Origin of the sequence: Psychromonas sp. KJ10-2 (assembly GCF_047323255.1) — a bacterium.
Classification (GTDB): Bacteria; Pseudomonadota; Gammaproteobacteria; order Enterobacterales; family Psychromonadaceae; genus Psychromonas.
Genome location: NZ_CP178827.1, coordinates 3,402,614 through 3,460,284, shown reverse-complemented (window position 1 = coordinate 3,460,284; position 57,671 = coordinate 3,402,614). Strand labels below are relative to the sequence as shown.

The 57,671-nt window shown below is 39.0% G+C and carries 53 protein-coding genes, 3 tRNA genes and 8 pseudogenes (1 of these 64 cut by a window edge); 10 read left to right on the top strand and 54 right to left on the bottom strand.

Annotation, left to right across the window (positions count from 1 at the left end):
* Nucleotides 1-1,500 carry the 5' portion of a translation elongation factor 4 gene (gene lepA, locus ACLKL2_RS16970; protein WP_113818263.1) on the bottom strand. The gene continues 297 nt to the left of window position 1, outside the view, so 1,500 of the gene's 1,797 nt are visible here — the first part of the coding sequence; it begins with the start codon at nucleotides 1,498-1,500; the stop codon falls past the left edge of the window.
* Between the two features lie 575 nt (nucleotides 1,501-2,075).
* Between lepA and ACLKL2_RS16965 the strand changes: the two genes are divergently transcribed.
* Nucleotides 2,076-2,537 carry an RNA recognition motif domain-containing protein gene (locus tag ACLKL2_RS16965; RefSeq protein WP_113818262.1) on the top strand — a complete coding sequence of 154 codons (462 nt, stop codon included), beginning with the start codon at nucleotides 2,076-2,078 and terminating at the stop codon, nucleotides 2,535-2,537.
* 82 nt (nucleotides 2,538-2,619) lie between these two features.
* Here the strand turns inward: ACLKL2_RS16965 and ACLKL2_RS16960 are convergent, their stop codons facing one another.
* Nucleotides 2,620-3,480 carry a LysR substrate-binding domain-containing protein gene (locus ACLKL2_RS16960; RefSeq protein ID WP_413692558.1) on the bottom strand — a complete coding sequence of 287 codons (861 nt, stop codon included), beginning with the start codon at nucleotides 3,478-3,480 and terminating at the stop codon, nucleotides 2,620-2,622.
* 192 nt (nucleotides 3,481-3,672) lie between these two features.
* Here ACLKL2_RS16960 and hisC point away from each other — a divergent pair, with 192 nt between their 5' ends.
* Nucleotides 3,673-4,761 carry a histidinol-phosphate transaminase gene (hisC, locus tag ACLKL2_RS16955; protein ID WP_413692557.1) on the top strand — a complete coding sequence of 363 codons (1,089 nt, stop codon included), beginning with the start codon at nucleotides 3,673-3,675 and terminating at the stop codon, nucleotides 4,759-4,761.
* 15 nt (nucleotides 4,762-4,776) lie between these two features.
* On the top strand, nucleotides 4,777-5,553 hold the full coding sequence (locus ACLKL2_RS16950; RefSeq protein WP_413692556.1) for an ABC transporter substrate-binding protein: 777 nt from the start codon (nucleotides 4,777-4,779) through the stop codon (nucleotides 5,551-5,553).
* Between the two features lie 65 nt (nucleotides 5,554-5,618).
* Here ACLKL2_RS16950 and ACLKL2_RS16945 read toward each other — a convergent pair.
* From ACLKL2_RS16945 to ACLKL2_RS16920, 6 genes and pseudogenes are all read right to left on the bottom strand, one after another.
* Nucleotides 5,619-7,696, bottom strand: a pseudogene (locus ACLKL2_RS16945) (S9 family peptidase).
* Between the two features lie 179 nt (nucleotides 7,697-7,875).
* Entirely contained in the window at nucleotides 7,876-8,463 is a 588-nt protein-coding gene (locus ACLKL2_RS16940; RefSeq protein ID WP_113818257.1) for an HD domain-containing protein, read from the bottom strand.
* Nucleotides 8,464-8,509: 46 nt separating this feature from the next.
* A complete protein-coding gene (locus ACLKL2_RS16935) occupies nucleotides 8,510-10,039 on the bottom strand; it encodes a DHA2 family efflux MFS transporter permease subunit (protein WP_413692555.1) in 1,530 nt (509 codons plus the stop codon).
* Between the two features lie 8 nt (nucleotides 10,040-10,047).
* A complete protein-coding gene (locus ACLKL2_RS16930) occupies nucleotides 10,048-11,247 on the bottom strand; it encodes an efflux RND transporter periplasmic adaptor subunit (RefSeq protein ID WP_413692554.1) in 1,200 nt (399 codons plus the stop codon).
* A 75-nt stretch (nucleotides 11,248-11,322) separates the two neighbouring features.
* Nucleotides 11,323-11,718: a MarR family transcriptional regulator gene (locus ACLKL2_RS16925; protein WP_413694350.1), complete on the bottom strand. Its 396-nt coding sequence runs from the start codon at nucleotides 11,716-11,718 to the stop codon at nucleotides 11,323-11,325.
* Nucleotides 11,719-11,987: 269 nt separating this feature from the next.
* On the bottom strand, nucleotides 11,988-12,614 hold the full coding sequence (locus ACLKL2_RS16920; protein WP_413692553.1) for an HD domain-containing protein: 627 nt from the start codon (nucleotides 12,612-12,614) through the stop codon (nucleotides 11,988-11,990).
* 221 nt (nucleotides 12,615-12,835) lie between these two features.
* Between ACLKL2_RS16920 and ACLKL2_RS16915 the strand changes: the two genes are divergently transcribed.
* On the top strand, nucleotides 12,836-14,035 hold the full coding sequence (locus ACLKL2_RS16915; protein ID WP_413692552.1) for a diguanylate cyclase: 1,200 nt from the start codon (nucleotides 12,836-12,838) through the stop codon (nucleotides 14,033-14,035).
* A gap of 141 nt (nucleotides 14,036-14,176) precedes the next feature.
* Here the strand turns inward: ACLKL2_RS16915 and ACLKL2_RS16910 are convergent, their stop codons facing one another.
* Nucleotides 14,177-15,199, bottom strand: a complete 1,023-nt coding sequence (locus tag ACLKL2_RS16910) for a sugar kinase (RefSeq protein ID WP_113818251.1) — start codon at nucleotides 15,197-15,199, stop codon at nucleotides 14,177-14,179.
* Between the two features lie 505 nt (nucleotides 15,200-15,704).
* Here ACLKL2_RS16910 and ACLKL2_RS16905 point away from each other — a divergent pair.
* Nucleotides 15,705-16,630 (top strand): annotated as a pseudogene (locus tag ACLKL2_RS16905) (phytanoyl-CoA dioxygenase family protein).
* Between the two features lie 167 nt (nucleotides 16,631-16,797).
* Here the strand turns inward: ACLKL2_RS16905 and ACLKL2_RS16900 are convergent.
* From ACLKL2_RS16900 to rlmE, 26 genes and pseudogenes are all read right to left on the bottom strand, one after another.
* Complete coding sequence (locus ACLKL2_RS16900) at nucleotides 16,798-16,995, bottom strand: hypothetical protein (protein ID WP_113818247.1); 198 nt, start codon at nucleotides 16,993-16,995, stop codon at nucleotides 16,798-16,800.
* 101 nt (nucleotides 16,996-17,096) lie between these two features.
* A complete protein-coding gene (locus tag ACLKL2_RS16895) occupies nucleotides 17,097-17,675 on the bottom strand; it encodes a hypothetical protein (protein WP_413692551.1) in 579 nt (192 codons plus the stop codon).
* Nucleotides 17,675-18,100 (bottom strand): DUF3500 domain-containing protein, encoded by a 426-nt coding sequence (locus tag ACLKL2_RS16890; protein ID WP_413692550.1) that lies wholly within the window; start codon nucleotides 18,098-18,100, stop codon nucleotides 17,675-17,677. The genes ACLKL2_RS16895 and ACLKL2_RS16890 overlap by 1 nt, the downstream gene beginning before the upstream one ends.
* Nucleotides 18,093-18,866, bottom strand: coding sequence for a DUF3500 domain-containing protein (locus tag ACLKL2_RS16885; protein ID WP_413692549.1), 774 nt, complete (start codon nucleotides 18,864-18,866; stop codon nucleotides 18,093-18,095). Before ACLKL2_RS16885 ends, ACLKL2_RS16890 begins: the two co-directional genes overlap by 8 nt.
* Before the next feature lie 46 nt (nucleotides 18,867-18,912).
* A complete protein-coding gene (locus ACLKL2_RS16880) occupies nucleotides 18,913-19,224 on the bottom strand; it encodes a hypothetical protein (RefSeq protein ID WP_413692548.1) in 312 nt (103 codons plus the stop codon).
* Nucleotides 19,225-19,241: 17 nt separating this feature from the next.
* Nucleotides 19,242-19,388: a DUF1499 domain-containing protein gene (locus tag ACLKL2_RS16875; protein WP_413692547.1), complete on the bottom strand. Its 147-nt coding sequence runs from the start codon at nucleotides 19,386-19,388 to the stop codon at nucleotides 19,242-19,244.
* 34 nt (nucleotides 19,389-19,422) lie between these two features.
* Nucleotides 19,423-19,698, bottom strand: coding sequence for a hypothetical protein (locus ACLKL2_RS16870; RefSeq protein WP_413692546.1), 276 nt, complete (start codon nucleotides 19,696-19,698; stop codon nucleotides 19,423-19,425).
* An 89-nt stretch (nucleotides 19,699-19,787) separates the two neighbouring features.
* Nucleotides 19,788-21,578 (bottom strand): DEAD/DEAH box helicase family protein, encoded by a 1,791-nt coding sequence (locus tag ACLKL2_RS16865; protein ID WP_413692545.1) that lies wholly within the window; start codon nucleotides 21,576-21,578, stop codon nucleotides 19,788-19,790.
* A gap of 113 nt (nucleotides 21,579-21,691) precedes the next feature.
* Nucleotides 21,692-21,979, bottom strand: coding sequence for a hypothetical protein (locus ACLKL2_RS16860; protein ID WP_413692544.1), 288 nt, complete (start codon nucleotides 21,977-21,979; stop codon nucleotides 21,692-21,694).
* Nucleotides 21,979-23,550, bottom strand: a complete 1,572-nt coding sequence (locus ACLKL2_RS16855) for a TIGR00341 family protein (protein WP_413692543.1) — start codon at nucleotides 23,548-23,550, stop codon at nucleotides 21,979-21,981. The genes ACLKL2_RS16860 and ACLKL2_RS16855 overlap by 1 nt, the downstream gene beginning before the upstream one ends.
* 133 nt (nucleotides 23,551-23,683) lie before the next feature.
* The gene (locus ACLKL2_RS16850; protein WP_413692542.1) at nucleotides 23,684-23,995 is read right to left on the bottom strand and encodes a hypothetical protein; all 312 of its coding nucleotides are present in this window, start codon (nucleotides 23,993-23,995) and stop codon (nucleotides 23,684-23,686) included.
* A gap of 71 nt (nucleotides 23,996-24,066) precedes the next feature.
* Nucleotides 24,067-24,285: a hypothetical protein gene (locus ACLKL2_RS16845; protein WP_413692541.1), complete on the bottom strand. Its 219-nt coding sequence runs from the start codon at nucleotides 24,283-24,285 to the stop codon at nucleotides 24,067-24,069.
* Nucleotides 24,286-24,309: 24 nt separating this feature from the next.
* On the bottom strand, nucleotides 24,310-24,519 hold the full coding sequence (locus tag ACLKL2_RS16840; RefSeq protein ID WP_113818240.1) for a hypothetical protein: 210 nt from the start codon (nucleotides 24,517-24,519) through the stop codon (nucleotides 24,310-24,312).
* A 27-nt stretch (nucleotides 24,520-24,546) separates the two neighbouring features.
* The gene (gene truB, locus ACLKL2_RS16835) at nucleotides 24,547-25,488 is read right to left on the bottom strand and encodes a tRNA pseudouridine(55) synthase TruB (protein ID WP_413692540.1); all 942 of its coding nucleotides are present in this window, start codon (nucleotides 25,486-25,488) and stop codon (nucleotides 24,547-24,549) included.
* Complete coding sequence (gene rbfA, locus ACLKL2_RS16830) at nucleotides 25,488-25,898, bottom strand: 30S ribosome-binding factor RbfA (protein ID WP_333383613.1); 411 nt, start codon at nucleotides 25,896-25,898, stop codon at nucleotides 25,488-25,490. The genes truB and rbfA overlap by 1 nt, the downstream gene beginning before the upstream one ends.
* 91 nt (nucleotides 25,899-25,989) lie before the next feature.
* Complete coding sequence (infB, locus tag ACLKL2_RS16825) at nucleotides 25,990-28,641, bottom strand: translation initiation factor IF-2 (RefSeq protein ID WP_113818237.1); 2,652 nt, start codon at nucleotides 28,639-28,641, stop codon at nucleotides 25,990-25,992.
* 25 nt (nucleotides 28,642-28,666) lie between these two features.
* Nucleotides 28,667-30,169, bottom strand: coding sequence for a transcription termination factor NusA (gene nusA, locus ACLKL2_RS16820; RefSeq protein ID WP_113818236.1), 1,503 nt, complete (start codon nucleotides 30,167-30,169; stop codon nucleotides 28,667-28,669).
* A 14-nt stretch (nucleotides 30,170-30,183) separates the two neighbouring features.
* Complete coding sequence (rimP, locus tag ACLKL2_RS16815) at nucleotides 30,184-30,642, bottom strand: ribosome maturation factor RimP (protein WP_113818235.1); 459 nt, start codon at nucleotides 30,640-30,642, stop codon at nucleotides 30,184-30,186.
* A 286-nt stretch (nucleotides 30,643-30,928) separates the two neighbouring features.
* A tRNA-Met gene (locus tag ACLKL2_RS16810) sits at nucleotides 30,929-31,005 on the bottom strand.
* Nucleotides 31,006-31,074: 69 nt separating this feature from the next.
* Nucleotides 31,075-31,163, bottom strand: a tRNA-OTHER gene (locus tag ACLKL2_RS16805).
* A gap of 156 nt (nucleotides 31,164-31,319) precedes the next feature.
* A tRNA-Leu gene (locus ACLKL2_RS16800) sits at nucleotides 31,320-31,404 on the bottom strand.
* 11 nt (nucleotides 31,405-31,415) lie between these two features.
* Nucleotides 31,416-31,739, bottom strand: coding sequence for a preprotein translocase subunit SecG (gene secG / locus ACLKL2_RS16795; RefSeq protein ID WP_413692539.1), 324 nt, complete (start codon nucleotides 31,737-31,739; stop codon nucleotides 31,416-31,418).
* 219 nt (nucleotides 31,740-31,958) lie between these two features.
* Nucleotides 31,959-33,290, bottom strand: coding sequence for a phosphoglucosamine mutase (glmM, locus tag ACLKL2_RS16790; protein ID WP_113818233.1), 1,332 nt, complete (start codon nucleotides 33,288-33,290; stop codon nucleotides 31,959-31,961).
* A 34-nt stretch (nucleotides 33,291-33,324) separates the two neighbouring features.
* The gene (folP, locus tag ACLKL2_RS16785; RefSeq protein ID WP_413692538.1) at nucleotides 33,325-34,155 is read right to left on the bottom strand and encodes a dihydropteroate synthase; all 831 of its coding nucleotides are present in this window, start codon (nucleotides 34,153-34,155) and stop codon (nucleotides 33,325-33,327) included.
* Nucleotides 34,156-34,233: 78 nt separating this feature from the next.
* Nucleotides 34,234-36,171 (bottom strand): ATP-dependent zinc metalloprotease FtsH, encoded by a 1,938-nt coding sequence (gene ftsH / locus ACLKL2_RS16780; protein WP_309472379.1) that lies wholly within the window; start codon nucleotides 36,169-36,171, stop codon nucleotides 34,234-34,236.
* A 51-nt stretch (nucleotides 36,172-36,222) separates the two neighbouring features.
* Nucleotides 36,223-36,812 (bottom strand): annotated as a pseudogene (gene rlmE / locus ACLKL2_RS16775) (23S rRNA (uridine(2552)-2'-O)-methyltransferase RlmE).
* Between the two features lie 172 nt (nucleotides 36,813-36,984).
* Here rlmE and yhbY point away from each other — a divergent pair.
* Nucleotides 36,985-37,281 (top strand): ribosome assembly RNA-binding protein YhbY, encoded by a 297-nt coding sequence (gene yhbY / locus ACLKL2_RS16770; RefSeq protein ID WP_113818288.1) that lies wholly within the window; start codon nucleotides 36,985-36,987, stop codon nucleotides 37,279-37,281.
* A gap of 80 nt (nucleotides 37,282-37,361) precedes the next feature.
* Here yhbY and greA read toward each other — a convergent pair whose 3' ends face one another.
* From greA to ACLKL2_RS16735, 7 genes and pseudogenes are all read right to left on the bottom strand, one after another.
* A complete protein-coding gene (gene greA / locus ACLKL2_RS16765; RefSeq protein WP_113820142.1) occupies nucleotides 37,362-37,841 on the bottom strand; it encodes a transcription elongation factor GreA in 480 nt (159 codons plus the stop codon).
* 78 nt (nucleotides 37,842-37,919) lie between these two features.
* A pseudogene (locus ACLKL2_RS16760) lies at nucleotides 37,920-38,704 on the bottom strand (TatD family hydrolase).
* Nucleotides 38,705-38,777: 73 nt separating this feature from the next.
* Nucleotides 38,778-40,364: a peptide chain release factor 3 gene (gene prfC, locus ACLKL2_RS16755; protein WP_413692537.1), complete on the bottom strand. Its 1,587-nt coding sequence runs from the start codon at nucleotides 40,362-40,364 to the stop codon at nucleotides 38,778-38,780.
* A gap of 209 nt (nucleotides 40,365-40,573) precedes the next feature.
* A complete protein-coding gene (leuE, locus tag ACLKL2_RS16750; protein ID WP_113820145.1) occupies nucleotides 40,574-41,236 on the bottom strand; it encodes a leucine efflux protein LeuE in 663 nt (220 codons plus the stop codon).
* A 182-nt stretch (nucleotides 41,237-41,418) separates the two neighbouring features.
* A complete protein-coding gene (locus ACLKL2_RS16745; RefSeq protein WP_413692536.1) occupies nucleotides 41,419-41,856 on the bottom strand; it encodes a GNAT family N-acetyltransferase in 438 nt (145 codons plus the stop codon).
* 71 nt (nucleotides 41,857-41,927) lie between these two features.
* The gene (gene rhtB / locus ACLKL2_RS16740) at nucleotides 41,928-42,545 is read right to left on the bottom strand and encodes a homoserine/homoserine lactone efflux protein (protein ID WP_413692535.1); all 618 of its coding nucleotides are present in this window, start codon (nucleotides 42,543-42,545) and stop codon (nucleotides 41,928-41,930) included.
* Nucleotides 42,546-42,611: 66 nt separating this feature from the next.
* Nucleotides 42,612-43,025: a GNAT family N-acetyltransferase gene (locus ACLKL2_RS16735; protein ID WP_413692534.1), complete on the bottom strand. Its 414-nt coding sequence runs from the start codon at nucleotides 43,023-43,025 to the stop codon at nucleotides 42,612-42,614.
* A gap of 211 nt (nucleotides 43,026-43,236) precedes the next feature.
* Here ACLKL2_RS16735 and ACLKL2_RS16730 point away from each other — a divergent pair, with 211 nt between their 5' ends.
* Nucleotides 43,237-44,127: a LysR family transcriptional regulator gene (locus ACLKL2_RS16730; protein WP_413692533.1), complete on the top strand. Its 891-nt coding sequence runs from the start codon at nucleotides 43,237-43,239 to the stop codon at nucleotides 44,125-44,127.
* Here ACLKL2_RS16730 and ACLKL2_RS16725 read toward each other — a convergent pair.
* On the bottom strand, nucleotides 44,078-44,860 hold the full coding sequence (locus ACLKL2_RS16725; RefSeq protein WP_413692532.1) for a TSUP family transporter: 783 nt from the start codon (nucleotides 44,858-44,860) through the stop codon (nucleotides 44,078-44,080). The genes ACLKL2_RS16730 and ACLKL2_RS16725 overlap by 50 nt on opposite strands.
* A gap of 210 nt (nucleotides 44,861-45,070) precedes the next feature.
* Between ACLKL2_RS16725 and ACLKL2_RS16720 the strand changes: the two genes are divergently transcribed.
* The gene (locus tag ACLKL2_RS16720) at nucleotides 45,071-45,448 is read left to right on the top strand and encodes an RNA recognition motif domain-containing protein (protein WP_413692531.1); all 378 of its coding nucleotides are present in this window, start codon (nucleotides 45,071-45,073) and stop codon (nucleotides 45,446-45,448) included.
* Nucleotides 45,449-45,484: 36 nt separating this feature from the next.
* Here the strand turns inward: ACLKL2_RS16720 and ACLKL2_RS16715 are convergent, their stop codons facing one another.
* Both ACLKL2_RS16715 and ACLKL2_RS16710 read right to left on the bottom strand, forming a co-directional pair.
* Nucleotides 45,485-45,862, bottom strand: a complete 378-nt coding sequence (locus ACLKL2_RS16715) for a hypothetical protein (RefSeq protein WP_113820151.1) — start codon at nucleotides 45,860-45,862, stop codon at nucleotides 45,485-45,487.
* Between the two features lie 46 nt (nucleotides 45,863-45,908).
* A pseudogene (locus ACLKL2_RS16710) lies at nucleotides 45,909-47,136 on the bottom strand (cystathionine gamma-synthase family protein).
* Between the two features lie 404 nt (nucleotides 47,137-47,540).
* Between ACLKL2_RS16710 and ACLKL2_RS16705 the strand changes: the two are divergent.
* A pseudogene (locus tag ACLKL2_RS16705) lies at nucleotides 47,541-48,841 on the top strand (sensor histidine kinase).
* A 552-nt stretch (nucleotides 48,842-49,393) separates the two neighbouring features.
* Here the strand turns inward: ACLKL2_RS16705 and cspE are convergent.
* Complete coding sequence (cspE, locus tag ACLKL2_RS16700) at nucleotides 49,394-49,600, bottom strand: transcription antiterminator/RNA stability regulator CspE (protein WP_019613006.1); 207 nt, start codon at nucleotides 49,598-49,600, stop codon at nucleotides 49,394-49,396.
* 330 nt (nucleotides 49,601-49,930) lie between these two features.
* On the opposite strand from cspE, the gene ACLKL2_RS16695 reads away from it, so the two are divergent.
* Nucleotides 49,931-50,428: a YaiI/YqxD family protein gene (locus ACLKL2_RS16695; RefSeq protein WP_413692530.1), complete on the top strand. Its 498-nt coding sequence runs from the start codon at nucleotides 49,931-49,933 to the stop codon at nucleotides 50,426-50,428.
* Here the strand turns inward: ACLKL2_RS16695 and nqrM are convergent.
* The 8 genes and pseudogenes from nqrM to ACLKL2_RS16655 all read right to left on the bottom strand — a co-directional run bounded on the left by nqrM (nucleotide 50,421) and on the right by ACLKL2_RS16655 (nucleotide 57,507).
* Entirely contained in the window at nucleotides 50,421-50,645 is a 225-nt protein-coding gene (nqrM, locus tag ACLKL2_RS16690) for a (Na+)-NQR maturation NqrM (RefSeq protein WP_113820155.1), read from the bottom strand. The genes ACLKL2_RS16695 and nqrM overlap by 8 nt on opposite strands.
* A gap of 70 nt (nucleotides 50,646-50,715) precedes the next feature.
* Entirely contained in the window at nucleotides 50,716-51,675 is a 960-nt protein-coding gene (locus ACLKL2_RS16685; RefSeq protein WP_413692529.1) for an FAD:protein FMN transferase, read from the bottom strand.
* Between the two features lie 5 nt (nucleotides 51,676-51,680).
* Entirely contained in the window at nucleotides 51,681-52,904 is a 1,224-nt protein-coding gene (gene nqrF, locus ACLKL2_RS16680; RefSeq protein WP_413692528.1) for an NADH:ubiquinone reductase (Na(+)-transporting) subunit F, read from the bottom strand.
* Nucleotides 52,905-52,970: 66 nt separating this feature from the next.
* Entirely contained in the window at nucleotides 52,971-53,579 is a 609-nt protein-coding gene (nqrE, locus tag ACLKL2_RS16675; protein ID WP_113820158.1) for an NADH:ubiquinone reductase (Na(+)-transporting) subunit E, read from the bottom strand.
* Nucleotides 53,580-53,584: 5 nt separating this feature from the next.
* A pseudogene (locus tag ACLKL2_RS16670) lies at nucleotides 53,585-54,216 on the bottom strand (NADH:ubiquinone reductase (Na(+)-transporting) subunit D).
* Nucleotides 54,209-54,988 (bottom strand): Na(+)-translocating NADH-quinone reductase subunit C, encoded by a 780-nt coding sequence (locus ACLKL2_RS16665; RefSeq protein WP_113820160.1) that lies wholly within the window; start codon nucleotides 54,986-54,988, stop codon nucleotides 54,209-54,211. The pseudogene ACLKL2_RS16670 and the gene ACLKL2_RS16665 overlap by 8 nt, the downstream one beginning before the upstream one ends.
* Nucleotides 54,981-56,186, bottom strand: a complete 1,206-nt coding sequence (locus ACLKL2_RS16660) for an NADH:ubiquinone reductase (Na(+)-transporting) subunit B (RefSeq protein WP_113820161.1) — start codon at nucleotides 56,184-56,186, stop codon at nucleotides 54,981-54,983. The genes ACLKL2_RS16665 and ACLKL2_RS16660 overlap by 8 nt, the downstream gene beginning before the upstream one ends.
* A 2-nt stretch (nucleotides 56,187-56,188) precedes the next feature.
* Nucleotides 56,189-57,507, bottom strand: a pseudogene (locus ACLKL2_RS16655) (Na(+)-translocating NADH-quinone reductase subunit A).
* Nucleotides 57,508-57,671: the final 164 nt, after the last annotated feature.

The window sequence follows — 57,671 nt, the reverse complement described above, 5'->3', positions numbered from 1 at the left end:
GTGCGTGATTAATGCTAATGCATCAACACGATCGCCATTGATCATAACATCAACACGTACCATGTCAGACGCTTCATAACGTACAAAGTTATATTCCAATGAAGCATAACCACGACTAGTTGATTTCAAACGGTCGAACAGATCCATTACTACTTCACCCATTGGGATCTCGTAAGTTAATGCAACTTGGTTACCGTGGTAAGCCATCTTCGTTTGTACACCACGTTTATTAATACATAAAGTAATCACATTACCTAGGTAGTCTTGTGGTACCAAAATATTACATTCCGCAATTGGCTCACGAATCTCACTAATATCATTAGTTGGTGGTAGTTTAGCTGGGCTATCTACATATTGAACTTCACCATCATTTTTCTCTACTTCGTAGATTACTGTTGGTGCCGTAGTAATAAGGTCAATGTCGTATTCACGCTCTAAACGCTCTTGGATGATCTCCATGTGTAATAAACCAAGGAAACCACAACGGAAACCAAAGCCTAATGCAGATGAGTTCTCTGGCTCATATAAAAGCGACGCATCATTAATACTTAATTTACCTAATGCATCACGGAAGTTTTCGTAATCATCAGAACTTACAGGGAATAAACCTGCGTAAACTTGTGGTTGAACACGCTTAAACCCAGGTAACACTTCAGGAGAAGGATTATCAGCTAAGGTTAAAGTATCACCTACTGGCGCACCTAGAATATCCTTAATACCAGAAATAACATAACCTACTTCACCGGCTTTTAAGATACCTGTTTCTTTTTGCTTAGGCGTAAAGTAACCCACTTTAGTCACTAAATGAACTTGACCTGTGGTCATTACTTTCATTTTATCGCCGACTTTAATCTGACCATGTTTAATACGTACCAATGACACTACGCCTTGGTAGTTATCAAACCATGAATCAATAATCAGCGCCTGCAATGGTGCATCTAGCTCACCTTCTGGCGGCGGGATCATTTTTACGATCTCTTCTAATACTAGGTCAATGCCGATGCCAGTTTTCGCCGAACAACGTACAGCCTCAGTCGCATCGATACCAACAATATCTTCGATCTCTTCAGCAACACGCTCAGGCTCTGCCGCAGGTAAATCAATTTTGTTTAAGATTGGGACAACTTCTAAATCCATCTCTAATGCGGTGTAACAGTTTGCTAATGTCTGTGCTTCAACGCCCTGACCAGCATCAACTACCAATAATGCCCCTTCACAAGCGGCTAAAGAACGTGATACTTCATAGGAGAAATCCACGTGTCCTGGTGTGTCGATAAAGTTTAATTGGTAAGTTTCACCGTCTAGCGCTTTATAGTCTAAGGTAACACTTTGTGCTTTGATGGTAATGCCACGTTCACGCTCAATATCCATAGAGTCAGTTACTTGCGCTGCCATTTCACGTTCCGTTAATCCTCCACAGGTGCTGATTAAACGGTCTGACAATGTCGACTTACCATGGTCAATATGAGCAATGATTGAAAAGTTACGAATGTTTTTCATGAATACGTTAAATACCTTATTAGTGACTACATTTTGCATTGTGATACAGGTTAATCTAATAAAAACCACTTTATCACAGCGAACTTAATGGCTTTTTAGCCGTGTTTTTAGTCGCTTTAATGCTAATTTTTTATGTCTGATGTTAATTTGTCTATTTTGAGCATATTAATTGCCGTGCATTCTAGCGAATTTCTGTTTTAATCTCCATCTTTATAGCGCTATCGCGTTAATGGATCTTCACTGAATTTTTTAACCTTGTTTTTAATTGTAAAAAAATTTAACATTCTCCAAAAAAACCAGTTTAAGTATAAAAAACCACCGCATAGCGTTCACAATTCAACCACAAACAGCGAGGCTTAGTTCACATTTTTAACTTTTCTTAAACAAGATCAAAGCGGATCAAGCAATCTATTAACGCTAACCGTTGTTTTTAACATACAATAGATATCGCTTTTAATGGATTGATAATGGCAAGGATTATGCCACCCATTCTCAAAAGCTTCATGAGCTATTTTCATCGACAATGAAATGACGCTTACGTTTCTATTCTTTTCTTATTTTGAGGTTATTAAATTATGAAATCAAACACTCCAGTGTTGCTTTCTGTTGCAGTTGCTATTATTGGCGCAGCTGCCATTGCTTTACTCCAAATCAGCCTTGACGGCGCCGTTTTATTTGCAGCAGGAGCTGTAATAAGTGGTTTTCTTATTCAATTTGCAAACTCAGCAAAAAGTGCTCCATCAGAAGGCACAGCTGAAGTTGATTTTGCAACAACAACACTTTACGTTGGCAACTTACCTTATCGTGCAAATGAAATGGCTATTCGCACATTGTTTTCTGAGCATGGTAAAGTGATTTCGGTACGTTTAATGAAAGATAAACACACGGGTAAGCGCCGTGGTTTTGGTTTTGTTGAAATGCCAGAAAGTGATGCGGCAAATGCAATTGAAGCATTAAATGAACAAGAGTTCCAAGAACGTTCATTAAAAGTACGAGAAGCTAACGAACGTGCTCCTCGTAAAGAAACTACTGAATAGTTAATTTCAATAGAAATTTAAAAAGCCGAGGCAAGTCGCGTACTTCTCTCGGCTTTTTTGTACCTATTATTTCAAAATACGATCAAGCTAACCAAGTTAATAAAGTATGTAATGGTAAATGATTACTCTTTTCTGGATAAACCAAGTAATAAGCTTTACCAGAATTTAGCTGTAATGGATGAGGCATAATTAACTGCCCTGTTTGCACATCCGCAGAGGCTAACATCACATCACCAATACTAATCCCAAACCCTTGCTTAGCGGCACTTACCGCTAAATCTAAAGTAGCAAACTGCTGATTATGTTTAGCCAGCAAATTATCATCTCCAGCTAGATCCAACCACTGTTTCCAATCATGCTGCTGAGGAGTGGAATGCAACCAAGGAAACTTCCTCATCTCATCAATGTTGAGTTGAGCAGTCCCTTTTGGTAATAACGAAGGAGCGCAAACAGGCGTTAAGACTTCTTCAAATAAGCATTGGCTTATTAAGCTCTGGTCACTTACTTCCTCACAATAACAAACCGCTGCATCAAAGGCTTCTGAAGAGAAATTAATGTCATGCTTAATAGAGGATGTTAATTCAACAGTGATATCTGGAAATGCTTGCTGAAAAGCCATGATTTTTGGTAATAACCAATTACTAATACAGCTTGGCGCTTTTAATCTCACCACAGGATTAACACTAGAAACTTCAGCAACGGCACTTTTCATCTGATTAATCACTTGCTTCACCAATGGTAAAAATTGTGCTCCCTTTTCTGTCAGGCTCAAACCACGTGCATGACGATGAAACAATTGTATATCGAGCTTTTTCTCCAAAGAGATAATTTGTCGACTTACCGCTCCTTGCGTCACATTTAACTGTTGTGCAGCGAGGGTAAATTTAAGGTAATCGGCCGTAACAATAAAAGCCTGCATCTCAGTGGTAGAAGGTAACCGCATATTCAAGAGTATCTCGTGTATAAAGGGAATAGGTTTAACATTATTAGGTATGAATTTTTAGCATAGCTAGTATACCTATTTTTCGTTTCATCTTTCAATGAAGATTTGTTTAAATCGGCTTACAAACTGAATATTTATTCTAACTTTTAGATTAAATATTCACTTAATAATTCATTCAATGGAAGTTGATTAATGCAATCTCTCGCAGCACAGTTAGTCCCTAAAGCAGTTGAAAAGCTAGTTCCTTACCAATCTGCACGCCGCATCGGTGGCCAAGGACACCTTTGGTTAAATGCCAATGAATTAGAACAATCTGCGCATTATGGAGATTTTCAACAAGGCAGTAATGACCATTACAACCGTTACCCTGATTTTCTACCTCACGATACGGCACAAGCTTACCTTGAATATTGCCAACAAAGTGTTGGTAAACTAGATTGTGAGGCAGTAGCGGTACGAGGTGCTGATGAGGCAATAGACCTATTGATCCGCACCTTTTGCCATCCAGGTAAAGACCAAATAATTATCTGCCCACCCACCTATGGCATGTATGAGTTTTGTGCGGATTCATTTTCTGTTAATACCTGTAAAATCCCACTATTGGCAGATTTTCAATTAGATGTAGAACAGATTAAAGAGCAACTTCCTAACAGCCCATTACTGTTTTTATGTTCGCCTAATAACCCAACAGGAAATAGCATCCATGAAGCCGATATCGTTACTTTATTAGAAGCAAGTAAGGATTCAACACTGGTAGTGGTTGATGAAGCCTATATCGAGTTTTCGTCACAACAAAGTGCTTTATGCTTAATGAATAAGTACCCACACCTTGTGGTTATTAGAACACTATCAAAAGCCTTTGGTTTAGCGGCTATTCGTTGTGGATTTTTACTCGCGGATAGCAGTGTAATGACTTACATTAACCGTCTTATTGCACCTTACCCAATTGCCGACCCAACGGCTGAAATAGCATTAAAAGCACTGTCTAATACAGGACTAGAACTTATGCAAAAACAAACAAACCAATTAATTCAAGTGCGAGAATGGTTTAAATCGCAGCTAATGTTATTAGATTCTGTACAACATGTATTTGGTAGCGAAACTAACTTTGTGCTCATTCGTTTCAAAGGTCACCTTGAAACCTACCAGCACCTGATTAAGAAAGGTATTGTGACAAGAGACCAAGCACATGAACCGGCATTACAAGATTGCGTACGTATCAGTATTGGCTCTAAAGAGAGTATGCTTGAAACGTTAAATGCACTTAAAACATTAAATTAACTAAAAGGACTTATCATGAAATCATTAAAAATTGCGGCACTATTATTATCAAGTATGTTGATAGCGCCACTTCACGCGGCAAGCTCAAAAACAGTACGTTTGTCTTCGGACTTTACTTACCCACCTTTTAACTACAAGGATGAAACAGGCAAACCAGTTGGTTTTGATATTGAGATTGCCGATGCCCTATGTGCGCAGGCAGAGTTAAATTGTGAATGGGTAACATTAGCTTGGGATGGTCTTATCCTGGGATTACTATCAAGAAAATCTGATGTGATCATGGCGTCAATGCGTATCACTGAAGAGCGTAAAAAGCGTGTGTTATTCACCGATAAATATTACCAAACACCTGCCAGCTTTGTAGCAGCAAAAGATGCAACCTTTAGTATTGATAAAGCCGGCTTAAAAGACAAGGTAATTGGTGTGCAAGTAGGTACGATCCACGATAATTATGTCACTGATATGTACGGCGATGTTGCTAATATCAAACGTTACACAGGGCAAGACCAAGTATATATCGATCTAAAAAATGGCCGTTTAGATGCCGCCTTTGCTAACTCAGATCAACTAGTATTAGCTTTTCTAGAAAAGCCGGAAGGTAAAGATTTTGCTTTAAAAGGGAAACTAGTTACTGATAAAGCCTACGTGGGTGAAGGCACTGCATTAGCTTTACGTAAAAGAGATACAAAACTAGCAGAGCAGTTTAATAAAGCCATTGCAGAGATCCGTGCTAACGGTACTTACGACAAGATTGCCGCTAAATACTTTAGCTTTGATATTTACGGTCAATAAGTTTTAACTTTATCATAAAAAGCTGATTGTTAATCACTCAACAATCAGCTTTTATAAATGACCGTTTAACTCGCCAAATCAATCAAAAAAGCAAACTCTCTTGCGATATCTTCAAAGTGTTTAAATCGCCCTGATTTACCACCGTGTCCTGCTTCCATATCCGTATACAATAATAGCTGATTATCATCGGTTTTTAACTCACGTAATTTAGCAACCCATTTAGCAGGCTCCCAATACTGTACCTGTGAGTCATGTAAACCAGTGGTGACCAACATATGTGGATAATCTTGCGCAACCACTTGATCATACGGGCTATAACTTAAAATATACTCATAATACTCTGGATCATTAGGGTTCCCCCATTCATCATATTCTCCAGTAGTCAGTGGAATAGTGTCATCCAACATAGTTGATACCACGTCAACAAAAGGCACGGCAGCTACTACGCCTTTGTATAACTCTGGGGCTTGGTTGATAATCGCGCCCATCAACAATCCACCAGCACTTCCCCCATTGCAAACACTTTCTCTTTGGCACCATAGCCTTTTTCTACCAGTGTTTTAGAGACATCTACAAAGTCGTTAAAGGTGTTTTTCTTTTGTAATAATTTCCCTTGTTCATACCAATCACGGCCCAGTTCTTCACCACCACGAATATGTGCAACGGCATAAACAAAACCACGGTCTAGCAAACTCAAATTAGCTGAACTAAAACCAATATCTAAACTGTGTCCGTAGGAGCCATAGGCATAAATTAATAAAGGATTTTGTTGATTAAATAAGTCACGCTTATAAACCAAAGAGACAGGCACTTCGACACCATCACGCGCCGTGACCCAAACTCGCTCACTTTGATAATCGTCACTCGTAAAATCGCCCATCACTTGGCTTTGTTTTAATAACGTCGTTTCACCGGTTTCTAAATCTAATTCATACACAGTTGATGGCGTAGTAAACGAAGTATATTGATAACGGAATTTACTGCTATTTGATTGCGGGTTGTAATGACTGAATACCGTGTAAACAGGATCATTAAAACTTAATGTTTTAGACTCACCGGTTTTAAAACTAATTTGACGTAATACAGGTAAACCTAATTCACGCTCTTCCACTACTAGCCAGTTATCCATTAATTCATAACCTTCGAGTAGCACAGCTTCTCTGGCTGGCACTAATACTTGCCACTCACTTGGCTGAGTCACCGCAAAGCTTTCTGAGGTTGCTACTAATGTATGTAATGCGAAATTTTTTCCTGTGATATTACTGCGAATAAAAAATGTATCTTGGAAATGGTCAACACTGTACTCATGATCTCGCTGTCTTGGTAAGAAACAGGTAAAGCCTTGCTCTGGGGTATTAGCATCTAAAATTAAACATTCTGAGGTCATGGTGCTATCAGCACAAATCACTAAATAATCTTCTGAACGTGTTTTATATAGATTTAAATAGAAGGTGTCATCTAACTCCTCGTAAACCAGTTGATCATTAGCAGGATCATCCCCTAATTGATGACGATAAACTTGGTAAGGCAATAGGGTTTGTTGATCTTGTTTTACATAAAAGAGTGTTTGATTATCGTTTGCCCATACCACATCAGTGACATCTTCAATGCTTTCATCAAACATCTCATTGGTGGCTAAGTCTTTAAATCGTAATGTATATTGGCGACGACTCACGGTATCTTCAGTAAAGGCTAATAACTGTGAGTTAGGGGATAAACTTAAAGCGCCTAATTGATAATAGGCAAAACCTTCCGCGCGCTGATTACAGTCGAAAAAGATCACTTCTTCGCCCTTCTCCTCGCCATCTTGGCTGCCTTTTTGGCGAGAATAAACACTGTAATCTTTACCTTCGTCATAACGAGAGGTATACCAAAAGCCTTTTTTAAAATAGGGAACAGAGGCTAACTCAGGCTCCTGTCTCGCCACCATCTCATCATATAAAGTAGTTTGAAGATCGGATAATGGTGCCATCACTTTTTCTGTGTAAGCATTCTCTTCTTCTAAATAAGCTAATACAGCAGGATCTTGACGGTTATCATCACGTAACCAAAAGTAATTATCTTGGCGTTGATGATCGTGAGTATTATGTACGTGAGGTTTAATGTCAGCTTTTGGGATCTCAAGATCAACTTGATTGGTCATATTCTCTCTCTTTTGGGTAGTTCATCATGAAGTAGGCAAAACGACAAACAACAATAACGCGGAGCAAGCGTGAAAGCTACCAAATAAGAACCGTTATAAAGAATGTTAGGCATAAAAGGTTTAATACAGTAATGACTTAGCATTACTGTATTAAACGTGATGACTGAAAGGATGATCGACTATGTCAACCAGCCATTCGTCACGGCTAAGTCAGTTTGCTCAACAACATATTGCCACAACTTAGGCGCACTCTTTTCTAGGTAACTGTTTCGCGCTAATACTTGCGACTGACTAATCTTATGTTTTGCCCAGCTACCGCCTTGGTTATTCATGTTCTGTACCAGAGGTAAAATTCTATCCATACCTTTAGCAAATTGAGCATCATTACTTTCCGCTTGCTCAAATTCAAACCATAGACTTTTATATTCTTGGTGTTGCGCTTCAGGTAATAAACCAAACAAACGTTGGGCTGCTTGCTCTTCTTTTAAGGCTTGTTGTTGATGATCTTTTGTTTCAGCAAAGGCAAAAAGATCACCCGCATCAATTTCAATAATATCGTGAATTAACAACATTTTAACCACACGAGTAATATCAATAGGCTGCTCTGCGTAACCTTGAAGTAATTGCGCTATCAAGGCGATATGCCAACTATGCTCTGCACTGTTTTCTTGGCGATCATTATCTTCTTTTACCGTGGTTTGGCGATATACGGCTTTTAATTTGTCAATCTCGATAATAAACGCTAATTGTTTCTGTAAATCTGTCATGTCTAGTTTCCGAATTAAAGGCTATTCATTGAATAACCTATTGAAATTAATGTCCGCCTGCTGGTTCAGGGGCTTTCGATGATTTAATAAACGGCCCTTTGGCAAACCACACCACCACAATTAATGCAAAGAACAGCCAACCTAGCATATAAAAATAATCATTTAAGGACATCAAATAAGACTGCGAATTAGTTAAGGTATTCACGGCGGAAAGATTAGTTTGTGTTGCCCCCATTTTATCTAAGTACTCCACAGCACCTGGATTATAAATACTAACATGCTCGGTTAAATTAGCATGATGGAAATCAGCGCGACGATTCCAAATCCAAGTGGTTAAGGAAGAGGCAAAGCTTGAGCCTAATACACGCAAGAAGGTGGTTAAACCAGATGCATCAGCCACTTGTTTATGGTCTAAGTTGGACAAAAAGATGGTGGTTAATGGCATAAACATAAAGGCAATACCAATCCCCATAAACAGTTGCACTTCAGCTACTGATGCAAAGTCTACAAAGCTGTTAAAATGAGCACGTAAGAAACATGACACCCCGATCACCACAAAGGAGATGCTGGCTAATAAACGCAGGTCTGTTTTATGAGCATAGTTACCAATTAAAGGCGCTAAAATAAGTGGGAGAATCCCCATTGGCGCAGAGGCTAATCCAGCCCAAATAGCCGTGTACCCCATGTAGATTTGCAACCACTGCGGCAAGATAACATTAATCGCAAAGAACGCCGCATAACTGACCACTAGCGCAATCGTACCAAAGGTATAGTTACGATCTTTAAACAAATAGAGATTCACAATTGGGTTCTTTTCGGTTAACTCCCAAATAACAAAAGAGATTAGCGCTATCACTGCGATAATGGTCATCACCACGATCTGTGTAGACTCAAACCAATCGGCATTATTACCGAGATCAAGCACGACTTGTAGCATACCTACGCCCAACACCAACAACGCAATACCGATAAAATCGATAGGCAATTTTGCGGTTGTATCAATACGCCCTTTTAGTTGTTGCCAAACAATCACACAACAAAAAATACCAATCGGAATATTAATAAAGAAGATCCAAGGCCATGAATAGTTATCGGTGATCCACCCACCTGTGATTGGACCAACAATCGGTGCAACGACAGTCACCATAGAGATCAACGCTAACGCAGCGCCACGTTTTACCGTAGGGAAAATCGCCAGTAATAAGGTTTGGCACATAGGAAACATCGGTCCAGCAAAGAAACCTTGTAACGCACGAAAGGTGATCAGCTCTGGCATGCTAGTCGCAATACCACATAAAAAAGAGGTAAAGGTAAATAAAGAAACCGAGATAATAAATAACTTAAGCTGACCAAAACGACGCGAAAGCCAACCGGTTAAAGGTAAAGCAATCGCATTACTCACCGCAAACGAAGTAATAATCCACGTACTTTGTTCTGAGCTCACGCCTAAGTTACCAGCAATAGTCGGCAAAGCAACGTTAGCAATGGTGCTATCTAACACCTGCATAAAAGTTGCCATCGCCAAGGCAATAGTCGCTAATACGACACTGGGTGGCGTATAAGTTTGATCCTGCATAAACGCCTCTACTTAGCTGCTGTTGAGCTAGTCTCAAGATTCTCTAGAAGGATTTTTGCCACCAGTTTATCAGCGTCTTTTAAAATATCTTGGTACACATTGGTATTATATTTCGCTTCAGTTTGTGGTGTTTGTTCAAGCACTTTACCGCTAGTATCTTGGATATCCACCTTAGCGACCATGGATAAACCGATGCGTAATGGATACTGCTCTTGGTTATCAGGCTGTAAACGAATTTTCACCGGTAAACGCTGTACTATTTTAATCCAGTTACCACTTGCATTTTGTGCCGGTAAAAGCGAAAACGCACTCCCCGTACCAATCCCTAAACTTTCAATTTCACCTTTATACTCAACCTCTTCCCCATACAGATCAGAGGTTAAGGTTACAGGTTGGCCAATACGCATATCTTTCATTTGGCTTTCTTTAAAGTTCGCATCAACCCAAACTTGATGTAACGGTACAATCACCATTAACTGGCTGCTTGGTTGTACTCGACTCCCTAACTGCACTGAACGTTTAGCCACATAACCACTGATCGGAGCAACGATTTGAGTACGCATATAACTCAGATAACTTTTACGTACACCCGCGACCGCGGCTTTGATTGCAGGATGTGTTTCTATCACGGTATTGTCCACCAGCGAGGTCGACATTTTAAACTCTTGCTGTGCGGCAATATATTGACTCTTAGTGGTATCCACTTGGTCACTGTAATGCGTTAAATCTTCTTCTGAGATCGCACCAGATTTAACAATATTTTGACGACGTTTATAGTCATTAATCGCCTGGTTGTATTCCACCTTACTGGTATCCAACTTGGCTTTTGTATAATCAGACATAGCAAATAAACTACGCACCTGTCGTACCGCAACACCTAATTTAGCTTCCGCTTCTTGCAAAGCCACCTTGGCATCACTGTTGTCTAAACTGACCAACACTTGACCTTTTTCTACATAATCACCTTCATCAACCACCACTTTACTGACAGTACCAGAGATCTCTGGGGATAAAGTCACTAAATCACCATCTACATAAGCATCATCCGTTTCCTGTGAAAACTTGCCATATAATTGATAGTAGGCAAACCAACCACCACCTATGACTAACAAAATAAGAAATAGAATTAGAAAAGAGGTTTTGCGTTTGCTTCTGCTTGGATTGCTGTCAGTATTATGTTCAGTACTGCTTGTTTGGTTATTGTCCATATTGCTTTGCTCATTATGTTAATAATATAAAAGAAACAACTTCACTAGCTATGTCAAAGTAAGAGTAATAGGTACTTAGACTTCTGTTGTGGGTAATAAGCGCATTAATAATGCACTCAACTGCTCTACCTCTTGTGTCGAAAGATCACCCAGTAATTGGGGGGCGACATGACCTTCGATTGTCACTATACACTGTTCCAATAAAGACTCACCGGTAGCACTTAAGTTCAGCAGCACACCGCGTTTATCTTCAGGGTTTGGTTGTTTTTCGATGAAAGACTTTTTGACTAGGCGATCCACCATCCGAGTCATCGAACCTGCATCAATATTAAGGTATTTACTGATATCTACAGGCGAACTCATTTCATAATAGTGAATAGCGACCAGCACTTTAAATTGTGCAGAACTGACACCAATCGGCGCTAAATAATGATTGAATAACTTTTCTTTATGAAGGTTTGTTAAACCAATAAGTTTAGCTAAACCGATTCCAGGGAGTTTGGTTGAGTAGTTAACATGAACACCTCTTTAGAATATAAACACGTTATTTGCCTAGGCAAGTAATTGTATGTGAAAATTAACTGCCTAGGCAAGTAATTTAAATATTTATACACTAAAAAATAAAATGAGCGCGGTCAAAAACGGAGAAAAAAGCGAAAGTAACAAAAGAGAAAACGCATCTTCCCCCTTGTTTTTAAAGTTACTTTTATTCTTCTAGGAAACAAAGAACTTAAGTCGCTCTAAACCTCTAGCGCAAGCTGTGCTAAATACCCTTCCATCCATTCTGTTCGCTGTTGCGCAATTGTTTTGCCCATTTCAGTATGCATCGTCTTCGATAATTTAAGCAACTTGGTGTAAAAGTGATCAATAGTGAATTGTTGATCGTCTAACGTACGTTGTTCTGCAAAAGCATCTGATGCTGAATATAACGGTCGCTGCAATTGACTACTCACTTGAATACAACGCGCCACCCCAATCGCACCTAACGCATCTAAACGGTCGGCATCTTGTACTATTTTAGCTTCAAGGCTTTCAGCCTTGATACCTCCGCTTACACTATGTGCAGCAATCGCATGATGAATAGCTAATAAGTATTGCTCTGGATAATCTATGCTGCGTAAAAAAACAATCGCTTTATCTGCTGCGTGTAAGGAACTTAAGGCGCGTAAGGCATGGTTTTTAGGGTAGCTTAAGCAGTCATGTAACCAAGCCGCAGGTAATACAACATTTAATTCGGCATGTTCACTTTCTGATATCTCAGTGGCTAGCTTCACCACGCGCTGAACATGTAAAAGATCATGAGCTAAATCGGTCTTCATATGTTCAACAATAAACGCCTGGCATTGCTCTTGGTATTGACTAAACATCTTATTTCTCTGTGATAAGCATAATGGATAGAAAATGTTACGTGTTTATGATTAAAAGTAAAAGCAACTTCTCGTTTCCACACCACTTAAAACTACCCTAAAGAGGTAATATCGTTTATATTTATAATACATATATTATTGATGACTTTAATACCTCCAAATGGACTGTTATATATATAAACTTATCAATTCAGTGTCATCATGACTGGAAAGGCTGCAATGTGAAAAAAAATGAAGAAAAACTAACAGGACAGGTTAACTGTTTAACTCCCTTGTGCAGCATAATCATTTTGGCTATCGCATCTTTTTCTGCCATTTCAATTTATTATTACCTATCTCAATTACATCGAGAAGCAATTGTTTCAGATGCAACAAACCAAGGTAGCTTAGTGATTAAGCTTAGCCAAGGTTTTGTACGTGCGTATTCAGACTTTGAAGCACAATATGCGAGTGGAAAGCTCCCTAATCCAGCCATTTTCAGACGACATGCTTTACAACTCACCGATTTAAACTCGCTTTTTGGAGGCTCTCTATTTTCAGAAGTGGTCGGCTTTCCGGGTAAAGCAATCAGGCTAGAGCCCACCGATGATCTCATGCACGAACAGCTGTTAATGTTACAAACAGATCAAGTTAAAAGTATGAAAACAACTATTTTTACACGCAATGGAGATACCATACTTCGTTCAATTTGGCCATTTTATGCAACAGATAACACCTGCATAAATTGCCATAATAAAGTCTTAGGTTTAATGGGGTCAGAACAATGGAAAATAGGTGACTTAATGGGGGCTCAGGTTGTTGAAAAGAATATTCAACAAGCACTAAAAAAGTCTCACAATGAAACGCTCTTCGTCAGTTTTTTAGTCTTTTTAACTGTCATTGCTGTTATTTATTGCCTTATCTTCGTTAGACATCAAATTTTATTAACTAAACAACTTAAAACCTTGGCTAACACCGATCCAATGACCGGCTGCATGAACCGACGGGAAATGTATAACAAAATAGATAAAATACAAGGGAATGTGACAGGTGCAATCCTTATCTTGGATATAGATAAGTTTAAGAAAGTGAATGATAATTATGGGCATGCAGCTGGTGACGCTGTGATTCAGTCCGTTGCTAAGTGCATTAAATCAGTGACCCGTGAAACCGATTGGACAGCGAGGATTGGTGGTGAAGAGTTTCTGATTTGGTTACACCATGCATCACAACAACAGGCAGAAAAAATTGCAGAGAACATTCGTGAACAAATTGAATTAGTAGTGATAGAGTTCGAAGAAAAGACCATTCAATGTACTGCCAGTATCGGACTATATGCATTTGAAGATGCGTCCCCTGAGCAATTTACTACTTGGTTTAGTACTGCCGATACATTACTGTACAAAGCAAAATCTAAGGGCAGAAATAACGTTGTCAGTTAATGTTATAGCAATTGCATTAAATAAGTGTTCTCAATTTTGCGCAGGCTGAAGTGGCTCAGTGGATAGCCATTAAGGTTGAGATTAAGATTAAAACGTAGCACCTATTAATATTTTAAGTTTAACAGGCGCTGCTGTTAGTGCTTAACGACTTAACCGAGCATTACTGCCCTTTTGCATCGCAGTACGAATCTCTGACTCAGTGACCAGATTTAAATCACCGCTAATAGATAATTTTAAAACACTTGCCGCAATAGCAAACTCGATAGTTTCTTGCGCTTCAAGCTTATTAACCAACCCATGTAATAAACCAGCACCAAAGGCATCACCTGCAGCCACACCTTCCATCACATTCACGTTATGTATTGGTGTGTCATAGAACTGCTCATCTTGGTATAAAATAGCCATCCAATCGCTTTGTTCAACGGAATTAATATTACGTAAAACACTCGCAACCACTTTACAATTTGGGTAGCGTCTCGTGACCTCTTTCATCCCTTCACGGAAATCGTCTATTTGCTCAATACCATGTGACAGGTCACCATCAAAGGCTTTAATACCCAGCATTGCTTCAAAATCTTCATCGTTTGCAATACAAACATCAACAAATGGCATTAGCTCATGCATCACAATTTGAGCTTGTTCGGGCTTCCACATTTTACCGCGATAATTTAGGTCACATACGACTTGAATGTGATTGGCTTTACAGAAATCTAATGCGCTTTTTAATGCCGTTTCTAATGCTTTAGAAATGGCCGGTGTAATGCCTGAGAAATAAAACACTTCTACGTCTTTTAAAAGCACAGCCCAATCGAATTCATCACTTTCAGCCTCCGCAATCGCACTACCAGCACGATCATAAACAACGCCAGTACCACGCGCACCGTTGCCTTTTTCAAAGAAATATAAGCCCAATCTTGAACCGCCGCGTAAGGAACGGCTTGTATCGACACCAAACTTTCTTAATGTACCCACGGCAGCTTCCCCTAATGGATTGTCAGGAAACTTAGATAGATAAGCAGCATCATGTCCCAATTGCGCAAGAGACACAGCAACATTTGCTTCAGCGCCACCGTAGGCGGCCTCAAAAGTGTTAGTTTGTAAAATACGTTCAAATGCAACTGGTTTTAGACGTAACATCATTTCGCCAAATGTTAATATTTTCATTATTTCCCCTAGAGTTCGTAGTGTCAGTGTTAACTAAAGATCAACGCATCGTTTATTTGTATTATATTAATATAAATTAAAACTTTCATTGAGGAAAATCAACAACAGTGTTTTTATTTTTATCGTAAGGAGAAGGTGAGAAGAAGATAAAAGATAAAAGGTGAAAGCTGGGAAGTCCATCCATCATAACTTTCCCAGTACAAGCTATGGCAGAACTGATTCAAGTAATCTTCGAAAAGAGATACTAATATGACCAAATAAGACTGTTTCTGGTATTGAGAAAATATAAAACCGAAATGGGCACTAATACACATTACGGTATTTATACCTACCCCAACATGTTGCTTCGTCAGTTTATAAATCAGACTCATTATATTTGATAGGCTCTTCTTTCCAGTGACGCTCAGTAAAGCTTTTATCATGAAGGTAGCTGAAAAATGGTCTTCCCTCACCTCTATAGACGCTTTATATTCCTAAGAAGAAAAATAGTTATGATATTTTTTCAATGTTATTAATGAAAACAGACAGCTATAGTGCTAGTTATAGTACCAATTATAATAATTCGTTTATTGCTAAAAAGGGAGTTGGCATGTTATCTGAAGAACAAGTTACACATTATGAGCAACAGGGTTTTATTGTCTTAGGGTCACTATTTTCAGATAAGCAAATTGAAGCCATTAAACAGCAAGCTAAAAAATTAGTCATGCAGTGGGCAGAAGATAGCCCTGAGCATGTGTTTACCACTAGAGATAATGACCGCAGTGATAACAACTACTTTTTAGATTCCGCAGAGAAAATAAGATGCTTCTTTGAAGAAGAGGCATTTAACGAACAAGGTCAGTTAGTGCAAGATCGTGCGTTATGTATTAATAAAATTGGCCACGCATTACATCAACTTGATCCGGTTTTTAGCGAGTTTAGCCATCAAAAAATATTGGGTGAAATTGTGGCAGACCTTGGCATGGTATCCCCACAAATTCGCCAATCTATGTATATCTTTAAACAACCCAATATTGGCGGTGAGGTTAATTGGCACCAAGATGCGAGCTTTTTTATACTACGCCACAAAGTGTTATTACCCTATGGTTTGCTATTGAAGATGCCACCCTTGAAAACGGCTGTTTATGGGTCGAGCCTGCCGGTCATTTAGGGCCACTTCGTGAGCGTTTTAACTTAGATGGTACACAAACGACTATGGTAAGTTTAGATGAGACGCCTTGGCCAACGGAGCAAAGTGGAAAAAGTGTTGAAGTCAAAGCAGGGAGTTTAGTGGTTTTTCAAGGGCGTTTACCGCATTACAGCGCACCGAATCGGTCTACAACATCCAGACAAGCATTTACCTTACATGTCACAGATGGTGAAAGTGACTATGCGCCAGAAAACTGGTTACAGGCAAAGACGTTGCCGTTGCGAGGCTTTAATAACCTATAGCCTTATTATAGCCTTTTAGCTAAGTAGTTTACTATCTCTCCCTTCGTCCTTTAGACCTTTAGTGAGCTCAATGATATAGGACTGGCGAGTGGATTATCTGGATTAATGAAATAGAGAGCAATGCAGCTCTCTTATTTACTTCATTTCAAGCACAACCTATGAGTTGGTTATTTATCTTTTCCAGAGGTCATATTATTAATGGTGACCGCTAAAATCACGCCCAGTAATACGACCACTAATGTGGATAATGCACGCCATACCAAACCACTATCACCAATGTATCCCCAAATCCCTAAAACAGAAACGGTAGTCCCCAGTAGGATACAGATGATGCCTATAATTAATGCTATTTTGTTAACGTTCATGCTTACCTTCTCTTTTTTATTATTATTTTTAGTGGAATATTATCTATCGCTTTAACTCACTTTATTCACTCACAAACTAGTTAGCTCAATTCGTTAGCGATTTAAATGATGAAGAACTGGTTTCCCTGCAACTCCTTGAACCCAAAGTTAGATAATGTAGTTAAGCTATTATCCGCTTCTTGCCAGTAAACCGTTGCTCTGTGATTTCGGACTTCATGCATAATGACATCGTAACTTAAGCGCAATGGAAACGAACTATTTTGTTGCAATTTTGCCGTCAAATCGACAACCAAAGAGCGAAAATACCCAAGATGTTCATGGTAAACCACATCTATTTCAGCTTGTTGAGGGAGTAGCGTTAACTGTTTCGTTCCACTTAAGATAAACATATGCGCTTGCAAGTAGGTATTCAATTGCTTTAATGATTTCTCTGGTAGCTTTTGCTCATCCTCAAGTTCCATTAACCCTTCAAGTTCAGGTGCTGCGATAATAAGATCTTCCAAAGGGAAACTAATGGCTATGGTTAACGTATCATTCTGCGCTTCTGATAAGGTTAACACGCTCCCTGGAAGTGAATGAGCCTGTACTGCTGGTGCACTGAGTAAACACAACAATACGAGCAAACTCACTTGTATTGTTGTGTTTAACTTATCCTGTACAAGCATTAATGTGTTAAGCATCACTCCGTTTGGCCGCCGTAATCATCGGTTTTGTCACGCCATACTGAGTGCGGATGATTGCCTTTTTCGTTGGTTGATTTATTAGATTGTAGGGAGAACTCAATCCACAACGAAGGCCCATCAACACGTACATAATCATCTTCACTGTTTAAATCAGTTGTACCAGAATAGCCAATCACCGTATCGTCGAGTTCTTCACGGTATTTATCCATATATTTCTTAGCGTCGATGGCATTGATATCTTCAACATAGGTGGCAATCGCTTTCAGTAGCAATACTTTTTGCGTGTTAGTGAGTTGATTAACACTTAATCCTTCTTGCTCTTCTGGAATAGCATCATCGGCCTGCGGACCAGCTAAAATATCGCGATAAGTCCCTTCTAGTTCAGCCTGTTTTAATTGTTCTGGCGTTAAAGCATTAAGCAACGCAGCAAAAGTATCTCTCTTGGAGCATTGGGATATTAGTTCGTCCATTCATTTCAAAGGCATGAAAAGGTTCTATTCCTCTAAATGAAGGCGTCGCGCCAATCAATTCACCCTCTTGGTATGTATTCGAGAAAGCTAAATGATGTCCACCATAATAAAGCTCCCAAAGACCCGTTTGAGACGGTGTCCCTAAGAAAGCTATTTTAGCGTTGAATGATGAATAACCGGCTTTATAATCATCACTGACTGTACCAATATAATCATCTGCATTAAGGGTTTGTAGCAATTCATCAAAGCCTTCATTTTCTTTCAGTCCTGCGGCTTCCATTAGAATGGCTTTAACCACACCACGTTGCTCAACTTTTAGTTCGCCTAAAAAGACACCAGGACGAGAAGGAAATGCACCCGCTGGAAGATTGCTCCACTTTTTGGCTTCAGCAACAGAGTAGTCTAATTGCATTAATGCTAATACTTCATCAGAGACACTTGATTTTAATATTTCAATTAAACACAGTAAACGTGGCACTCCTGGCTCATCTCCACAGGTATCTACCGACTCTGGAATGGCAATGGTCCCCATCAGTGTGCTTGTATCTCCTAAGCGAGCTTGGATGGCTGCATTTTCAGCGGTATCAGCTGGCGAAGGAGGATGACCAGGACCAGGGCCCGGTTGATGCTCAGACTCAGCATGGACTAAAGGATGGCTTAGCACGGCCGTTAGTAAGGCTGCACCTATCATTGATAAAGTCGATATCTTTTTACTCATGTGTTTCTCCAATGAAAATGCTCAATAGATGATGTAGCCAATACTATTAAACAATATATTTTTCAGCTAGTTGCATGACTAATTCAGTAGTGATTGCCGATAGCTGATATTGGTCAATAAAGGTAAAGGCTTCGGTACCTGCTTCTCCTGTGCCTACTCCAACAACGTCAGGGTGTGCATCCAAGATAATAAACATCAACTTTACGTTGCGTTTAATATTATTAATGGTCACGGCATTTGACGCTTGTAAACTTTGCTCTAATAACCCAACTGTACTTGATAAGTTTGAGTATTTCTCTGTGAGCTGATCGTTTGTCTCTGCCACTAAGGTTAATAGTTGTTCAATATTTTTATCCAAGATAATTCCTTTTGTTCTTATTGGTCAGCTAATAACGCCTTAAGTTGCTCAATACGTTTTTTATTTGCACCAAAGTCTTTACGCCCTACACGCGAAGAAGACCTGAAGTGCAATTGTTGATCATCAGTTACTCTGAACTCTACATCATCCACAAAACCAAACACTCCCGATGTAAAAGTACTAGCGATATACGATGAATCAGATGTTACGACTTCTGCCGCCCATGGAGTTAATGGCCGTTGTGAGCCTATCTATAAAGACTGGTTTGGGCTCGCTAAAAGATAAGGGCTCAATAGTCGCAGCTTGGTTATCAATCACTTCACTGACCACACAGTTATCAGTACTCATGCAAGCTTGTAAACGCCCCTCTTTTAGCCCTAACGCTTGCCCTTTTTTCGAGATCATGCCCATGACAAAAAATGCAATAACGATAATAACAGCTATCGCGATCAGGATATAAAGTAACTTATTCATAATATTAACCTTATTTAATATGTTTCAATTTCAATATGCTTTAAGTTCAATATGTACACGAGTGCCTTAAAGATCAAACCTATGCTTTTTTAGGATTCTATTTGTTCTAATATTTCAACGGCTTTAGGAAACTGTTCTATATTGAACAATTTATCCCTTACCTGCCAAAATCGTCCAACTTTATGAGCAATAACAATCTCGGGGGCTTGCAATCTATGTTCATTTTGAATCACTTTGGTTACCGAAGAATCGGTAAAAGGACGAAAACGATCAATTAAGTGTGGCTGAATAAAGCGCTGCAAAAACATCGCTTTTTGCTTTGCGGTGGTTAATTGCCAAAACTCACTTATTTGCCCCTGCCCACCATGGTAGGTTACCTTTAATTGGTTTTTACCATGTTTATTTTTAGTGCCTTCTAACTGCATTTCATCACAACGAATAATCATGGCATCTTTTAATTTTAATGCTTCACGTAGTTTTTTGTCTGGATCAACTAGTACCGCCTCACAGTGTCCGCACACTCGTGCTGCAATATCATTATCTAAACCACATTGGTCACAAAATTTAGCTCGAAATCGATAGTCACAATGCACGCGCTCCTCAAACTTATTACCTTGCTCATCTTCGGTTATTTTTAAAGAGTAGCCTTGGCATTTTCGCCCATAATGCTCAATAACAAAACCTGCTGGATCCACTTTTCCCCAAAAGTTATTATTAAACTGACAAGCTGGGCAAGGAATAGTCACAATCTCACTACCACTCTCTGGCTTTTCTTGCCCTACTTCTGGCTGGTATAGGTCATAACAGTTTCCGGCAAACTCCATCACCAAACAATCTGTTTTACCTTCCGATAAGCGCAATCCTCGCCCGACAATTTGTTGATATAAACTAATTGATTCAGTAGGTCGTAAAATCGCAATGAGGTCGACATGTGGCGCATCAAACCCTGTTGTTAACACAGAGACATTGACTAAGTACTTAATCTTTTTAAGTTTAAAGTCTTGGATTATTTGATCACGATCTTTACTGGCGGTATCGCCAATAATCAAAGCGGCACTTTGCTCTGATAAATAGCCCATGATCTCTTCAGCATGTTTCACTGTTGATGCAAAAATCATGACCCCTTGGCGATCTGCTGCATGTTCGATCACTGATTTAATAATTTCAGGTGTGGCTCGACCCGACTTCTCAATCACTTTGTTTAAATCAGCTTCTTTATAAGAGCCCGTATTAGCTGGGGAGATTTGTGAGAAGTCATAGCTTAATACCGCCATGTCCATCACTTTCGGTTCAGTTAAAAACTTTTCATCTAATAAAAAGCGAATAGGTAAATCAAAGATACAATCACGAAAGAAACGCGGGGCTTCGCTACGGACTTGGCCACGTGTATGGTATTGATAAATCCAGCCTAAACCTAATCGATAGGGAGTAGCAGTTAACCCTAACACCTTTAAGTTTGGGTTGATGGCTTGTAAGTGTTTAATCACTTTTTGATAGCTTGAGTCACCCTGCATAGGCACTCGATGGCATTCATCAATGACTAATAATGAGAACGCATCATCAAATAAATCTAGGTTATTTACAATCGACTGGACCGATGCAAAGACCACTTGCTGCGAGGTTTCTTTACGCCCAAGACCTGCTGAAAAGATAGAAGCTTCGACCCCATAACTTTCATATTTAGCATGGTTTTGTTCTACTAACTCTTTAACGTGAGCAAGTACTAACACACGTCCTTTGGCTATTCTTGCAAGCTCTGCAATAATCAGGCTCTTACCTGCACCGGTAGATAAAGCCAACACAGCTGGCGAACTAAAGCGCCGAAAGTAATGCAAGGTCGCATTGACAGCATCTTGTTGATAAGGGCGAAGCGTAAACATAAAAAACCGTTATAAATCCATTCATAAAACGTAAATAAAAGAACAGTTTAACATGTTTCATTGTCCTTTTAATTAACTACCATTAGCCCAACAAAGTGAGTAATCACTCACTTCTATTCTCTACGAATAACCACTTGTGCTTCCATCACTACTTTTTGTTGTAACTGCGATTCGATGCTGCTTTTAATTTTATCCAGTTTTTCACTGTTTAAAGTCTCTGGCGTAACAATTTTTAATGATATTTCAGTAGGCTCAAGTGCGCGAGCATACACTTCACGAAGTACGACTTGCCCTATTTCTTTACCTTCCAGCTGTTGCATTATTTTAGCCTCTTGCGATAAACGTAAGAAACTAAACACCAAAGGAATAGACACTAACGCCACGCCAATAAAGGCGATCATCAAGCCTTTTTTAGCGCGAGTAAAGGGGCAAAACCCAGTGCTAAGAAAGTTAACGCTGCTGCAAATACAATTCCAGCCAAGTTGGTAAGAAACAATAACAAAGCGCCCCAAGCTACGTGTGAATCCATCCAACCAATACCAATCCCTGTTACCGATAGAGGAGGCACTAAGGCTACGGCAATTGCTACTCCCGCTAAACTCTTAGCTGCATCTACTCGGGCATGTGCATACGCACCTGCAATACCGGAAATAACCGCGACGCCTAAATCTAATAGACTTGGGCTTAATCGCGCTGCTATTTCTGGTGTCGTGATCTCCATAGGAATAATAAAACTAGCTGCTGAAGAAAACCCTAACGACACCAATATACCAATGCCTAAGGTTCTTGCACTGGCCGTTAATAGCGAAGGATCTTGTCGCGCCATGGCCATGGATAATGAGATAATCGGCCCCATTAACGGCGCTAAAATCATCGCGCCAATAATGACGGGAGCGGAGCTGGCAAATAGCCCAACACTCGCTAATAAGGTTGATAACGCCATCAAGGTTAAGAAAGCAGAAGACGCCGTCGCGTTGTCTCTTAATAGTTGATATAAATCTTTAAATTCATCGGTTGCCGCATGAGCAATAAACGCCAATGGTTTAGAAGCGATTTCAGAGACTGCCCCACCTGATGGTAAACGCGTGGTTTTAACCTGCTCTTTTTTGGCACTTGAAGCATCGATTATCGGTAATGACTCACCTACTAGTAATGCTAATTGCTCTGGCTGAGTTTCAATGGCTAGCGTGTCAGCGTCATGCGTTTGGCCATCCATTGAATATTCAAACTTATCGCCATTGGTAATAGTCAACGCGGTGGTTTTGATTAACCCTAAAAAATTCGGTAAAGAATAATATTTAATGACTGAGGTCATGATAAAGAAACGCAATAATTCCATCACACTCCGAGGAGCAATAATCATGGCATGACACATACCATCGTTAATATGGCTATTAGGTAAAATATGTTTTGATAACCAAGAGTCATGCACATGCCCAGCAATCACCACGCCTAAGGCAGCAGTGGTTACTGTCGTTTCATTGGCAGTGATAAAGGTCATCTTTTTAGGACAAGCTTGACGGATTTTAGTGATGTTATGCCAGCCTAGTTTGACTCTATCTATAAAACCTAAGCTTTTAGCGGTAGGAATCAGATTAAAGCTTTCCCCTAACACCAGTGAAGATAACAGAATTTGATCATTACAGCGAACGATATCAACTTGTTTTGCTTCGCTTTTTTCAGCATCTTGAATCGCTTTTTTAAGGCTACTTTGAGCACAAAATCCACGTTTAGCATATAAAGCACCAGGGTGAGGTAAAATAGCCAGATGCCAGCCTCCTGCAATGGCTGCTTCCATCACTGCTGGCACTTGCTGATCGTTAAGATAAGCATAAACACGTGAACCTTCAGCAAAAGTTAAGGCTTGATCTTCCCATGCTCGAGGCAAAATACTTTCTTCAAAATAGGGCAACACATCATCAGCAAGCAGATCTTTTTGTTCGATATCAAAAAGCAGGAAACTATCAGCCATTTTATATTCTCATTGAAACTGTTGATAAAAATACAGTATGCGTTTAGGTATTAAGAAGTGCAATAAGTAACGGTTAACAAAAAAGGGAATGTGTTTTAGCACATTCCCTTTAATAGTCGCAGAGTGGTAAGGACTAACCTTGTAGCTGTTTCTCTACATCGGCCACAATGCTTTGTGGGTTACTCAAATATTGAGCATGATTTAACAGTACGGCATTATCATTGTGTACCAACAATAAAGCAGGGAAAGAAGCGGTCCCCATAAAGCCTTGTAATTCGCTAATGTCTGATTGAACAAACATGGCATCTTTACTTAACTCTTCTTTAAACACCTTATTAGGTATCGACAGTTTTAGCGTTTCGGCTAATTCGGTAAAATCAATTTTTTTACCTAAAGAGTTACCTTCAACAAAATGTGCATGTTGTAAGGCTTGTAATACAGGCAATAATTTCTCTGGTTGCTTAGCAGCAATCCAGGTTAATAAATTGGCACTGATAATACTGTTTTTAGGGCTATCTACAAAACGAACATAGTCCTGAGAAAAATAACATCACTCTCTTGCTCTACAGATTTAAGCGTATTAAATCCAACACTATTACCACTGTCATAATGCGCACAGTGCCATACATTTATTTCCATATCAGGAAATGCATTTTCCAGTGCAACTACTAATGGGGTTGCTGCATAACTCCATGGACAATGAGAGTCGTAAATAAAATATAGTTCTGAGCTCATTAAATATTACCTCTACCTGAACTTTTACTGTTCGAGTTCTAAATTAATCTGGGTACAACCTTTACTACATTGTACGCCACTTTCACCTTCGCTAAGCACACTTAAGGTTAATGGTTTATCACAGGTTTCACAAAGTACCGTCTGGCCTTTTGCAATACGCTTAATAACGTTACGTTGCTGGTTAAAAGAGTCAGCGGCCGTTTTATTAATTTGAGAAAAGTCTATTTTAGTCATATTGATACCCATTCACTAGAAATACAATTAAGAGAGATCTAAGTTAGCTAAGCGTTTTGGCGCAATTAAACCATCATCATTCATTTGTCCAACACCAATAAAGGTTTTTTGATCACCTACTGTGATTCTAACAATCGTATTGTCTGGTGCACCAAACACTTGTACAGGTTGGCCATGTAATACGTAGGCGCCCATTTCATCAGAAATATTTACTTCCGGGTAATTTTTGACAGCCGTATCCATCTCTAATAATAGCGGGTCTAACAGATCGTATGCGCTGATATCTTCCGTTTTCGCTTTTACAATTAATGCTTCAAGCTCTTCAATAGTGACCATACGTTGGTATGGGTAATCAGCAACTTGTGTACGACGTAACATAGAAACGTGTGCACCACAGCCTAATAACTCCCCTAAATCATCGACAATAGTACGAATATAAGTGCCTTTACTTACATGGATATCGAGGTCAACTTCATTGCCTTCAAAGCGCAATTGATTGATCTCATAAACCGTAATTGGACGAGCCGGACGATCAATGGTGATCCCTTCACGTGCATACTTATATAGAGGCTTACCTTCAAATTTCAAGGCTGAGTACATAGAAGGCACTTGTTTAATCTCGCCACGGAATGTATCCAAGGCTTGATCAAGTTGCTCTTGTGTCACTGCAACAGGCTTTTCACAGACAACATCCCCCTGTGAATCACTGGTATCGGTTCTTACACCTAATGTTGCCGTCACCGTGTAACGTTTATCAGAATCTAATAAAAACTGTGAAAACTTAGTCGCTTCCCCTAAACAAACAGGCAACATACCAGTCGCAAGTGGATCTAATGCGCCAGTATGTCCTGCTTTTTGTGCAAAGAAGATACGTTTAACACGTTGTAATGCATGATTGGAACTGATGTCCGTAGGTTTATCTAATAAAACGATGCCATTAATCGGGCGACCCTTTCCACGTTTTGCCATTACTGTGCTTCCTCTTCTTGCTCGTCTTCACGACCCGCTTCTTTTAATTTCACTTTATCGTTTTTCACTGCGCCACTTACTAGCTCAGAGATACGTAGACCTTCAGTTAATGTTTCATCAAAGGTAAAACGGATTTCCGGCACAATACGTAAACGCATTGCTTTACCTAGTAAACGACGAATGTAACCAGAAGCAGCATTTAAGCCTTTTAATGATTCTTCGTTTGTTTGGTCACCAATTGTTAAAAAGGTAACAAATACCGTTGCGTAAGCTAGGTCACGAGTGATATCTACACCAGAGATAGTCACCATGCCAATACGTGGATCTTTTACTTCTTGTTGTAGAATTCGTGCAAGTTCTTTTTGTACTTGCTGAGAAACTCGAGAAGTACGGCTATATTCTTTTGCCATTTGTAACTCCTAATCAGCACCCTTTTAAGTGCTGTTTAAATAAGAATGGAGGCAAAAGCCCCCATTCGTCATCAATATTCAGATATTAAAACTAAAGAGTACGTTTAACTTCAATAGTTTCAAATACTTCGATTTGGTCGCCTACGCGTACATCGTTGTAGTTCTTAACACCGATACCACACTCAACACCGTTACGAACTTCGTTTGCGTCATCTTTAAAGCGACGTAGTGACTCAAGTACACCTTCGTAGATAACCACGTTTTCACGTAGTACACGAATTGGGTTGTTACGTTTGATAGTACCTTCCGTCACCATACAACCAGCGATTGCACCAATCTTAGGTGATTTAAATACTTCACGTACATCAGCAATACCTGTGATTTCTTGTTTGAACTCAGGTGCTAATAAACCACTCATTGCAGAGCGTACTTCATCAATTAGATCATAGATGATGCTGTAGTAACGTAATTCAACTGCTTCGTTATCAATTAATTTACGTGCAGATGCATCAGCACGTACGTTAAAGCCGATTACGATTGCGCCAGACGCTGAAGCAAGAGATGCGTCAGTTTCGGTAATACCACCAACACCACGACCGATGATATTTACTTTAACTTCATCTGTAGATAGTTTGTTTAGTGACTCACAAATCGCTTCAAGTGAACCTTGAACGTCAGACTTAAGTACAACATTAAGTTCAGATACTTCACCCGCTTCCATGTTAGAGAACATGTTTTCAAGTTTCGCTTTCTGTTGACGAGCTAGTTTGATATCACGGAATTTACCTTGACGGTATAATGCAACTTCACGTGCTTTCTTCTCATCTTTAACAACTGTCGCTTCATCACCCGCTTGTGGAACACCTGATAAACCAAGTACTTCAACAGGGATAGATGGACCAGCAGACTCAATTGGCTTACCGTTTTCATCACGCATTGCACGAACACGTCCGTATTCAAGGCCACATAATACGATATCGCCTTGTTTAAGTTCACCTTGTTGTACCAAGATAGAAGCAACTGGACCACGACCTTTATCAAGACGAGATTCAATAACCACACCTGATGCAGGACCTGTAGAAACCGCTTCTAAATCTAACATTTCAGCTTGTAGTAAGATGCTGTCTAGTAAGTCATCAACACCAGTACCTACTTTTGCAGAAACGTATGAGAAGATGTTTTCACCGCCCCATTCTTCTGAAATAACGTCGTGTTGTGAAAGTTCCGTTTTAACACGGTCAAAATCAACACCTTCTTTATCGATTTTGTTCACTGCAACCATTAATGGTACACCAGCAGCTTTAGCATGTTGAATCGCTTCAACAGTTTGTGGCATAACACCATCATCTGCTGCAACTACTAGGATTACGATGTCCGTTGCTTTAGCACCACGTGAACGCATTGACGTAAACGCCGCGTGTCCAGGAGTATCTAAGAACGAGATCATGCCTTTATCTGTGTCTACATGGTAAGCACCGATATGCTGTGTAATACCGCCGGCTTCACCGTCAGCAACTTTTGCACGACGAATGTAATCAAGTAATGATGTTTTACCGTGGTCAACGTGACCCATGATAGTAACAACAGGAGCACGAGATGTTTTAGCACCACCTTGTTGCGCTTCAGCCATTACAGACTCTTCTAACTCATTTTCTTTGGTTAGGATTACTTTATGGCCCATTTCTTCTGCAACAATAGAAGCAGTTTCTTGGTCGATTACTTGGTTGATAGTTGCCATTGCACCCATCTTCATCATAACCTTAATCACTTCCGTTGCTTTTACAGCCATTTTACTTGCTAGCTCTGCAACTGAAATTGTTTCACCAATTTTAACGTCACGCTCAACTTTAGCAGCTGGTTTTTCAAATGCTTGTTGAAGTGCAGAAGGAGTTGCTGTTGCCCCTTTCTTACCACGACGGTTGTTACGACCGTTGCGACGAGAGTAAGGTGTTTCAAGTGGCTTATCTGCAACTGCTTTCTTTTTCTTTTTACGGTGAGTTGGACCTTCCGCTTTTGCATCAACAGAATCTTCTGCTGCACGAGCTTCTGAAGAAGTTGTTACGTGGTAATCAGCACCTTCAGCTGCTTTACGGTCAGCTTCTTCTTTTGCCCAACGCGCTGCATTTTCTTCAGCTAGTTTTTTAGCGTTTTCAGCTTGTAATGCCGCTTCTTTTTCAACTTTAGCTAGCGCTTCAGCTTCAGCTTTTTTCTGTAGGTCAGCCGCTTCTTTTTCTAATTGAAGTTGCTCATCTGTTTTAGTTGATTTAGAAGTCGCTTGTTTTTGCTTGTTTGCTGCAGCTGCTGCTTTCGCTTTTTCTTCCGCTTCTTTCTTAGCTGCTAATTTCTCAGCTAGTACTTTTTCAGCTTGCTCTTTCTTCGCATCTAATTCTGCTTGGATTTTTGCTTCAGCTTCTGCTTTGATTGCTTGCTCTGCCGCTTTTTCAGCTTGAATCTCTTCATCAGTACGCTTAACGAAAGTACGTTTTTTACGTACTTCAACGTTTACTGCGTTTGATTGACCTTTTACGTTTAACGTTGTTTTTGTTTTACGTTGTAAAGTCATTTTTTGTTTTTGCTCACCACCATGTTGTTTTTGTAGGTGACTTGTTAATTTTTCTTTTTCTTCAACGCTTACTGTGTCGCTAGCTTTCTTAGTAATACCGGCAGCCGCAAACTGCTGAACTAACGCATCTTCAGATTTATTTAAGTCTTTTGCGAGGTCTTTTAATAGAATTTCTGACATTATTTATTTCTCCATACTGACGCTATTATGCATCTTCACTAAACCAACAGATGTTACGAGCAGCCATAATTAGCTCTGCTGCTTTATCTGCATCTAGTTTTTCATCAATCTCTAGTAGATCATCAACAGCTTGTTCTGCTAAGTCTTCTAACGTAACTACACCTTTACTTGCCATAACAAATGCAAGGTGAGCTTCTAAGCCTTCAAGTGCTAATAGATCATCAGCTGGTTTTGCACCTTCAAGGCTTTCTTCTTCAGCAAGCGCTTTTGTTGCTAATACATCTTTCGCACGAGTACGTATTTCTTCAACCATCTCTTCATCAAGACCGTCGATAGCGAGTAGCTCCTCAGCAGGAACGTAAGCAATCTCTTCTAGAGAGCTAAAGCCTTCCTCAACCAATACACCAGCAAAGTCATCATCAATTTCTAATGCAGACGTAAACAATGAAATAACATTATCAGTTTCAGCTTGGTGCTTAGATTGCAGTTCAGCTACTGTCATTACATTTAATACCCAACCAGTTAGTTGTGATGCTAAACGAATGTTTTGACCGTTACGGCCAATAGCTTGTGCTAGGTTATCTTCTTCTACTGCGATATCCATGCTATGTGTATCTTCATCAACAACGATTGAAGCTACTTCAGCTGGTGCCATTGCATTAATTGCAAATTGTGCTGGATTCTCATCCCATTGGATAATATCAACACGCTCACCGCCAAGCTCATTTGATACAGCTTGAACACGTGCACCACGCATACCAACACATGCACCGATTGGGTCAATACGTTGGTCGTTTGTTTTAACCGCTATTTTAGCACGAGAACCTGGATCACGAGCAGCGCCCATCAGGTCAATCATCTCTTCAGCGATTTCTGGTACTTCTAAACGGAATAATTCAACTAACACTTCAGGTTGAGTACGCGTCATGAATAATTGCGCACCACGTGCTTCAGGGCTTACCTTGAATAATAAACCACGTAGACGATCACCTGGACGGAAGTTTTCACGTGGTAACATTTCATCACGGAAGATAACCGCTTCAGCATTGTTACCAAGGTCTAATAAAATACTATCGCGAGTCATACGTTTAACCACACCAGTGATTAACTCGCCTTCTTTCTCTGCATATTGTGCAACAACTTGTGCACGCTCAGCTTCACGTACTTTTTGTACGATAACTTGCTTTGCCGTTTGTGTTGTAATACGGTCAAATGTCACTGAATCAATCTGATCTTCAATGAACTCACCTACTTGAATCTCAGGGTTATCGTATTGTGCAGCTTCAAAAGTCATCTCTTTTGCTGGGTTTTCCATTTCAGCATCAGTCGCAAGCACTAACCAGCGACGGTATGTATCAAAATGTCCCGTTTCACGATCAATATCAACACGTACTTCAATTTCTAATTCGTATTTCTTTTTAGTTGCGATAGACAATGCACTTTCTAATGCTTCAAAAATTGCTTCTCTCGGTAAGCCTTTTTCATTTGAAACCGCTTCAACAACCAATAAAATTTCTTTATTATTCATTTTTAACGCCTTAATTAATCAAATTTTGGAACTATATTCGCTTTCTGGATATTACTCAGCGCGAAGCGCTCTTCTTTACCCTCAACTGAGATGGAAACAATTTCTCCATCTACACTACTAATAACACCTTTCCATCTGCGGCGATTTTGAATCGGCATACGCAATTGGATTTTCACTTCTTCACCTATAAATGCAGCATATTGTGCAGCATTAAATAAGGGTCTTTCCATACCTGGAGACGATACTTCTAATGTGTATTCATTGGTGATTGGATCTTCAACATCCATAATCGCACTTACTTGACGACTTACCGCAGCACAGTCATCAACTAAAATACCTTCTTCTTGGTCAATATAAATACGTAATGTTGAGTGCTTACCCGCACGAACATATTCAATACCAACCAATTCGTAGCCAAGATCTTCCACACTTGGCGCTAACATTTCCGTTAGACGCTCTTCTAAACTTGCCAAATCTATCCCCTTTCAGAAACAAAAAAGGGCATATAGCCCTATTTAATTAACAACTTATGTTTATTTTTCATAAACATAAGTTGTTAGAAAGCGTACCAATTTAAAAAATCAAATACGCAAATAACAAAAAAGCCCCAATAAATTGGAGCTTCATTCTTTTTGTTTGATTAAATCAAACAAGATATTGCTATTGAGCACTGCAATATCGAATGTAGTAATAAAGTAAAAAAGTAAAAAATTACTTTATTCACCTTAACAAGCTAATCATAAACTACCTTGTAGAAAGTGGTTGCGAGAGCTGGATTTGAACCAACGACCTTCGGGTTATGAGCCCGACGAGCTACCAAGCTGCTCCATCTCGCGTCCGAACTGTTGTTTAAACACTATTTAAAACATTCAAACTAAAACTTTAATGAAGTGATAAATCACTTGTTGCGAGAGCTGGATTTAAACCAACGACCTTCGCCTTTTACCGCTAAGAAAGAGCCCGGCTAACTTATACCAAACTGCTCCATCTCGCGTCCGAACTATTGTTTAAACATTATTTAATAACATTCAAACTAAAATCTTTTATCTGAGGCTTAAACAAAGAATCTTACTGTTTGTTTATTTGATTGCCTCGAAAACGCGCATATTATAGCGAATGACACATACTAGCGCAATCAAAAAACATAATTTGGTGCGGATAGAGAGACTTGAACTCTCACGGCCTAAGCCACAGCCCCCTCAAGGCTGCGTGTCTACCAATTCCACCATATCCGCTTTAAAAACTATTACTCAGGAATTTGAGTAGAGCTATCAACTTCAACAGGCACTTCAGAAACCTGTTCAACTTCTAAGTTAGAGAACTCTTCGTTTGTTGATACGTGATGTGAAGACAGGTTACCTAATACTAAGCTAAGTACAAAGAACACTAACGCTAAGATACCAGTAGTACGAGTCATAAAGTTACCTGAACCACTTGCACCAAATACTGTGTTAGAACCACCAGAGCCAAAAGATGCGCCCATGCCTGCTCCTTTACCTTGTTGGATTAATACAAAACCAACTAAAATAATTGAAACAATTAAATAAACAACTAACAGTATTTCATACATATTCACATTACCTAATTTATCTTATTAAAACTTCCTGTGCTCCCACAAAGAAGCGGACGAATACTACCCAATGCTGGTGCAGATCACAAGTGAATATTGATACAAATTAATTACTTGTTATTGCAACCGACTAAACCGTTTAAAAAAACATCAAATAGTTTCACATATAATAGTAAGCCTACATTAAATCATTTAATTAGGCTTACTTAACAACCTTGTTTAAACCTTTACTTTACTCGCAAGCGATTTAGCATAGCCTAACACTTTTTCTTCGCTTTCATCAGCTTCAACCATTACTCTGAAGACAGGTTCAGTACCCGATTTACGTAATAAAACACGCCCTTTTTCACCTAATAAGGCTTCGATACGCGCTAACTCTTTAAGTACGTCTTCATCTTGTAATGGATCAATTTCATTGTTGTAACGGATGCTTTCTAGTATTTGCGGGTATTTTCTCATACCTTGGCGTAAATCGTGTAGATTCATACGACTACCTTGCATTGCACCCATTACTTGTAACCCAGACACGATACCGTCACCCGTTGCTAAATGCTCAGCACAAATAACATGGCCAGAGTTCTCAGCGCCAATAGTCCAACCATTTTTCTTCATTAGCTCCATCACATGGCGATCACCCACATCAGAACGGTCAAATGGGATACCTAAAGTTTTAAGTGCTTGCTCTAAACCTAAGTTAGACATTTTAGTCCCGACAGCACCACCATTTAAGGTACCTTTACGCAGTTTATCACGCGCTATAATATATAATAGCTCATCGCCATCTAGTACATGACCAGTATGATCGACCATCATCACTCGGTCACCGTCGCCATCAAAAGCCACACCAAAGTCTGCTTTTTCTTCAATAACACGCTGAGATATAGCATCCATACTAGTTGCACCACAATTAAGGTTAATATTAACCCCATTTGGCTCAACACCCATGGCAATCACTTCTGCACCTAACTCGCTGATCACAGAAGGTGCAATATGGTAAGTTGCACCATTAGCACAATCGACAACCACTTTTAAACCAGCAAGGCTAAACTCAGATGGGAAAGTACTCTTACAGAACTCTATATAACGTCCTGCAGCATCATTGATACGATATGCTTTACCCATTTCACTGCTATCAACACACTTTAGTTCTTTATCAATTTCAGCTTCTATTTCTAGTTCAACTTTCTCAGATAATTTAACCCCTTCATGGGAAAAGAACTTAATGCCGTTATCGTAATACGGGTTATGAGATGCACTGATAACAATACCAGCCGTTGCACGGAAAGTATGCGTCAGATAAGCGATAGCCGGTGTTGGCATTGGCCCCATCAATACAGGGATAATACCAGCGGAAGTCAAACCAGCTTGTAATGCAGCTTCTAACATGTAACCAGAAATACGTGGATCTTTACCTATTAATACTTGTTTATTGCCCGATTTAGCTAATACACGGCCCGCAGCCCAACCTAGCTTTAAAGCAAATTCAGGTGTAATTAAAGACTCACCTACTTTGCCGCGAATACCATCGGTACCAAAATACTTTTTATTCATAAAATAACTTTTACCATCGTCGGGGATACCTTTACTATTTGAAGGTATTTATTTGCTGTAATACTTTCATGACATCAACGGTTTCTCGGACATCGTGAACTCGGATAATTTTTGAGCCTTGCTGCATGGCGATCATTGCCCCAGCTAAACTCCCTGCTAAACGGTCATTTATATCACGATTTAGTAGTTGACCAAACATTGATTTACGAGAAACACCGGTTAGCACCGGAAATCCTAAGTCAATGAAACCTTGAGTTGCATTAAGCAGGTCAAAATTATGTTGTAAGGACTTACCAAAGCCAAAACCTAGGTCAATAATAATATTTTCTCGCTTGATGCCTTGGTCAATACACTGCTTACTACGTTCAATTAAAAATGCTTTTACTTCTGCAACAACGTCTTGATAGTCCGGTGCGCTTTGCATACTTCTTGGCTGGCCTTGCATATGCATTAAACAAACGGGTACACCAGCTTCAACTGCTGCTACTAATGCCCCTTCTTCTTGCAGCGCTCGCACATCATTAATAATATCAGCCCCTGCTTTTACAGCTTCGCGCATCACTTCTGCTTTACTTGTATCAATAGAGATCCAGCAGTCTAACTCTTGTTTAATAGCTTGAATAACAGGTATGACTCTCGCTAACTCATCTGCCAACACAACATCATCAGCACCAGGACGTGTTGACTCTCCACCAATATCAATAATGGTAGCACCTTGCTCAAGCATCTCTCTGGCACGCCCCACCGCTTGCTCTACTTGTGCAAACTTCCCACCATCTGAGAATGAATCAGGAGTTACATTTAAGATCCCCATAATTTGTGGTTGGCTTAGGTCGAGTTGTTTATGTCGGCTGGTTAATATCATGGCTTCACACTTAAATTGGTTAATAAAAAAACCTAAGCAAGCTTAGGTTTTTTTAGTGGGAGTATACAAACAATATAATTATTTATTGTCTTTATCTTGCTCACTTTCTGTCGATTCTGTTTCAGTTGTTGTTTCTGTTTTATCTTGCTCAACAAAATCTTCAACTTTATCAGCAGTTACAGGATCTTTAACTGACTCTAACTCTTTTTCATCATCCCAATCACTTGGTGGACGAACAGTGACTCGAGCCATTAGGTCATCTACTTGCTCAGTATCGATAGTTTCATATTTAACTAATGCATCTTTCATAGCATGTAAGATATCAATGTTATCAGTTAATAGTTTGTAAGCACGTTGGTAGTTAGTATCGATAAGTACTTTCACTTCATCATCAATTACTTTACCCGTTTCGTGCGAAACAACATTAGAACGTAAACTACCTTGCTCACCAGTTAATAGAATCGGACCTAGTTTTTCAGAGAACCCCCATTCCGTTACCATTGCACGAGCAATTGCCGATGCTTGTTTGATATCTTGTGATGCACCTGTTGATACTTTTTGTGCACCGTAGATAAGTTCTTCAGCAATACGACCACCATAAGCAACCGAAATACTACTTTCTAACTCATCTTTGTTTTGCGAAATCTGATCACCTTCAGGTAAGAACTGAGTCACACCTAATGCACGTCCGCGAGGAATGATGGTGACCTTATGAATTGGGTGATGCTGCGGTACTAATTTAGCCACAATCGCATGACCTGCTTCATGGTAAGCCGTTGACTCTTTATCTTTATCAGTCATCACTAGGCTACGACGTTCTGCCCCCATTAGGATTTTATCGCGCGCTTGCTCAAAGTCTTCTCTTGAAACAGTACGTTTATTACCACGTGCAGCAAATAATGCAGCTTCATTCACTAGGTTTGATAAATCAGCACCAGAGAAACCAGGTGTACCACGAGCTAATACAGACGCTTTTACTGCATCATCCAGTGGGATTTTACGCATATGTACTTTTAAGATCTGTTCACGACCACGTACATCCGGTAAACCAACAACTACTTGACGGTCAAAACGACCTGGACGAAGTAATGCAGCATCTAATACGTCAGGGCGGTTAGTTGCGGCAATAACGATAATACCTTCATTACCTTCAAAACCATCCATTTCTACTAGCATTTGGTTTAATGTTTGCTCACGCTCATCATTACCACCACCCATGCCTGCGCCACGTTGACGACCTACAGCATCGATTTCATCGATAAAGATAATACATGGTGCAGACTTTTTAGCTTGTTCAAACATATCACGAACACGTGATGCACCAACACCTACAAACATCTCAACAAAGTCAGAACCTGAAATTGAGAAGAAAGGTACTTTTGCTTCGCCGGCAATCGCTTTAGCTAATAATGTTTTACCTGTACCTGGAGGACCTACTAATAACACACCAGTAGGAATACGGCCGCCAAGCTTTTGGAATTTGCTTGAGTCTTTTAAGTAATCAACTAATTCAACAACGTCTTCTTTAGCTTCATCACAACCAGCAACATCAGCAAAGGTTGTTTTGATTTGGTCTTCGCTCATCAATTTGGCTTTACTCTTACCAAATGACATTGCGCCGCCTTTACCGCCACCTTGCATGTTACGCATAAAGAAAATCCAAACACCAATTAATAGCAGCATTGGGAACCATGAAACAAAAATAGACGCTAGGAAACTAGTTTCCTCTGGAGGTGTACCTTCTACTTTTACGTCATTTTTAATAAGGTAATTAACTAAATCCAAATCTGGTGCTGGGATGTAAGTAACAAACGGTGTTTGGTTACTTTTTAAGCCCTTAATTTCTTGACCATTAATTTGTACTTGTTGGATCAGCCCTTGGCTTACTTCTTTGTTAAAACTGGTATAGTCGATTTGTGATTTATTCGTGTCGTCTGATCCAAATCCTTGGAATAAAGACATTAAGACTACTGCGATGACTAACCACAATATCAGGTTTTTTGCCATATCGTTCAAGATGTAAACCTCATGTTTAAAATGAATAGAATATAATAGTAAATCAGATTACTACAGTTTAAAACCGGTCGCCACTAAATAAACCTCGCGAGATCTCGCTCTTGAAGAATCGGGTTTTCTGGTTTTAACTGATTTGAATAATTTTCGTACTTCACTCAAGTAAGATTCGTATTCTGCTCCCATGAAAACTTTGACGATAAAGCTGCCATCTTTCACTAAAACATCACGACACATATCTAAAGCCAGCTCTACTAAGTACATCGATTTCGGTTGATCAATACCAGCATTACCGCTCATATTTGGTGCCATATCAGATAACACCACATCAACTTTATTATCCCCAATACGTTGTAATAAAGCATTTAAGACCACTTCCTCGCGGAAATCACCCTGTAAAAAGTCCACACCAGCAATCGAGTCCATAGGTAAAATATCACAGGCAATCACTTTGCCTTTCATGCCTACTTTATCAACGGCCCATTGAGACCAACTCCCGGAGCCGCACCTAAGTCAACCACTGTCATACCAGGGCGGATTAACTTATCTTTACCGTTAATCTCATCTAATTTAAACACAGCACGAGAGCGAAGCCCTTGCTTGTTGGCTTCTTTCACATACTTATCATTGACGTGTTCCTGCATCCAACGTTTTGAACTGCCTGATGCACTCTTTTTAAGACGATTTGTACTGTCTGGTTTTGCCACAATGACTTCCTTAGCGAACGAATATTAGGATAAATAATAATCTAAATAGTAAAGGTTAATATTTAAGGGTAGAATGAACCGTTTTCAACCCTTAATGAAAGATATTTGCATGAAATTATCAAACAAACAGAAACAATTTTTAAAAGGTTTAGCACATCCTTTGAAACCAGTAGTATTACTAGGACAAAATGGCTTAACCGAAGGTGTATTAGCTGAGATCGAAAATGCGATCAGCTTCCACGAATTAATTAAAGTAAAAGTAGCAACGGATGACCGTGAAACTAAACAACTTATTATTGATGCCATCGTACGTGAAACAGAAGCGTTAGCGATTGCAAAAATTGGTCATATTGTTGTTTTATACCGCCCAAGCGAAGCTAAAAAAATAGAATTACCACGTAAATAATAACGTTTTAATCTTATTTTAAATAAAAAGCCCAGTAAATCTGGGCTTTTTATTATCTTGATTTTGTTCAGTTTTGTGAACTAAGCGATGTATTCAACCTTAGTGATATCGTATTCGATAACGCCACCAGGTGTTGTAATTGAGATTTCATCGTCTAATTTTTTACCTATTAGGCCGCGTGCAATAGGTGAGTTGATAGAAATAAGATTACTTTTTATATCTGATTCGTCATCACCAACAATTTGATACGTCACTTCTTCTTCAGTATCAATATTAACAATTGTTACCGTTGCACCAAAAATAACTTTGCCGTTATTGGCAATTTTAGTCACATCGATTATTTGGGCATTTGAAAGTTTAGCTTCGATATCTTGAATACGACCTTCACAAAAACCTTGTTGCTCACGAGCTGCATGGTACTCAGCATTTTCTTTTAAATCGCCATGTTCACGAGCTTCAGCAATAGCATGTACAATCTCTGGACGCTTAACTGTTTTTAACTGCTCTAATTCAGCACGTAAAATTTCAGCGCCTTTGGCTGTCATTGGGTATTGAGTCATTAACCATCACCTTATTCTGGAAACAATGTTTCACTAACTATATTTAGAAAATCGGGTATTTTACGCTAATTACTGACATTAGTCATTTATTATAGGAAAAATGCTTTTGCTATTGTTGTAAATTCGTTGTGCGATCACGTCTCTTGGTTCTTCCCTCAAGGCGCATAATGCTTCAAAGATAACAGTAATATTTAACGGTGAATTAAACTCAGTTGATTGTTGGTATACGGGCATATCAGGCGCATCGGTTTCTAAAATTAAACTACTTAATGGTAGTTTACTTAAGGTCTTTTGCGTTTTCTTAGCGGTTGGGTGAGTGATCACACCACCAATACCTAATTTAAAACCTAACTTAATAAACTCATTGGCGATCTCTTCACTACCCGAAAAAGCATGGTAAACCCCGCCATAAGAGAATTTAGTTTGTTTGAGTAGTTGCAATATACGTGATTGAGTTTTCACTACATGTAAAATAACAGGGAGTTGCAGGCGTTGTGCGATAGCTAGTTGTGCTAAAAAACCGCCTCTTGTGTTTCCATACTGGTATCGATTAACTTATCTAGGCCAATCTCACCAAGCGCCACACAATGATGTTCAGCTTGATTGTGTAAATGCAGCAAAGTTGACTCTAGCGAAACGAGATCCTCTGCTTTAAAGGTCGATAAGAAATGCGGATGAATCCCTAAGGCAAAGTACAATTCAGCATATTTTTCACAAAGGGTGATAATCTCAGGCCAGCGTGCGGCATCCGTAGCTGGAATAATGACTTGAGTAATATTAGCTGACTTTAACTCTGCTAATAATGTTGCCAAGCCTTGTTTGAAGCAATCAAAGTTTAAGTGACAATGACTATCTATAAACATATTCTCTCCGAACATATAAAAAAAGCGTCCGAAGACGCTTAATCATAAACACTTAACCTATTAATATAAAATATTAATGTTCACGTGTTTTACGGAATTTAACGTCTGGGTAACGTTCCATTGCTAGGTTTAAGTTAACCATAGTCGGCGCTACGTAAGTTAAGTTATTACTACCATCTAATGCTAGGTTATCGTAAGATTTTTTCTCAAACTCAGCCATTTTAATTGGATCTTCACAATCAACCCAAAGTGCTGTTGCTACGCTGATACCTTCATAGATAGCATCTACCTTGTATTCAGATTTTAAACGTTGTACAACTACTTCAAACTGTAGAACACCTACCGCGCCTACAATCAGATCATTACTGCGTAATGGACGGAATACCTGAACAGCACCCTCTTCTGATAATTGCATTAGACCTTTTAACAATTGCTTTTGTTTTAATGGATCTTTTAAACGAATACGGCGGAACATTTCTGGTGCAAAGTTAGGAATCCCCGTAAATTTCAGGTCTTCACCAACGGTAAATGTATCACCAATTTGAATAGTACCGTGATTATGTAAACCAATAATATCACCAGAGAATGATTCGTCAGACGCAGTTCGGTCACCCGCCATGAAAGTTACCGCATCAGAAATGCTGACCATTTTACCTGTACGTACATGGTGCATTTTCATGCCTTTTTCATATTTACCTGAACAGATACGCATGAAGGCAATACGGTCACGATGTTTTGGGTCCATGTTCGCTTGAATTTTGAAAACAAAACCAGAGAACACTTCTTCAGTTGGTTCAACTACACGTTGTACTGTGGCTCTTGGTAATGGCTTTGGTGCCCATTCCACTAAGCCATCAAGTACATGGTCAACACCAAAGTTACCTAATGCTGTACCGAAATAAACTGGCGTTAACTCGCCAGCCAAAAACATCTCTTTATCGAACTCATTAGATGCACCTACCACTAACTCCATCTCATCACGTAAATCATCAGCATGGTTTGGTAAGGCTTTATCTAATTCAGGGTTATCTAAGCCTTTAATAATACGCACTTCTTGGATGGTATGACCTTGACCTGATTCATATAAAATCACTTCATCGCGTAGAATATGGTAAACACCTTTGAACTCTTTACCCATACCAATTGGCCAAGTAATAGGAGCACAGGCGATATTCAGAACTTCTTCAACTTCATCCATCAATTCGATTGGGTCACGAGTGTCACGGTCACATTTGTTCATGAAAGTAATGATTGGTGTATCACGCAGACGCGTTACTTCCATTAATTTAATGGTACGTTGCTCAACACCTTTTGCCGCATCAATAACCATCAAACAAGAATCAACAGCAGTTAAAGTACGGTAAGTATCTTCCGAGAAATCTTCATGTCCAGGTGTATCCAGTAAGTTTACTAGACCATCATTGTATGGGAATTGCATCACCGAAGTAGTGATCGAGATACCACGGTCTTTTTCCATCTCCATCCAGTCAGATTTAGCATGTTGACCAGATTTTTTACCCTTTACTGTACCCGCTTTTTGTAACGCGTTTCCGAATAATAATACTTTCTCAGTAATGGTTGTTTTACCCGCATCAGGGTGAGAGATGATTGCGAATGTACGTCTAGAGTTGACTGCCTCTAGAAATTTAGCGTCTGCCATATTTAGTTTTCTCTTTATATGCGCATCAAACTGCGCACAATAATTTTTCTACGAAATGAGTGATTTATAAATTTGGCAGAACTATAGCAAATTGCCTGAATGAATTCATTTCCTATTATCTTAATTACTATAATTTTATTGTTTGAATTTCAATCAAATATTTAATATTGAACATCATCTATCAACAGTTTTGTAATGGTTCAAAGCTATTAAGTCGCGCTTGCTAAGGCTAATTTAACGGCAAAACCAACAAAGCCAACACCAACACTGCCTCCAGAAATAGCACTGACTCTTTTACGCTTCTTAAAACCTGCCGCTAACGTTGAACCAGCATAAATTAGGGTCGCTAAATACAGTAAACTAAAGACTTGAATAGTCACCGCGAGTATTAAAAAAGGCACAACAGGTTGCGGGTAAGTTGGGTCAACAAACTGCGCAAAAAATGACAGGAAAAAAAGAATCGCTTTCGGGTTTAATAAACTCACTAACAACGCTTTTCTAAAGGCTTGCCCTGCAGTTGTTTTCTTGATTTTAACGCTTTCTTGTAAGTCTACATGACCTAATTGACGCCAAGACTTAATCGCCCCGCTGATTAATTGGTATCCAATATAAATGAGGTAACCTGCACCGGCATATTTAATAAACATAAACACTGCAGGATAAGTAGTCAGTATGGTCACCGCACCCAATGCCGTTGCAATGATTAACAAAGAGTCACCAAGCAATACCGCAGCAACGGCAGCCCAACCAACGCGCCTTCCCTGCTGTGCAGCTAATGCCAGTACATATAAAGAGTTTGGACCGGGTAATAAAATGACAAACAAAGCGCCAAAAAAATAAGTAATGTAATTAACTACGCCAAATGCTTCCATGATCCCTCTATCCGTTATATTTTTGTATTTAGATATTTTAAATAGCCATTATTAAAATAATGGCTATCAATTTTCACTTTATTGTTTAATCAGGTGGCATATGTACTAAGGTTTCCACAACATCACCACATATTGATAAGCAATTAATTACATTTTTATCGAATGCTTTACTATTTTCGACATTACTCTTTAAGAGTTTGATAAACATTAGGTCGATGTAACTCCATAAAAAGTTCTGGAGATGCTAAAGCAGAAAAGCCAAACTTTCTATATAAATTATGCGCATCACTGGTGACCAGTAACATGCGACGTAACCCTTGTAATTGAGGGTGATCTATAATGGTTTGTACAAGCCATTTACTTAACCCTTTACCACGATGTTCGGGTAATACAAACACATCAGCTAGATAAGCAGACGTGGCATAATCAGTGATCATACGTGCAAAAGCCACTTGTTGCCCAGCTTCGGTAAAAACACCAAAACAGAATGAATTATTAATCGCCGTTTGCATGGTTGATAAAGGCACACCTTTCGCCCAATAAGAGCCAGCTAAATAGCCATGTATAACAGATAAATCCATCTGTTTTGGATCAGAGCTGATTTTATACCCAGCTACCATAACGCACTCCAATATCCATCACTCATTGTGAACAGGCTAGTTGTACATAATAATACTAGCTTTGTTTGCATCTAAGCTTCAGCTCTAGATAAAGCGATGCCCATCCCTATGAATAAAGTACCAAAGATTTTATTTACAAACTCCATTATCTTTTGGCTTGTTAAATAAGGTCTCATAAAAACACCCAATAATGCATAACCAAGCATTACTAGGCTATCAATACTCACCACCGTTAGGCCTAATATTGAATATTGCTCAAATAAAGGTTGCTGTGTGCTAATGAATTGAGGCAAAAATGCAGCAAGAAAAACAATAGACTTCGGATTCATTAAGTTAACAACAAAACCTTGTTTTATTAGTTTGCTGTAACCTTTAACGTTAGCGGCCTCTTGAATATCAAGCATTCCTTTATCGCGCCATTTTTTTATACCTAAATATATTAAATAAGCAGCACCTGTGTATTTAACAACTTCAAAAAATACCGCTGACGAAGCCAGCAATGCACCCAGACCACATGAAACAATAATAATGTGCAAAGCCAATGCTAACTGTAAACCAATTAACCCTTGAAGAGCAGATTTCAAGCCCCCCATCATTGAATTATTGATAGAGGCAATAGTACCCGCGCCTGGCGCTAAACTAAATACGACACAAGCTGCGACGAACACGCTCCAAATTCCTAAATCCATGTAACTTCTCCATTTTATAACTCGTTATAATTAATAAATTCAAATAATAAATTTAAAGCTTTGGTACTAACAAATAGCTTCACCAGGCTCTAGCACCCAGCAGCGAGGGTTATGATTAAATCCAATTTTTTCGTAATATAAGTTAGCTGCTGGTGCTGCTAATAAAATTAGCTTACATTTTGCTCCCAGCTGTTGTTGTGTTTTAATTTGTAATTGCTTACCTATACCAAGTTGTTGAAAGCTTTCATCCACAGCCAAGTCTGATAAATAACAACAAAAATGAAAATCTGTCACACTTCTAGCAATACCAATTAACAGCTCACCCTGCCAAACACTGATTACAAGATTACTATTATTAAGCATGCCTAGTAGGCACTTTTCATCTTCTAAGGGTCTTCTTTCTCCTAAGGAAGTATTACTTAATAGCGCCTTAAACTGCGTAACGGAGATAACCGTATTTAGCTTATAATCTACATTCATACTTACCCTTAAAATAATCTAATGTATTTCTCATTTCTTATCCAGACATTACTTAAAGTATATTTTTTAATCAACACTTTAAATTATCAATCAGATAAACACACTAATGAATAAAAAATAAACTAGCGCATACAAGCATATCTTTTACCATATTAAATAGTCACTACCTGAATCAGCTTTAATAAGGTAAGTTACTATCCAAATTAATGGCATGATCAAAACTAACGAAATATTCACCACGGAGAAGCTTTCAGCTATGTTGCTAGAAGGGATTGAAACATTATTGGTACTTAGCAATGAGAAAACCATGAGCCGAGTTGGCAGCCAGTTATATATTAGCCAATCTGCGGTCAGTAAACGTATCGCATTACTAGAAAAGAAATTAGGTAAAAAGCTGATCGTCCCAGACGGTCGACATGTTCGTCTCACTGCCGCGGCAAATGAATTAATTGCGAGTGTAGGTCCAACTTTTCATGAATTACAAGGACAAATCTATGAGCAACATGCATTACAAGATCAAACGATTATCACGTTAAATTGTTCAGAAACCTTAGTTGCAGGTTACCTATCATCTATGATGGGTGATTATTTTCAGCATGATTCATCAATAAAAATCAGTACAGACCACACCCCAAGGATCATAGAAAAGGTGCAATCAGGTAAAGCTACAATCGGTTTTTGTGCAGGCCATTTACCGCCACATCATGGCCTTAAAGCTATTTTCTTATGGAAAGAGCCTTTTGTATTAGTTAGTCAAACACCGCTAATTACTCTACCTACTCACATATTAACAAACGACTTAACTAACCCTGCCAATCGTTACCAATTAGATATTTTATCATCACTTGGTATTGAACCACTAATGGAGATGGACTCTTACACAGCTTCAGCGCAATTAGCATTAAATGGTATTGCAGCAGCGTTAGTACCGCTTTCTATTGTTAATGCGCTAAAAATAGAAGAAAAGTACTGCTTTAGTTTTACTGAATTACAACCTTTATTTAGACCAGTCCATCTTTGTTTACGCCCTAACACTTTTCAAAATACGCGCGTTAAAAGGCTGCTTGAAGCCATTGCCAATGCTGTTCCCAAAGTAACTTAACAGCCATGGTCATAGACATAATGATAACCAGAGGTCGAATCAACTTTTGACCTCTTCCTAATACCACTTTTGCCCCCATCCTTGCACCAATAAAACCACCACAAGCCATGGCTAACCCGAGCTCCCATAAAGGTAGTCCCGCGACAATAAAAAAACTAAGTGCTGCAATATTAGAAGTAAAATTAAGTACTTTAGTACGCGCCGTTGCAGCGACTAAACCATAACGCCCTATTGCCACAAAACAGACGGTAAAAATAGATCCCGTCCCTGGGCCTAAAAAGCCATCATAAAAACCAATACTGCCGCCAACAATAAAGGCAAAAGCAGCTTCCGAGAGTTTTGGTTTATCTTCTGGGTGAGGAGTTATCGATGATGAAAAGAGAAAATAGCTAGAGATAGCAATCAACATAATAGGAATAATACTCATCAATAGATTAGGATTAACATGCTGCACTGTGATCGCGCCTAAAGCCGCTCCCACAAAAGTACAGGCAATGGATAAACGCATCGACCTTATTTGTACAACACCAGAGCGAATAAAATACCAACTTGCCGAAAAACTACCAAAGGAGCTTTGTAGCTTGTTGGTTGCCAATGCTTGAGCAGGAGGAATCCCTGCCGCTAATAAAGCAGGCACAGTTAATAAACCACCACCGCCAGCCATTGCATCTATAAAACCTGCTAATGTAGCAACTGCTACCAATAACATGATGATCTCTAATGATATTTCCATTACTTTCCCTTAACGTTTTGACGCCGTGAATATACCACCACTAGGTAATTAAGTATGAGCAAAGAGAGGAAACCAACCTATTCCATTTTTTCATCAATTAAATAAATTGTTAATACTTCAATATCTATTTTCTAATTCTCCATGCTTTAAACAGCAATCAATACGAGTTCCTGTTAAAATAAGCTAAATCATCCAATCAAGTGAGTTCCCATGAAATTATTAGTACGTAACCTTGCCAAGGCAACAACAGAAGACAAATTACTGAGTTTATTTAAAGAGTACGGCAACGTTCAATCTTGTAATCTTGTTCTAGATAAAGAAACAGGCGCATCAAAAGGTTTTGCTTTTATTGAGATGCCTAAAGTAGGTGAAGCGAAGGCTGCAATCAAGCAGTTAAATAGCTATAAATTAGCGGGTAATTTAATTCGAGTTAAAAAAGCAGATACTAAAAAAGAAGCAGCACCGGAAACGCGAGTAGCAACAGCAAAACCGGCAAAAGAAGCAGTGCAAACAGACTCAACAGAAACAGCTGAAATGGTTGATCCGGCAACAGTCTGGGGTGAAGTAAAAGACGAAATAAAAGAATAATTTAACTACTCGTCTTAAGCTAAGCCCACCTATGACCTAGTCTTTAATGGCTTTAAGCTTAGCTTCGTAATATTGGCGAGATACTGGGTCGAATCGATTTAAACAGAGCTGGAATAAACCAGCACTGTTTAAATGACTCAATAACAAAGCCCCTTTCTTATATTCACTGTTAATATAAGCCAGTTCTGCTTCACTATAAGCGGTATTTTCAGCTAACGTTGTTTGTTTAATATCTTGATAATAATAAGCCATCACTGCATCACCTTCACTCTCAGCTAACACCTGGCATTGTTCATAATTAGCAAGCTTATCACCAATGGTTTTTAAAGCCTCTTGGTTAACAGGTACTGTTTGTTCCTTTGCCAATGCAAAAGAACTTAATAAAGAGATTAACAATACAACGGAATATTTCATCAATATCAATACCAAACAAAAAGGAGCTTCACGCTCCCTTTATGATTTAAGCTAACGCTTGCTCAAAGTCTGCAAGTAGATCAGCAGTATTTTCAATACCAATTGAACAACGGATCATATTCTCACTAATGCCCATCTCTTGACGTAACTGTAAGCCCATTTCAAAGTAGATAGTAGGCGCAACTGGTAAGGCTAACGTGCGGTTATCACCTAAATGTGTTGCGCTGATCACTAGATTTAATTTATTTAAAAATTCACAGCAATCAATACCATCAACCAGATCAAAACTTAATAAAGCCCCAAAACCAGTAAATAGGTCTTTAGCACGTTGATGTTGTGGGTGATCAGCTAAACCAGGGTAATACACTTTAGCTACTTTAGGGTGTGCTTGTAACAGTTCAGCTAAAGCCATACTATTTACTGCTTGACGCTCCATGCGCAGCTCCATTGTTTCACTACCAACAGAGATAAGATGTGCACCTTGAGAGCTTAAACAAGCGCCCATATCACGGAGGCCTTTTTTCTTGATCTGGCTAATGCCCCATAAGTTACTGTCACCTTTACGGTAACCTTCATAGATATTTGGGTATTTTTCCCAATTAAACAACCCAGTATCAGTCACTGAACCACCCATGGCATTACCATGACCCGCTACGTATTTAGATAATGATGTTACGATTAGACTTGCTTTAACGCTATTAGCATCAAATAAAAAGCTCGAAGTAATGGTATTATCAATGACATAAACTAGCTCATTTTCAACACAGAACTCACCAATTTCATCTAATGCACTGATTTGTGTAACTGGGTTTGCAATTGTCTCTACAAACACCATTTTAGTGTTACTTTTTAGCGCTGCACTAACATCATTAATATTCGTTGCGTCGACTAAAGTAACCTCAATACCGTAACCTTCTAATGTGCCTAATAACGAAGTGGTATTACCAAACAAGAATCGACTACAGATAAGGTGATCACCAGACTTTAACAGTGTTAAAAAAGTCGCTACGATAGCTGACATTCCACATGAAAAAACAGCAGTTGCAACACCGTTATCTATTTTCTGAATTTTTTTACATAATGCATCTAAAGTAGGTGTTGAAGAACGAGCATAAGCGTGGCCGAGGTTGCCCTTGGAAAACGTCAATTAACCCTTGTACATCTTTAAACCCGTATGGGACTGAGTTATGAATCGGAGCATGGACCGCGCCTGCTTCTAGGCCTAATTGATGATCTGAATGCACTATTTTTGTGGTAAAACCTAACGCTGTCATTTAAATTCCTTGCTTTTATTCTCAATAATGATCGCTTTGATCTAAAATGTCGTAAATTTAACGTATTATGCCTAATCTAGACGGATTTAGCATCAGGTGTATTAAGGAAATAAATTGAAGTCAAATATATACGGTGTGTTAGTTTTTTCTTAGGGTTAGTATTTTCATACTTCATTTCCCTGCATTTGACTGAAAAAGAAAAAGTACAACAACAGCAAAATATTTTAGTGGAGAGTAAAAGTATTGCTTTTAACATCCGTAATAGCATCGAAAGTAATGCAGAGCAGATTCAATTATTAATTAATCATTGGGGTTCTATTGATGACCTCAATGGGCATTGGGAAGTGGACACCAACCTTCTGATTAATAGAAACCGTTTTCTAAAAACCATCAAATTGTTTCCAATGGTAGATGAATCCTTATTTGATTTACCAGAGGGCACATTGATTAAAACCAATGATGAAATAGACAAAAGAAGACAGTTACGTACACGTGAGCATCTCCCTAAAAACGCAGATCAAGTTGTCTCTAATTTTGTTTATACCACCCGTGCTACTTATTTACCTGATAATAATATTGAGTTAAAACTGCAATTCCCGATTGTTATTGACAATCAATTGATTGCTTATGTTGAAGCACCAATACAATTAGGCATGTTATTAAACCATAAGTTAGATACCTACCAAATCACTAAACCCTTTGCTATTTCCGAAAATGGGACTGTGTTATTTAATTATCTCCCTCAAAAACTGCATATCAATAATATTACTAAGGAATCGATCATTCACATATATGGCCATACATGGACGTTAATGGTGTGGTCAAATATAGTGCATCAAGAGAAAGGATTATTCTTAATATTATCGCTCTTGGTTTCGTTTTTAGCTGCAATAACAGTGAAACTTGCTATGTCGAATATTGCACTCATTAAAAATGATCTGAAAAACAAGCATTTAATTAGGCAAGTTGATGATGAGTATAGAAGTAGCCAAGCTAAGTTAATACAATCTAATAAACTCGCCTCTTTAGGGGAGATTGCGGCTGGTATCGCCCATGAAATTAATCAACCTTTACAGGTTATTTGTATCCATACCGATATTTGCCAAGAAAATATTAAAAATGGTAACTACCATTTAATCGAAAAAAGCTTTAAAGCCATTACATCTCAAAGTGAACGTATCGAAAAAATTGTTAAACAAGTGGGTAGCTTTGGCCGAGATAGTGAGCTGGATAATTACCAGCAAGAGGAACCAAATCGTATATTGAATAATGTAATATCAATCGTCATTAACCAATATAAACAAGATCAAGTGGAGCTGAGACAAGTTATTCCTAGCTCTTTACCATTGCTTTACTGTAATAAAACGCAGATAGAACAAGTGCTGGTTAACTTATTAATTAATGCTAAAGACTCGGTGGAAACGTCAGAAAGGAAAGTGGTCTTTTTCAAAGCGCACGCTCAAGATCATAAACTGTATATTCAAGTCTCAGACTCAGGTACTGGAATAGACCCCAGTAAAGTCAATGATATCTTCACCCCCTTTACACAACTAAACCCATGGGTAAAGGCACCGGCTTAGGTTTATCCATTAGTTACTCTATTATCCATCAACATCAAGGTCATATTAAAGTGTCTAGTGAAATTGGACATGGTAGTGTGTTTACAGTGATCTTACCTTTTGAACGACCAAAAACAAAAGCTTAGATGTAGCTGTTATACCAATTGTATTAAATAACTGATCTAAATTTTGCGCCGGAAAAATGGCTTAGTTTGAGGCGTAAGTTGATGTAAATGGTTGTTCCCTATACGAAACTTACAACGAAAAAATAAGTTGTTTTAACAAGTAAAATAGGTCAGTTACTTACTATGATTGGTATTAGATACTCTATTGCCCGTTGATATCAAGGGCATATCAAAGTGTCTAATGAAGTTGGACACGGTAGTGTGTTTACAGTGTTTTTGCCTTTTCAACGACCAAAAATAAAGCTTAGGTATTATATTAGATAAACAGTTTAGTTTTTGAGAATTGTAGCAAATCACATCATCCTAATATATGGGAAATAGCTTCACTAATTATATGTTGGAAGACATATAACATAAGCATGTTATTAGGATGATGTGATTCGAGTATTGCTGGTAAGACTTGTTGCTAGGATAAATCTACAAATATATTTTTTTATAACGCATAAAAAAAGGCAAGTCATAACCTACCTTTTTTCAATCAGAATGAGCATTTACATGCTCATCGAAGCAATATTAAAGAGCTACGATGTTTTCTGCTTGAGGACCTTTTTGACCTTGAGTCACAGTGAACTGTACTTTTTGGCCTTCAGCAAGAGTTTTAAAACCAGTGCTTGCGATAGCAGAGAAATGTGCGAAAACGTCAGGACCGTTTTCTTGCTCGATGAAACCAAAACCTTTAGATTCGTTGAACCATTTAACTGTACCAGTAGTAGTAGACATGTGTATATCCTAATATATTTGAGTAATTTAACCTTAAAAATTAAGGCAGTTGGCTAGAAGTGTTGCTATTACTTATGATGTATAGGATTCGGTACATAAATACGGAACAAAGAACATAAATATCAAACGAACTTTCAAGCTAAAAATTATTATATATAGGTTTAATATGGTGTCAATAGCTATTTAACTTAAATATAAAAAAACATTAATTTTATTATCAAGTTTAAAGCATTCTTTTATTTTTCAGTCAGTTAAAGACAATTTAAAATTTAACGATTAATTAACACTAGAATATTTGTTATATTTATCCTTTAAATATTGAGGTTAAATATGACAATTTGGATTGATGCAGATGCTTGCCCAGTGGCAGTCAGAGAGATGGTTTTAAGAGCCAGCACAAGAACCCAAACACCATTGGTTTTTGTTGCAAACTCCCCCTTACCTGTGCGTAGAACACCTTTAGTAAAAACAGTACAGGTTTCACAAGGCTTTGATGTCGCCGACAATTATATTAGTCAACATGTGGAGTTAAAGGACTTAGTTGTGACTCAAGATATTCCTCTTGCCGCTGAATTGGTTGAAAAAGGCATCATAGCGCTTAATCCTAGAGGTGAGCTTTACACCCCAGATAACGTTAGACAACGTCTAGCAATGCGTAATATGGCCGAAGAGTTAAGAAGTATTGGACAGATTAGTGGTGGGCCGAGTAAGTTCTCAGACAAAGATAAACAAAACTTTGCTAATTCATTAGATAAATGGCTACAAAAGCAAAAAGGTAAGCCGAGGCTTACCTTTGGTAATAAAAGAAATAAATTCAAACTTAAATAATACGAGTTTCAGCTTGTAATTTCTTTAATCTAAGTTCTTCTGCTTCCTTCTTCTTACGGGTATCACAAGGATCTGGACAGTCGCACTCTTTGTCGATACCTACAGATGCAAGCCCACCGCAGCTACCTCCAATGGTTTTTTGATTAACAATATAACCAATTGCCATTGCAACGATAACTAATAAGAAAACAACAAAGGTAGCAATAAAATAGATCATTATTTTTCCTCTACAAGGTATTGTTCAAACTCAGGAGTAAAGGATTCTATAAATCCATCCCCCTGCTTGGTCAATAAAAAACAGGCTGCTTTAATTTAGTTGCAAATTCCAAGCCGTCTTCAGGTCCTAGTACAGTAATTGCAGTAGCTAATCCATCTGCAACCATACTACTTTCATCAATCACAGTAACAGATACTAACTTATGATCGATAGGACGACCAGTTTTTGGATCAATCGTATGGGAATAACGTATGCCATCTGCTTCAAAGTAATTACGATAATCACCTGAAGTTGCAATCGCACTATCACCAATATGTAATAGGCGTTGTACATCTTGGCCTGCACCAGGACGTTCAATAGCCAATGTCCACGGTTGTTGGTTTAGTTTAGTGCCACTGGCTCTTAACTCGCCACCAATATCAACTAAGTAGTTATTGATTCCTTTTGTCTCCATAAACTCAGCAACTGCATCAACACCATACCCTTTAGCAATTGATGATAAGTCGACATACAAATCGGGTTTGCTCTTAATAAGCTTGTTACCATCAATGGATAAATATTGGCTACCAATACTTTGCTTAGTTTTTTCAATCAATTCAGCGTCAGGGATCTTATTCGGTTTTTTATCTGGACCAAAGCCCCATAAATTAACCAAGGGCCCCACTGTCACATCAAAAGCACCTCCACTTTGCTGATAAATTTTAAGAGCTTCAGAAACCACTTTGATGGTAGCGTCTGATACTTCCTGTGTGGATTCACTTTTATTAAATAAAGACAATTCAGAATTAGGTCGATAAGTCGACATTTGATCGTTAACTAACTCTAGTTGTTGATCAATTAACTCTTTTAATGCATTACTTAGTAGTTGTTTGTTAGATGTTTGTTCACTCGATAAAACATAAGTAACTTGATAATAAGTCCCCATGGTTTGCCCCTGAATTTTTAATAATGCAGGTTCAGGTTTAGTGCACGACGAAATAAAAAAGGCTAGCCCTATTAAGGCTAGCCATTTGATTGATGCGTTAATCATCGGGGTTAGCCGCCGAAATCATCAAGTAAGATGTTTTCGTCTTCTACGCCTAAATCTTTAAGCATAGCAATAACCGCTGCATTCATCACTGGTGGACCACACATGTAAAACTCACAATCTTCAGGAGCTTCATGGTCTTTAAGGTAGTTTTCATATAACACGTTATGAATAAAGCCTGTGTAACCATCCCAATTATCTTCAGGTTGTGGATCACTTAGTGCAACATGCCATTCAAAGTTGTCATTTTCAGCAGCAATAGCATCAAAATCTTCTACGTAGAACATTTCACGCTTAGAACGCGCTCCGTACCAGAAACTAGCTTTACGCTTAGTTTTCAAACGACGGAATTGGTCGAAGATATGAGAACGCATTGGCGCCATACCAGCACCACCACCAACAAAGACCATCTCATTTTCAGTTTCTTTCGCAAAGAATTCACCGAATGGACCAGAGATTGTTACTTTATCGCCCGCTTTCAAGCTAAAGATATATGATGACATTTTACCACAAGGTAATGACAGATCACGTGGCGGTGGCGTAGCGATACGCACGTTCAACATGATGATGCCTTCTTCACCAGGGTAGTTAGCCATTGAGTATGCACGGATAGTTTCATCATCTACTTTTGATTCTAGATCAAAGAATTTGAAATGTTCCCAATCACCGCGGTACTCTTCATCGATATCAAAATCTTTATATTTAACATGATGTGCAGGTGCTTCAATTTGAATGTAACCACCGGCTTTAAACGGTACAGATTCACCATCAGGAATTTGCAGTTTAAACTCTTTGATGAAGGTAGCTTGGTTATCATTAGAGATAACAGTACATTCCCACTTCTTAACACCAAAGATCTCTTCTGGTAGTTCGATATCCATGTCTTCTTTAACATTCACCTGACATGATAAACGCTCGCCTTCTTTAGCTTCACGTTTAGTAATGTGGTCAAGCTCTGTTGGTAGGATATCACCACCACCTGATTTGATTTTCACACGACACTGGCCACAAGTACCACCACCACCACAAGCTGAAGAAACGAATACACCAGCATTTGCTAATGCGCCCAATAACTTACCACCCGCTTGGGTTTTGATGCTTTTATCTGCATCATCATTAATAGAAATTGTAATATCACCCGTGCTTACAAGTTTTGCTTTTGCCGATAAAATAATAACGACTAGAGCTAAAACGATAATTGTAAACATGGCAACGCCGAGAAAGATTTCCATCGACTTTTTCCTTGTTTTGGGAGGGAATAAATTCCCTCGAATTCATCTAAGCTACAACAGTAACAACTACAGCTGGATACCAGAGAACGACATAAAACCTAATGCCATTAATCCAGCCGTTACAAATGTAATACCTAAGCCACGTAAACCATCTGGTACGTCAGAGTATTTCATTTTTTCACGGATACCCGCTAATGCAACGATTGCTAATGTCCAACCAACACCACTACCTACACCGTAAACAACAGACTCTAATAAGTTGTATTCACGTTGAACCATGAACGATACACCACCGAAGATGGCACAGTTAACAGTAATAAGTGGTAGGAAGATACCCAGTGCTTGGTATAACGCTGGAAAGTATTTATCTAAAATCATTTCCAAGATTTGTACTAACGCTGCAATAACACCAATGAAAGTGATAAAGCCTAAAAAGCTTAAGTCAGCATCAGGGAAACCAGCCCAACCAAGCGCACCAGGTGCCAGTAGGTTAAAGTAGATAACTTGGTTAACAGGTACTGAAATACCTAACACCACGATTACCGCAATACCTAGACCGATTGACGTTTTTACTTTCTTAGATACAGCAAGGAAAGTACACATGCCTAAGAAGAAAGCCAGTGCCATATTTTCCATGAAAATAGAACGCACAAATAAACTAAGATAATGTTCCATTCAAATTACTCCTTTGGCTCAACTTGTTCTGGTTTAATCACGCGAATAGCCCAGATAATGCCACCAATAATAAAGAAAGCACTAGGAGGTAATAGCAATAGACCATTACTTTGGTACCAACCACCATTAGAGATTAACGGTAAGATTTCGAATCCAAATAAAGCACCTGAACCGAATAACTCACGGAAACCACCAACTAAAACAAGGATTAAGCCGTAACCTAAACCATTACCAATACCATCCATAAAGCTTGGGAATGGCGCATTTTTCATCGCAAATGCTTCCGCACGTCCCATAACGATACAGTTAGTAATAATAAGACCAACATAAACCGATAACTGTGTAGACAGTCCGTATGCATAGGCTCTTAATACTTGGTCAACAACGATTACCAATGATGCAATAATCGCCATTTGAACAATGATACGTACACTGTTTGGAATGTAGTTACGAATCATCGAAATGAACAAGTTAGAGAAAGCAGTTACAAACAATACCGCTAAGGTCATTACCACAGCAGTTTGCAGTGTTGCTGTTACCGCAAGTGCAGAACAAACACCAAGGATTTGCAATGCAATCGGGTTATTACTTACAACCGGGAAGTAAGTACTTCTTTTAATTCAGTTGATTTAGCCATTGTTTAGCGCTCCTTCACGAACTTTGCTAAGAAATGGACCAAAACCTTGCTCACCTAACCAGAAAGTAAAGGTATGCTCAACCCCAACACTAGTTAGTGTTGCGCCTGATAAACCATCAATTTTATGTTTAGAACCAGCAGGTGCTTGGCCTTTAACGATTTCAATTGCAGGGTCACCGTTCTCATCGTACAACTCTTTACCTTTAAACAAGTTAGTCCAACGTGGGTTTTGAACTTCACCACCTAGTCCAGGTGTTTCACCTTGCTCGTAATAAGTAATCGCTTCAATAGTATTACCATCAGGTTGTATCGCAACAAAGGCATACATCGTTGACCATAAACCAGCACCGTGTACAGGTAAGATGATACGTTGTAATTCGCCTTGGTCGTTAGACACTAGGTAAACTGTTGCTAAGTTTGCACGACGACCAATTTTAGCAATATTATCCTCTGCACTAAGCTTAATGCTCGTTTCAGGATCTTTAGCTGCTTTACGTTGGTCATAAGTGATTGGGTCTTCTGATGAAACAAACTCACCCGTTGCTAAATCAACTAACTTAGTTTCAATGTTTGAATTAAAGATTTCAGACACTGTTTTATCAGTTGTTAAACCAGCAACATCAAGAATTTTATTTTGCTTATCAATCGCTTTATTTTCGATTTGTAGAGGGCGTAAGCCAACGGCTGCGCCTGCTACAATAATTGAACATACTAGACAGACTGCCAGTACGACAATCATCGTTTTGCCAAATGTTTCTTGTTGGTTAGACATTACGAGCTAGCCTCCGTTTGATGTTACCTTGAACGACGAAGTAATCGAATAACGGTGCAAATAAGTTAGCGAATAGAATTGCTAACATCATACCTTCTGGGAAAGCAGGATTTACAACACGAATCAACACCACCATCAAACCAATCAAAATACCGTAGTACCATTTACCTTTATTAGTGAATGAAGCCGATACGGGATCAGTTGCCATGAAGATCATACCAAATGCAAAGCCACCCATTACTAAATGCCAATACCAAGGTAATTGGAACATATGGTTAGTATCACTACCAATCACATTAAATAGTAATGATGTTGCAATCATACCGATCATCACACCTGCAATAATACGCCATGAAGCAATACCAGTAATTACAATGAAAGCACCACCGATCAGAATCGCTAATGTCGATACTTCACCGATACTACCTTGCATGTTACCTAGGAAAGCATCTACCCAAGTTAATTGAGCGTGAACAGCATCTAAACCACCTTGAGACATCACACTTAGTGAAGTCGCACCAGAGAAACCATCTACTGCAGTCCAAACAGCATCACCAGAGATATCTGTTGGGTAAGCAAAGAATAGGAAAGCACGACCTGCTAATGCTGGGTTTAAGAAGTTACGACCAGTACCACCGAAGATCTCTTTAGCAACGACAACACCAAAGGTAATACCTAGTGCAACTTGCCAAAGTGGAATTGTCGCCGGAACGATTAATGCAAACAGTACAGAAGAAACGAAGAAACCTTCATTAACTTCATGTTTACGTACACTTGCAAATAATACTTCCCAGAAACCACCAACAACAAACGTCACTGCGTAGATAGGTAAGAAGTAAGCAGCGCCGAATAAGAAGTTATCAAATACACTAGCCCCAGACCCTAAGGTCACACCAAATGTATTTAACAAAGCAACGCGCCAATCTTCAAGTGCTGAATAACCAGCTACGATTGCATCGTTAGCTTGTACACCCGTGTTATACATACCGTAAAACATTGCTGGGAACGTTGCTAACCAAACAAAAATCATCATGCGTTTAAGGTCAATACTGTCACGAACGTGCGTAATACCTTTGGTCACATAACCAGGAGTATAGAAAAATGTCGCTGCAGCTTCATACAGAGCGTACCATTTTTCATAACGGCCTCCTGCTTCGAAGTGCGGTTCCATTTTTTCAATTAAGTTCTTAAGACTCATTATTAGCCTTCCTTCTCAATTTTACCTAGACAATCACGCAAGATTGAACCGTATTCGTATTTACCCGACAAGCATAAGTACATAAAGCTAAATCTTCTTCGTCTAATTCTAAGCAACCTAACGTTTGTGCACCATCTGTATCACCCACGATTAAATCGCGTAATAACACAGTCGGTAAGATATCTAATGGCATAACACGCTCATATTGACCGATTGGCACCATCGCACGCTTACTTCCACCAGTAGTTGTAGTGAACGCAAACTTCTTAGCACTATTTAACGCAGATAAGAACGCACGAGAAACTGAGTGTTTATTTAAACCAGGAGCACCCCAACCAAATAACTCTTTCTCATAACCTTCAATCAATGCAGATACTTGATTATGGTAACGACCTAAGTAAGCATGTGGACCTGTAGCAGTAACACCACATAACACAGAACCCGAAATAACACGTACTTGACCAGCAACAAGTTGGTCAGCAGTTAATTGAGTAGTAGAAGCACCTAGAACCGTACGCACTAAACGTGGTTTTGTTACAGCAGGACCCGCTAAAGAGATCACTTTTTCACTGTAAATTTCACCCGATACAAACAACTTACCGAATGCGATCACATCTTGGTAGTTAATTGACCAAACTTGCTTAGTAGCAGATACTGGGTCAATGAAGTGTATATGCGTTCCCGCTAATCCAGCTGGATGAACGCCGGTGAATACTTTTTCTTCAACGCTAACAACATCAGAAGTTGGCAGTGTCGCTTGGTCTTTACAAACGTACACTTTACCTTCAGTTAGCTGAGATAAAATAGCTAAACCGTCAGTGAAGGCTTGCTGGTTATCATTAATGATAAGGCTTGCGTCAGCCGCTAATGGATTAGTATCCATTGCAGTAACGAAAATAGAAGCAGGCTGCGCATCAATAGCTGGTACTTTACTAAATGGGCGAGTGCGTAATGCAGTCCAAGCACCTGATGCAACCAAGTTCTCAACAACTTTACTACGCTCAATGCTAGCTAGTTGTTGGCTTTCATACTTAGCAAATTGCACATTCTCATTGCCTTGTATTGAAATAACTACAGATTGCAGCACACGTTTAGCACCACGGTTGATTTCTTTAACTACACCAGATGCTGGAGCGGTAAAAAGTACACCTTCATTTTTCTTATCAGAAAATAAAGTTTGTCCTTTTTTCACCACGTCTCCGACTTTAACAGCCATTGACGGGCGCATTCCAACATATTCTTCACCCAGTATAGCAACTTCAGAAATGGCAGGACCATTTTGAATGACTTGCTCTGGCGCTCCTGAAATCGGGAGGTCCAGTCCTTTTTTATAGTAATCATATTCTCTTGCACTATGTTACGGGAGGAAAAGTTAAATGCCTTTCGGCGATAAAACATTACACGCAAAAAATTGAAGTTAACAATTGATTAACATGTACACTAAAAAATTCGGTGAAATATTAACATTAGAGAGGGGTTAAATGC

Coding starts and splice junctions, on each gene's coding strand:
- ACLKL2_RS16965 (WP_113818262.1), top strand. CDS start 2,076: ATGAAATCAAACACTCCAGTGTTGCTTTCTGTTGCAGTTGCTATTATT.
- ACLKL2_RS16960 (WP_413692558.1), bottom strand. CDS start 3,480: ATGCGGTTACCTTCTACCACTGAGATGCAGGCTTTTATTGTTACGGCC.
- hisC (WP_413692557.1), top strand. CDS start 3,673: ATGCAATCTCTCGCAGCACAGTTAGTCCCTAAAGCAGTTGAAAAGCTA.
- ACLKL2_RS16950 (WP_413692556.1), top strand. CDS start 4,777: ATGAAATCATTAAAAATTGCGGCACTATTATTATCAAGTATGTTGATA.
- ACLKL2_RS16940 (WP_113818257.1), bottom strand. CDS start 8,463: ATGACAGATTTACAGAAACAATTAGCGTTTATTATCGAGATTGACAAA.
- ACLKL2_RS16935 (WP_413692555.1), bottom strand. CDS start 10,039: ATGCAGGATCAAACTTATACGCCACCCAGTGTCGTATTAGCGACTATT.
- ACLKL2_RS16930 (WP_413692554.1), bottom strand. CDS start 11,247: ATGGACAATAACCAAACAAGCAGTACTGAACATAATACTGACAGCAAT.
- ACLKL2_RS16920 (WP_413692553.1), bottom strand. CDS start 12,614: ATGTTTAGTCAATACCAAGAGCAATGCCAGGCGTTTATTGTTGAACAT.
- ACLKL2_RS16910 (WP_113818251.1), bottom strand. CDS start 15,199: ATGAAAATATTAACATTTGGCGAAATGATGTTACGTCTAAAACCAGTT.
- ACLKL2_RS16900 (WP_113818247.1), bottom strand. CDS start 16,995: ATGAACGTTAACAAAATAGCATTAATTATAGGCATCATCTGTATCCTA.
- ACLKL2_RS16895 (WP_413692551.1), bottom strand. CDS start 17,675: ATGCTTAACACATTAATGCTTGTACAGGATAAGTTAAACACAACAATA.
- ACLKL2_RS16885 (WP_413692549.1), bottom strand. CDS start 18,866: ATGAGTAAAAAGATATCGACTTTATCAATGATAGGTGCAGCCTTACTA.
- ACLKL2_RS16870 (WP_413692546.1), bottom strand. CDS start 19,698: ATGAATAAGTTACTTTATATCCTGATCGCGATAGCTGTTATTATCGTT.
- ACLKL2_RS16865 (WP_413692545.1), bottom strand. CDS start 21,578: ATGTTTACGCTTCGCCCTTATCAACAAGATGCTGTCAATGCGACCTTG.
- ACLKL2_RS16860 (WP_413692544.1), bottom strand. CDS start 21,979: ATGATCGCCTTTATTGGCGTGGCGTTAGTGTCTATTCCTTTGGTGTTT.
- ACLKL2_RS16855 (WP_413692543.1), bottom strand. CDS start 23,550: ATGGCTGATAGTTTCCTGCTTTTTGATATCGAACAAAAAGATCTGCTT.
- ACLKL2_RS16845 (WP_413692541.1), bottom strand. CDS start 24,285: ATGAGCTCAGAACTATATTTTATTTACGACTCTCATTGTCCATGGAGT.
- ACLKL2_RS16840 (WP_113818240.1), bottom strand. CDS start 24,519: ATGACTAAAATAGACTTTTCTCAAATTAATAAAACGGCCGCTGACTCT.
- truB (WP_413692540.1), bottom strand. CDS start 25,488: ATGGCAAAACGTGGAAAGGGTCGCCCGATTAATGGCATCGTTTTATTA.
- rbfA (WP_333383613.1), bottom strand. CDS start 25,898: ATGGCAAAAGAATATAGCCGTACTTCTCGAGTTTCTCAGCAAGTACAA.
- infB (WP_113818237.1), bottom strand. CDS start 28,641: ATGTCAGAAATTCTATTAAAAGACCTCGCAAAAGACTTAAATAAATCT.
- nusA (WP_113818236.1), bottom strand. CDS start 30,169: ATGAATAATAAAGAAATTTTATTGGTTGTTGAAGCGGTTTCAAATGAA.
- secG (WP_413692539.1), bottom strand. CDS start 31,739: ATGTATGAAATACTGTTAGTTGTTTATTTAATTGTTTCAATTATTTTA.
- glmM (WP_113818233.1), bottom strand. CDS start 33,290: ATGAATAAAAAGTATTTTGGTACCGATGGTATTCGCGGCAAAGTAGGT.
- folP (WP_413692538.1), bottom strand. CDS start 34,155: ATGATATTAACCAGCCGACATAAACAACTCGACCTAAGCCAACCACAA.
- yhbY (WP_113818288.1), top strand. CDS start 36,985: ATGAAATTATCAAACAAACAGAAACAATTTTTAAAAGGTTTAGCACAT.
- greA (WP_113820142.1), bottom strand. CDS start 37,841: ATGACTCAATACCCAATGACAGCCAAAGGCGCTGAAATTTTACGTGCT.
- prfC (WP_413692537.1), bottom strand. CDS start 40,364: ATGGCAGACGCTAAATTTCTAGAGGCAGTCAACTCTAGACGTACATTC.
- leuE (WP_113820145.1), bottom strand. CDS start 41,236: ATGGAAGCATTTGGCGTAGTTAATTACATTACTTATTTTTTTGGCGCT.
- ACLKL2_RS16745 (WP_413692536.1), bottom strand. CDS start 41,856: ATGGTAGCTGGGTATAAAATCAGCTCTGATCCAAAACAGATGGATTTA.
- rhtB (WP_413692535.1), bottom strand. CDS start 42,545: ATGGATTTAGGAATTTGGAGCGTGTTCGTCGCAGCTTGTGTCGTATTT.
- ACLKL2_RS16735 (WP_413692534.1), bottom strand. CDS start 43,025: ATGAATGTAGATTATAAGCTAAATACGGTTATCTCCGTTACGCAGTTT.
- ACLKL2_RS16730 (WP_413692533.1), top strand. CDS start 43,237: ATGATCAAAACTAACGAAATATTCACCACGGAGAAGCTTTCAGCTATG.
- ACLKL2_RS16725 (WP_413692532.1), bottom strand. CDS start 44,860: ATGGAAATATCATTAGAGATCATCATGTTATTGGTAGCAGTTGCTACA.
- ACLKL2_RS16720 (WP_413692531.1), top strand. CDS start 45,071: ATGAAATTATTAGTACGTAACCTTGCCAAGGCAACAACAGAAGACAAA.
- ACLKL2_RS16715 (WP_113820151.1), bottom strand. CDS start 45,862: ATGAAATATTCCGTTGTATTGTTAATCTCTTTATTAAGTTCTTTTGCA.
- cspE (WP_019613006.1), bottom strand. CDS start 49,600: ATGTCTACTACTACTGGTACAGTTAAATGGTTCAACGAATCTAAAGGT.
- ACLKL2_RS16695 (WP_413692530.1), top strand. CDS start 49,931: ATGACAATTTGGATTGATGCAGATGCTTGCCCAGTGGCAGTCAGAGAG.
- nqrM (WP_113820155.1), bottom strand. CDS start 50,645: ATGATCTATTTTATTGCTACCTTTGTTGTTTTCTTATTAGTTATCGTT.
- ACLKL2_RS16685 (WP_413692529.1), bottom strand. CDS start 51,675: ATGATTAACGCATCAATCAAATGGCTAGCCTTAATAGGGCTAGCCTTT.
- nqrF (WP_413692528.1), bottom strand. CDS start 52,904: ATGGAAATCTTTCTCGGCGTTGCCATGTTTACAATTATCGTTTTAGCT.
- nqrE (WP_113820158.1), bottom strand. CDS start 53,579: ATGGAACATTATCTTAGTTTATTTGTGCGTTCTATTTTCATGGAAAAT.
- ACLKL2_RS16665 (WP_113820160.1), bottom strand. CDS start 54,988: ATGTCTAACCAACAAGAAACATTTGGCAAAACGATGATTGTCGTACTG.
- ACLKL2_RS16660 (WP_113820161.1), bottom strand. CDS start 56,186: ATGAGTCTTAAGAACTTAATTGAAAAAATGGAACCGCACTTCGAAGCA.